The 57671-nt window shown below is 55.5% G+C and carries 46 protein-coding genes and 1 pseudogene (1 of these 47 running past the window's edge); 30 read left to right on the top strand and 17 right to left on the bottom strand.

Annotated features, from left to right (window positions below; translation table 11 throughout):
- Nucleotides 1-429: the beginning of an acrylyl-CoA reductase (NADPH) gene (gene acuI, locus ETG88_RS20730; RefSeq protein WP_129036306.1), read on the bottom strand. Its footprint begins 546 nt before the window's first position; the window shows 429 of its 975 coding nt (coding positions 1-429); its start codon is at nt 427-429; the stop codon falls past the left edge of the window.
- Nucleotides 430-623: 194 nt separating this feature from the next.
- Between acuI and csrD the strand changes: the two genes are divergently transcribed.
- From csrD to tldD, 8 genes are all read left to right on the top strand, one after another.
- Nucleotides 624-2564, top strand: coding sequence for an RNase E specificity factor CsrD (gene csrD, locus ETG88_RS20725; protein ID WP_102105519.1), 1941 nt, complete (start codon nt 624-626; stop codon nt 2562-2564).
- Nucleotides 2565-2847: 283 nt separating this feature from the next.
- Entirely contained in the window at nt 2848-3891 is a 1044-nt protein-coding gene (gene mreB / locus ETG88_RS20720) for a rod shape-determining protein MreB (protein WP_000913396.1), read from the top strand.
- A gap of 60 nt (nt 3892-3951) precedes the next feature.
- Nucleotides 3952-4968: a rod shape-determining protein MreC gene (mreC, locus tag ETG88_RS20715; protein WP_100778686.1), complete on the top strand. Its 1017-nt coding sequence runs from the start codon at nt 3952-3954 to the stop codon at nt 4966-4968.
- Nucleotides 4968-5456 carry a rod shape-determining protein MreD gene (mreD, locus tag ETG88_RS20710; protein ID WP_095283628.1) on the top strand — a complete coding sequence of 163 codons (489 nt, stop codon included), beginning with the start codon at nt 4968-4970 and terminating at the stop codon, nt 5454-5456. The genes mreC and mreD overlap by 1 nt, the downstream gene beginning before the upstream one ends.
- A 9-nt stretch (nt 5457-5465) precedes the next feature.
- The gene (locus tag ETG88_RS20705; protein WP_102105518.1) at nt 5466-6059 is read left to right on the top strand and encodes a Maf family protein; all 594 of its coding nucleotides are present in this window, start codon (nt 5466-5468) and stop codon (nt 6057-6059) included.
- The gene (gene rng, locus ETG88_RS20700) at nt 6049-7518 is read left to right on the top strand and encodes a ribonuclease G (protein WP_107702748.1); all 1470 of its coding nucleotides are present in this window, start codon (nt 6049-6051) and stop codon (nt 7516-7518) included. Before ETG88_RS20705 ends, rng begins: the two co-directional genes overlap by 11 nt.
- Nucleotides 7519-7561: 43 nt before the next feature.
- Nucleotides 7562-11359, top strand: coding sequence for an AsmA2 domain-containing protein YhdP (yhdP, locus tag ETG88_RS20695; RefSeq protein WP_129036305.1), 3798 nt, complete (start codon nt 7562-7564; stop codon nt 11357-11359).
- Between the two features lie 86 nt (nt 11360-11445).
- Complete coding sequence (gene tldD / locus ETG88_RS20690) at nt 11446-12891, top strand: metalloprotease TldD (RefSeq protein WP_100778690.1); 1446 nt, start codon at nt 11446-11448, stop codon at nt 12889-12891.
- Between the two features lie 61 nt (nt 12892-12952).
- Here tldD and ETG88_RS20685 read toward each other — a convergent pair whose 3' ends face one another.
- Together ETG88_RS20685 and aaeR are read right to left on the bottom strand one after the other, a co-directional pair.
- Nucleotides 12953-13567 carry a YagU family protein gene (locus tag ETG88_RS20685; RefSeq protein WP_102105516.1) on the bottom strand — a complete coding sequence of 205 codons (615 nt, stop codon included), beginning with the start codon at nt 13565-13567 and terminating at the stop codon, nt 12953-12955.
- A gap of 272 nt (nt 13568-13839) precedes the next feature.
- Nucleotides 13840-14766: an HTH-type transcriptional activator AaeR gene (aaeR, locus tag ETG88_RS20680; protein WP_095283622.1), complete on the bottom strand. Its 927-nt coding sequence runs from the start codon at nt 14764-14766 to the stop codon at nt 13840-13842.
- Nucleotides 14767-14946: 180 nt separating this feature from the next.
- Here aaeR and aaeX point away from each other — a divergent pair, with 180 nt between their 5' ends.
- The 5 genes from aaeX to ETG88_RS20655 all read left to right on the top strand — a co-directional run bounded on the left by aaeX (nt 14947) and on the right by ETG88_RS20655 (nt 19949).
- Nucleotides 14947-15150 carry a p-hydroxybenzoic acid efflux pump operon protein AaeX gene (gene aaeX, locus ETG88_RS20675; protein WP_102105515.1) on the top strand — a complete coding sequence of 68 codons (204 nt, stop codon included), beginning with the start codon at nt 14947-14949 and terminating at the stop codon, nt 15148-15150.
- Nucleotides 15151-15157: 7 nt separating this feature from the next.
- On the top strand, nt 15158-16090 hold the full coding sequence (gene aaeA, locus ETG88_RS20670; protein WP_102105514.1) for a p-hydroxybenzoic acid efflux pump subunit AaeA: 933 nt from the start codon (nt 15158-15160) through the stop codon (nt 16088-16090).
- A 5-nt stretch (nt 16091-16095) separates the two neighbouring features.
- The gene (gene aaeB / locus ETG88_RS20665) at nt 16096-18063 is read left to right on the top strand and encodes a p-hydroxybenzoic acid efflux pump subunit AaeB (RefSeq protein WP_100780806.1); all 1968 of its coding nucleotides are present in this window, start codon (nt 16096-16098) and stop codon (nt 18061-18063) included.
- A 110-nt stretch (nt 18064-18173) separates the two neighbouring features.
- Nucleotides 18174-19628, top strand: a complete 1455-nt coding sequence (locus ETG88_RS20660) for an NAD-dependent succinate-semialdehyde dehydrogenase (protein WP_129036304.1) — start codon at nt 18174-18176, stop codon at nt 19626-19628.
- A 48-nt stretch (nt 19629-19676) separates the two neighbouring features.
- Nucleotides 19677-19949, top strand: coding sequence for a barstar family protein (locus ETG88_RS20655; RefSeq protein ID WP_129036303.1), 273 nt, complete (start codon nt 19677-19679; stop codon nt 19947-19949).
- Nucleotides 19950-20016: 67 nt separating this feature from the next.
- Here the strand turns inward: ETG88_RS20655 and yhcN (ETG88_RS20650) are convergent, their stop codons facing one another.
- The 3 genes from yhcN (ETG88_RS20650) to argR all read right to left on the bottom strand — a co-directional run bounded on the left by yhcN (ETG88_RS20650) (nt 20017) and on the right by argR (nt 21502).
- Nucleotides 20017-20283 carry a peroxide/acid stress response protein YhcN gene (yhcN, locus tag ETG88_RS20650; protein ID WP_102105510.1) on the bottom strand — a complete coding sequence of 89 codons (267 nt, stop codon included), beginning with the start codon at nt 20281-20283 and terminating at the stop codon, nt 20017-20019.
- Between the two features lie 109 nt (nt 20284-20392).
- Nucleotides 20393-20656 carry a peroxide/acid stress response protein YhcN gene (gene yhcN, locus ETG88_RS20645; protein WP_047347671.1) on the bottom strand — a complete coding sequence of 88 codons (264 nt, stop codon included), beginning with the start codon at nt 20654-20656 and terminating at the stop codon, nt 20393-20395.
- A gap of 375 nt (nt 20657-21031) precedes the next feature.
- Nucleotides 21032-21502: a transcriptional regulator ArgR gene (gene argR / locus ETG88_RS20640; RefSeq protein WP_100778698.1), complete on the bottom strand. Its 471-nt coding sequence runs from the start codon at nt 21500-21502 to the stop codon at nt 21032-21034.
- Nucleotides 21503-21907: 405 nt separating this feature from the next.
- Here argR and mdh point away from each other — a divergent pair, with 405 nt between their 5' ends.
- Complete coding sequence (gene mdh / locus ETG88_RS20630) at nt 21908-22846, top strand: malate dehydrogenase (protein ID WP_100778699.1); 939 nt, start codon at nt 21908-21910, stop codon at nt 22844-22846.
- Nucleotides 22847-22900: 54 nt separating this feature from the next.
- On the opposite strand, the gene degS is transcribed toward mdh, so the two are convergent.
- The 3 genes from degS to zapG all read right to left on the bottom strand — a co-directional run bounded on the left by degS (nt 22901) and on the right by zapG (nt 25993).
- Nucleotides 22901-23968: an outer membrane-stress sensor serine endopeptidase DegS gene (degS, locus tag ETG88_RS20625; protein ID WP_100780807.1), complete on the bottom strand. Its 1068-nt coding sequence runs from the start codon at nt 23966-23968 to the stop codon at nt 22901-22903.
- An 88-nt stretch (nt 23969-24056) separates the two neighbouring features.
- Nucleotides 24057-25424 carry a serine endoprotease DegQ gene (degQ, locus tag ETG88_RS20620; RefSeq protein WP_107702752.1) on the bottom strand — a complete coding sequence of 456 codons (1368 nt, stop codon included), beginning with the start codon at nt 25422-25424 and terminating at the stop codon, nt 24057-24059.
- 170 nt (nt 25425-25594) lie between these two features.
- Nucleotides 25595-25993: a Z-ring associated protein ZapG gene (gene zapG, locus ETG88_RS20615; RefSeq protein WP_100778701.1), complete on the bottom strand. Its 399-nt coding sequence runs from the start codon at nt 25991-25993 to the stop codon at nt 25595-25597.
- A gap of 189 nt (nt 25994-26182) precedes the next feature.
- Between zapG and zapE the strand changes: the two genes are divergently transcribed.
- The 10 genes from zapE (at nt 26183) to nanQ (ending at nt 34710) form a co-directional block, all read left to right on the top strand.
- Nucleotides 26183-27307 (top strand): cell division protein ZapE, encoded by a 1125-nt coding sequence (gene zapE / locus ETG88_RS20610; protein WP_129036302.1) that lies wholly within the window; start codon nt 26183-26185, stop codon nt 27305-27307.
- Between the two features lie 280 nt (nt 27308-27587).
- Nucleotides 27588-28016, top strand: a complete 429-nt coding sequence (gene rplM, locus ETG88_RS20605) for a 50S ribosomal protein L13 (RefSeq protein WP_004868222.1) — start codon at nt 27588-27590, stop codon at nt 28014-28016.
- 15 nt (nt 28017-28031) lie between these two features.
- Nucleotides 28032-28424: a 30S ribosomal protein S9 gene (gene rpsI, locus ETG88_RS20600; RefSeq protein WP_064543072.1), complete on the top strand. Its 393-nt coding sequence runs from the start codon at nt 28032-28034 to the stop codon at nt 28422-28424.
- 308 nt (nt 28425-28732) lie between these two features.
- On the top strand, nt 28733-29371 hold the full coding sequence (gene sspA / locus ETG88_RS20595; protein ID WP_129036301.1) for a stringent starvation protein SspA: 639 nt from the start codon (nt 28733-28735) through the stop codon (nt 29369-29371).
- Nucleotides 29372-29376: 5 nt separating this feature from the next.
- Nucleotides 29377-29874, top strand: coding sequence for a ClpXP protease specificity-enhancing factor (sspB, locus tag ETG88_RS20590; RefSeq protein ID WP_100778704.1), 498 nt, complete (start codon nt 29377-29379; stop codon nt 29872-29874).
- 112 nt (nt 29875-29986) lie between these two features.
- Nucleotides 29987-30769 (top strand): transcriptional regulator NanR, encoded by a 783-nt coding sequence (gene nanR, locus ETG88_RS20585; RefSeq protein ID WP_102105534.1) that lies wholly within the window; start codon nt 29987-29989, stop codon nt 30767-30769.
- Nucleotides 30770-30889: 120 nt separating this feature from the next.
- Nucleotides 30890-31783, top strand: a complete 894-nt coding sequence (nanA, locus tag ETG88_RS20580; RefSeq protein ID WP_129036300.1) for an N-acetylneuraminate lyase — start codon at nt 30890-30892, stop codon at nt 31781-31783.
- A 109-nt stretch (nt 31784-31892) separates the two neighbouring features.
- Nucleotides 31893-33380: an MFS transporter gene (locus ETG88_RS20575; RefSeq protein WP_100778706.1), complete on the top strand. Its 1488-nt coding sequence runs from the start codon at nt 31893-31895 to the stop codon at nt 33378-33380.
- On the top strand, nt 33377-34252 hold the full coding sequence (gene nanK, locus ETG88_RS20570) for an N-acetylmannosamine kinase (RefSeq protein WP_129036299.1): 876 nt from the start codon (nt 33377-33379) through the stop codon (nt 34250-34252). Before ETG88_RS20575 ends, nanK begins: the two co-directional genes overlap by 4 nt.
- On the top strand, nt 34249-34710 hold the full coding sequence (gene nanQ / locus ETG88_RS20565) for an N-acetylneuraminate anomerase (protein WP_129036298.1): 462 nt from the start codon (nt 34249-34251) through the stop codon (nt 34708-34710). The genes nanK and nanQ overlap by 4 nt, the downstream gene beginning before the upstream one ends.
- A gap of 35 nt (nt 34711-34745) precedes the next feature.
- On the opposite strand, the gene ETG88_RS20560 is transcribed toward nanQ, so the two are convergent.
- The gene (locus ETG88_RS20560; protein ID WP_102105504.1) at nt 34746-36164 is read right to left on the bottom strand and encodes a glutamate synthase small subunit; all 1419 of its coding nucleotides are present in this window, start codon (nt 36162-36164) and stop codon (nt 34746-34748) included.
- Between the two features lie 9 nt (nt 36165-36173).
- Complete coding sequence (gene gltB / locus ETG88_RS20555; RefSeq protein WP_129036297.1) at nt 36174-40634, bottom strand: glutamate synthase large subunit; 4461 nt, start codon at nt 40632-40634, stop codon at nt 36174-36176.
- A gap of 684 nt (nt 40635-41318) precedes the next feature.
- Here gltB and mnmL point away from each other — a divergent pair.
- Nucleotides 41319-42263 carry a tRNA modification radical SAM protein MnmL/YtqA gene (mnmL, locus tag ETG88_RS20550; RefSeq protein WP_129036311.1) on the top strand — a complete coding sequence of 315 codons (945 nt, stop codon included), beginning with the start codon at nt 41319-41321 and terminating at the stop codon, nt 42261-42263.
- Here the strand turns inward: mnmL and ETG88_RS20545 are convergent.
- A complete protein-coding gene (locus tag ETG88_RS20545) occupies nt 42240-43742 on the bottom strand; it encodes a helicase HerA-like C-terminal domain-containing protein (RefSeq protein WP_129036296.1) in 1503 nt (500 codons plus the stop codon). The two genes, mnmL and ETG88_RS20545, sit on opposite strands and share 24 nt — an antisense overlap.
- A gap of 137 nt (nt 43743-43879) precedes the next feature.
- Here ETG88_RS20545 and ETG88_RS20540 point away from each other — a divergent pair, with 137 nt between their 5' ends.
- Nucleotides 43880-45517, top strand: coding sequence for a dihydroxyacetone kinase subunit DhaK (locus ETG88_RS20540; protein WP_129036295.1), 1638 nt, complete (start codon nt 43880-43882; stop codon nt 45515-45517).
- An 89-nt stretch (nt 45518-45606) separates the two neighbouring features.
- On the opposite strand, the gene ahr is transcribed toward ETG88_RS20540, so the two are convergent.
- The 5 genes from ahr to pepA all read right to left on the bottom strand — a co-directional run bounded on the left by ahr (nt 45607) and on the right by pepA (nt 52254).
- Nucleotides 45607-46626 carry an NADPH-dependent aldehyde reductase Ahr gene (gene ahr, locus ETG88_RS20535; RefSeq protein ID WP_102105500.1) on the bottom strand — a complete coding sequence of 340 codons (1020 nt, stop codon included), beginning with the start codon at nt 46624-46626 and terminating at the stop codon, nt 45607-45609.
- Between the two features lie 83 nt (nt 46627-46709).
- Nucleotides 46710-47213, bottom strand: coding sequence for a GNAT family N-acetyltransferase (locus tag ETG88_RS20530; RefSeq protein ID WP_100778714.1), 504 nt, complete (start codon nt 47211-47213; stop codon nt 46710-46712).
- 123 nt (nt 47214-47336) lie between these two features.
- The gene (locus ETG88_RS20525; RefSeq protein ID WP_129036294.1) at nt 47337-50192 is read right to left on the bottom strand and encodes a valine--tRNA ligase; all 2856 of its coding nucleotides are present in this window, start codon (nt 50190-50192) and stop codon (nt 47337-47339) included.
- Nucleotides 50192-50635 (bottom strand): DNA polymerase III subunit chi, encoded by a 444-nt coding sequence (gene holC, locus ETG88_RS20520; RefSeq protein ID WP_100778716.1) that lies wholly within the window; start codon nt 50633-50635, stop codon nt 50192-50194. The genes ETG88_RS20525 and holC overlap by 1 nt, the downstream gene beginning before the upstream one ends.
- Nucleotides 50636-50742: 107 nt before the next feature.
- Nucleotides 50743-52254, bottom strand: coding sequence for a leucyl aminopeptidase (pepA, locus tag ETG88_RS20515; RefSeq protein WP_100778717.1), 1512 nt, complete (start codon nt 52252-52254; stop codon nt 50743-50745).
- 266 nt (nt 52255-52520) lie between these two features.
- Here pepA and lptF point away from each other — a divergent pair, with 266 nt between their 5' ends.
- The 4 genes and pseudogenes from lptF to ETG88_RS20490 form a co-directional block, all read left to right on the top strand.
- The gene (gene lptF, locus ETG88_RS20505; protein WP_100778718.1) at nt 52521-53621 is read left to right on the top strand and encodes an LPS export ABC transporter permease LptF; all 1101 of its coding nucleotides are present in this window, start codon (nt 52521-52523) and stop codon (nt 53619-53621) included.
- Nucleotides 53621-54703 (top strand): LPS export ABC transporter permease LptG, encoded by a 1083-nt coding sequence (lptG, locus tag ETG88_RS20500; protein WP_129036293.1) that lies wholly within the window; start codon nt 53621-53623, stop codon nt 54701-54703. The genes lptF and lptG overlap by 1 nt, the downstream gene beginning before the upstream one ends.
- A gap of 137 nt (nt 54704-54840) precedes the next feature.
- Nucleotides 54841-57174, top strand: a complete 2334-nt coding sequence (gene arcB / locus ETG88_RS20495) for an aerobic respiration two-component sensor histidine kinase ArcB (protein WP_123428230.1) — start codon at nt 54841-54843, stop codon at nt 57172-57174.
- Between the two features lie 232 nt (nt 57175-57406).
- Nucleotides 57407-57671: pseudogene (locus tag ETG88_RS20490) on the top strand (type 1 glutamine amidotransferase family protein); the annotation flags it as partial.

The following is a 57671-nucleotide window of genomic DNA, read 5'->3' as shown; positions in this document are numbered from 1 at the left end:
AACGCCAGCCTCTTCCAGCGCCATTACGCATAGCATCGCAGTGAAACCGGCGGTGCCGATGATCATCGCTTTGCGGCCATCGAGACCTTTTGGCATCGGCACCAGCCAGTCACCGTTGACGCGCGCCTGCGTGGAGAGGCCGCCCCAGTGGTTTTCACCCACGCCCCAGCCGGTCAACAGCACCTGCTGCCCTGGGTGAAAGCGCGGATCTTCGCTGGAATGCACGTGACCTGCGAAATCAATTCCCGGAATCATCGGAAAATTGCGGATAATTTTCCCGGTGCCCGTGATGGCAAGAGCATCCTTATAGTTCAGGCTGGACCAGTCGATATCCACAGTCACGTTCCCCTCCGGGAGACGGTTTTCCTCAACGGATTGAACCGACGCCAGAGTTTTGCCGTCTTGCTGTTCTAAGATCAAAGCCTGCATACAGATGTCCTCACTAAGCATGATGATTGGAAAATAATTTCTGAAGACTATACTCGCTCATTGAAACGCTATGCCGATTTAACGCAATAAATTGCCAGATAGACCAGGTTTGGTAGTATGCCCCTGCTAAACGCAAGTTAGCACTTACTTGCACTTTAACTGCCTCCCCATCAACCAACGGAGTGATCTCAAGGATGCGATTAACGACGAAATTTTCAGCTTTTATTACGCTGCTGACGGGGCTGACTATCTTCGTCACCCTGATGGGGTGCTCGCTAAGCTTTTATAACGCCATTCAGGACAAACTGACCAACCGCGTGCAGTCCGTGGCTTCGGTCATTGATTCGCGACTGGTCACGTCAACGTTGCCCGCGCTGTCTCAGCAACTGGATGAGCTGATGGTGCCGGTGGATATTGTACACATCGACATTCTACAGGGTAGCAAAGTCCTCCTGAGCCATGCGCGTCAGAGCAGCTATCGCCCGGCCGGGACGCTGGCACAATACCGCGAGATGACGATTCACTCCCTGAAAAGCCCTGGGGTGACCATCAGGCTGGTCTATCAGGACCCGATGGCGAACTATTTCCGTTCACTGATGACCACTGCGCCGCTCACCGTTGCGGTGGGCTTTATTGTGGTGCTGATCTTTCTGGCGGTGCGCTGGCTTCGACGCCAGCTTTCCGGACAGGAACTCCTGGAATCGCGATCTGTACGTATTTTAAACGGTGAACGAGGTGCTAAGGTGCGCGGGTCTGTTTATGAATGGCCGTCGCGGACCAGCAGTGCGCTGGATGTGTTGCTTTCAGAAATCCAGTTCGCCAGCGATCAGCGCAGCCGTATGGATACGCTGATTCGGTCCTACGCCGCCCAGGACAATAAAACCGGACTGAATAACCGCCTTTTCTTTGATAATCAACTGGCCACGCTGCTGGAAGATACCGAAAAGGTGGGTACTCACGGGGTGGTGATGGTTATCCGGCTGCCCGATTTCGACCTGTTGCGCGATACCTGGGGCCGCTCGGTGGCGGAAGAGCATCTCTTTACGCTCATCAATTTGTTATCGACCTTTATTATGCGCTATCCCGGTGCGCTGCTGGCGCGCTACCACCGCAGTGATTTTGCTGTGTTGCTGCCGCACCGGACGCTGAAAGAATCGGAAAGCATCGCCAGTCAGTTGCTGAAAGCGGTCGATGCGCTGCCGCCAACCAAAATGCTCGACCGGGATGACATGGTACATATCGGCATTTGTGCCTGGCGCGGCGGCCAGCAAACTCAACAGGTGATGGAGCATGCCGAAGCGGCCACGCGTAACGCAGTGCTGCAGGGGGCAAATGGCTGGGCGGTTTACGATGATTCTCTGCCGGAAAAAGGGCGCGGCAACGTGCGCTGGCGAACGCTCATTGAACAGATGCTGAGCCGCGGCGGGCCACGAATTTATCAAAAACCGGCAGTGCTGCGTAACGGCCAGGTGCATCACCGCGAGTTACTTTGCCGTATCTTCGACGGCTCGGAAGAGGTTGTCTCCGCCGAATATTTGCCGATGGTGCTGCAGTTTGGTCTGTCGGAAGAGTACGACCGGCAGCAAATTACGCGCCTTATTCCATTTTTATCTTTCTGGCCGGAGGAAAATCTGGCATTACAGGTAACGGTAGAATCGCTGATTCGCCCGCGTTTTCAGCGCTGGCTGCGTGATGTGCTGATGCAATGTGAAAAATCGCAGCGGAAACGTATTATTTTTGAACTTGCAGAGGCAGATGTTTGTCAACATATCAGCCGTTTACAGCCGGTCGTCCGTTTGATGAATGCACTCGGTGCTCGCGTGGCAGTGACTCAGGCGGGTTTAACGCTGGTCAGTACCAGTTGGATCAAGGAGCTGGATGTGGAGCTGTTAAAGCTGCATCCGGGGCTGGTCAGGAATATTGAAAAGCGCACGGAAAACCAGCTGCTGGTTCAGAGTCTGGTGGAAGCGTGCAAGGGAACGCAAACGCAAGTCTTCGCCACTGGCATACGTTCACGCAGCGAATGGCAGATGTTGACGGAGCGCGGTGTCGCGGGTGGTCAGGGGGATTTTATTGCTACCTCTCAGCCGCTTGACAGCAATGTGAAAAAATATTTGCAAAGATACTCTGTTTGACCTGCCGTTTAATTTGTTTTCACGTAGAATATCGCGCCTGTAGCTTTGAGTATGACGAGCAAAACGCCAGTCGTTTACCTGGACGGGTTACAAATGAAAGCGAGTGACGCAGCTGTTAACTCAGCCCTGATGGAGTCAGGAAATAAATTTGTAACATAAGGAAACGTGCTGCACTAATTTTCACCGTAGCAGATGATTTTTGCGCCTTGTCGCTGCTACGTGTGGTTGGTAAAGTAAGCGGATTTTAATTTTTCCGCCCCAGCTTTCAGGATTATCCCTTAGTATGTTGAAAAAATTTCGTGGCATGTTTTCCAATGACCTGTCCATTGACCTGGGTACCGCGAATACCCTGATTTATGTAAAAGGACAAGGCATCGTATTGAATGAGCCTTCCGTTGTGGCCATTCGTCAGGATCGTGCCGGCTCCCCGAAAAGCGTGGCAGCCGTAGGACACGATGCGAAGCAGATGCTGGGTCGTACCCCAGGCAACATCGCCGCGATCCGCCCAATGAAAGACGGCGTTATCGCTGACTTCTTCGTGACTGAAAAAATGCTTCAGCACTTCATCAAGCAGGTTCACAGCAACAGCTTCATGCGCCCAAGTCCGCGCGTGCTGGTCTGTGTGCCAGTCGGTGCAACTCAGGTTGAACGCCGTGCGATCCGTGAATCCGCTCAGGGCGCAGGTGCGCGCGAAGTCTTCCTGATCGAAGAGCCGATGGCTGCTGCAATTGGTGCGGGTCTGCCGGTTTCTGAAGCAACAGGTTCCATGGTGGTGGATATCGGTGGTGGTACCACTGAAGTGGCCGTCATCTCTCTGAACGGTGTGGTTTACTCCTCTTCCGTGCGTATCGGCGGTGACCGTTTTGATGAAGCCATCATTAATTATGTGCGCCGTAACTACGGCTCTCTGATCGGTGAAGCCACCGCAGAGCGTATTAAGCACGAGATCGGTTCTGCTTACCCTGGCGACGAAGTCCGCGAAATCGAAGTTCGTGGCCGTAACCTGGCTGAAGGCGTTCCGCGTGGCTTTACCCTGAATTCCAACGAAATCCTCGAAGCGCTGCAAGAGCCGCTGACCGGTATCGTGAGCGCGGTGATGGTTGCGCTGGAACAGTGCCCACCAGAACTGGCTTCCGACATCTCAGAGCGCGGTATGGTTCTGACCGGTGGTGGCGCGCTGCTGCGTAACCTCGACCGCCTGTTAATGGAAGAGACAGGTATTCCTGTCGTAGTTGCAGAAGATCCACTGACTTGCGTAGCCCGTGGTGGCGGCAAGGCGCTGGAAATGATCGACATGCACGGCGGCGACTTGTTCAGCGAAGAGTAGTCGGTTTGAGAGGGTAGCGAAGGCTACCCTTTCTCTCTGACACGAGAATACGCATAGCCTATGAAGCCAATTTTTAGCCGTGGCCCGTCGCTGCAGTTTCGCCTGATCCTGGGGGTGCTGGTAGCGCTTGGAGTCATCATCGCCGATAGCCGCCTCGGTATGTTCAGCCAGATCCGAACATACATGGATACCGCCGTCAGTCCTTTCTACTTTGTATCAAATGGTCCCCGTGAATTACTCGACAGTGTTTCTCAAACCTTGTCATCACGCGACCAACTCGAGCTTGAAAACCGTGCATTGCGCCAGGAATTGCTGCTGAAAAACAGCGAGCTGCTGATGCTGGGCCAGTATCGCCAGGAAAACGCCCGTCTGCGTGAGCTGCTGGGATCGCCGCTGCGTCAGGACGAGCAGAAAATGGTGACTCAGGTGATCTCCACCGTTAACGATCCGTACAGCGATCAGGTGGTCATCGATAAAGGCAGCGTGAACGGTGTTTACGAAGGCCAGCCGGTCATCAGTGATAAAGGCGTTGTGGGCCAGGTGGTTGCTGTTGCTAAGCTGACCAGCCGCGTTTTATTGATCTGTGATGCCACCCATGCGCTGCCGATTCAGGTACTGCGTAATGATATCCGTATTATTGCGGCCGGTAACGGCTGTACGGACGATCTGCAGCTGGAGCATCTGCCAGCCAACACCGACATTCGTGTGGGGGATGTTCTGGTCACCTCCGGTCTCGGCGGGCGTTTCCCTGAAGGTTACCCGGTGGCGGTTGTCTCCTCGGTGAAACTGGATACGCAGCGTGCGTATACGGTGATTCAGGCTCGTCCAACTGCGGGCTTACAGCGTCTGCGCTATTTGCTGCTGCTGTGGGGCGCCGATCGTAACGGTATTAACCCGATGACGCCAGAAGAGGTGCATCGCGTGGCCAATGAACGCTTAATGCAGATGATGCCGCAGGTTCTGCCTGCGCCGGACTCCATGGGGCCGCCTGCGCCAGTGCCTGCACCTGCGACGGGATTAACGCAGCCTCCTCCGGATGCACCGCTGCCGCCACAAATCTCCTCGGGAGGGCAGTAGTGGCGAGCTATCGTAGCCAGGGACGCTGGGTAATCTGGCTCTCGTTCTTCATCGCGTTATTACTGCAAGTCATGCCCTGGCCGGACGACATTCTCGTTTTCCGGCCAAACTGGGTGCTGCTCATTTTACTCTACTGGACCCTCGCCCTGCCGCACCGCGTAAATGTGGGCACGGGTTTTGTGATGGGTGCCATACTGGATCTCATCAGTGGCTCAACGCTCGGCGTGCGCGCCCTGTCGATGAGTATTATTGCGTACCTCGTCGCACTGAAATTCCAGCTTTTCCGTAACCTCGCGCTCTGGCAACAGGCGTTGGTGGTGATGTTGTTGTCCCTCGCCGCGGATATCATTGTTTTCTGGGCTGAGTTTTTAGTGATCAACGTCTCTTTCCGACCGGAAGTGTTCTGGAGTAGTGTAGTAAACGGTGTGCTCTGGCCGTGGCTGTTCCTGCTGATGCGTAAAGTTCGCCAGCAGTTTGCCGTGCAATAAAAGGTTTCTATGACGTCTTTATTTCTTGCCTCTGGTTCCCCGCGTCGTCAGGAGTTACTCACTCAACTGGGTGTCTCTTTTGAACGTATCGTCACCGGTATTGAAGAAAAACGGGGCGATGGCGAAAGCGCGCAGCAGTATGTGTCTCGTCTGGCCCGGGAAAAAGCCCTGGCTGGCGTGGCGCAAACCCCGCGTGATTTGCCGGTGCTGGGGGCAGATACCATCGTGATTCTCAACGGTGAAGTGCTCGAGAAACCGCGTGACGGTGAACATGCGGCGCAAATGCTGCGCAAATTATCCGGACAAACGCATCAGGTGATGACGGCGGTTGCACTGGCAGACAGCCAGCAGGTGCTGGATTGTCTGGTGGTCACGGATGTCACGTTCAGAGTGCTTACCGATGAGGAGATCGCCGGTTATATCGCCAGCGGTGAACCTATGGATAAAGCAGGTGCATACGGTATTCAGGGGCTGGGTGGCTGTTTCGTCAGGAAGATTAATGGCAGCTATCACGCCGTAGTCGGCTTACCGCTGGTGGAAACGTATGAGTTGCTGAGCAATTTTAACTCACTGCGTGAGGGAAGGGATAATTATGACGGCTGAATTGTTGGTAAACGTAACGCCATCGGAAACCCGAGTGGCCTATATTGATGGCGGCATTCTTCAGGAAATTCATATTGAGCGCGAAGCGCGACGCGGAATAGTAGGCAATATCTACAAAGGTCGTGTCAGTCGTGTACTACCGGGTATGCAGGCGGCATTTGTAGATATTGGCCTTGATAAAGCAGCGTTCTTGCACGCCTCGGATATCATGCCGCACACCGAATGTGTCGCGGGTGAAGAGCAAAAGCAGTTTACCGTTCGCGACATCTCCGAGCTGGTTCGCCAAGGGCAGGATTTGATGGTCCAGGTGGTGAAAGATCCCCTCGGTACCAAAGGCGCCCGTCTGACGACCGACATCACTTTACCTTCTCGCTACCTGGTCTTTATGCCGGGCGCTTCACACGTCGGCGTTTCTCAGCGTATCGAAAGTGAAAGCGAGCGCGAACGCCTGAAAAAGGTGGTCGGCGCTTACTGCGACGAGCAGGGCGGTTTTATTATCCGTACCGCGGCAGAAGGGATCAGCGAAGAAGACCTGGCCTCCGATGCGGCGTACCTGAAACGCGTCTGGACCAAAGTCATGGAGCGTAAAAAACGCAACCAGACCCGCTATCAACTGTACGGCGAGCTGGCGCTGGCCCAGCGCGTGTTGCGCGATTTCGCTGATGCGCAGCTCGATCGAATCCGCGTGGATTCGCGTCTGACCTACGACGCGCTGCTGGAATTCACCGCCGAATACATCCCAGAGATGCCTGGCCTGCTGGAGCATTACACCGGCCGCCAGCCGATCTTTGATCTCTTTGACGTCGAGAACGAAATCCAGCGCGCGCTGGAGCGCAAAGTGGAATTGAAATCCGGCGGCTATCTGATCATCGATCAGACCGAAGCGATGACCACCGTGGATATCAATACGGGGGCATTTGTCGGCCACCGCAATCTCGACGACACCATCTTCAACACCAACATCGAAGCGACGCAGGCCATCGCGCGTCAGCTGCGTCTGCGCAATCTTGGCGGCATTATCATCATCGACTTTATCGATATGAATAATGAAGATCACCGCCGCCGCGTGCTGCACTCTCTGGAGCAGGCGCTGAGCAAAGATCGGGTGAAAACCAGTATCAACGGTTTCTCTCAGCTCGGCCTGGTGGAGATGACCCGCAAGCGCACGCGCGAAAGCGTTGAACATGTGCTGTGCAACGAATGCCCAACCTGCCACGGACGCGGCACGGTAAAGTCCGTGGAGACGGTGTGCTACGAAATCATGCGTGAAATTGTCCGCGTCCATCACGCCTACGACTCCGACCGTTTTCTGGTCTATGCTTCCCCTGCGGTGGCAGAAGCACTGAAAGGCGAAGAGTCGCACGCGCTGGCGGAAGTGGAAATCTTTGTCGGCAAACAGGTAAAAGTACAAATCGAACCACTCTATAACCAGCAGCAGTTTGACGTGGTGATGATGTAAGAGGCAGCAATGCTGCAAGAGAACGGCTGACAAGGAGAGATGCGTGAGGCGATTGCCAGGAATTTTACTGCTTACAGGGGCAACGCTTGTCGTCATTGTCGCGTTGCTCGTGAGCGGGCTGCGCCTCGTGTTACCGCATCTCGACAGCTGGCGCCCGCAGGTGCTGGCAAAGATCGAAAGCGCCACCGGCATTCCCGTTGACGTCAGCCAGCTGAGTGCCAGCTGGCAAAATTTCGGCCCAACGCTGGATGTGCGCGATATCAACGCGAGCCTGAAAGACGGCGGTCATCTCAAAATCAAACGCGTGACGCTGGCGCTGGATGTCTGGCAAAGTTTGCTGCACATGCGCTGGCAGTTTCGCGATCTCACCTTCTGGCAGCTTCAGTTTCTGACCAACACGCCTCTAAACCAGGGCGATAACAGCAAAGGCATCGAGACCAACCGCTTCAGCGATCTTTTCCTGCGCCAGTTCGATCATTTCGATCTGCGCGACAGCGAAATCAGTTTTATTACCCTCTCCGGGCAACGGGCCGAACTGGCGATCCCGCAGCTCACCTGGCTTAACGGCAAAGATCGCCATCGCGCCGAAGGGCAGGTGAATCTCTCCAGCCTGAACGGGCAGCACGGCATCATGCAGGTGCGCATGGATCTGCGCGACGACAACGGCCTGCTGAATAAAGGCAAAGTCTGGCTGCAGGCCGACGATGTGGATGTCAAACCCTGGCTGGGCAAATGGATGCAGGATAACGTGGCGCTGCAAAGGGCGCGCTTCAGTCTTGAAGGCTGGCTGACGCTGGCCGACGGTGATATCTCCGCCGGGGATGTGTGGCTGAAGCAGGGCGGCGCGGCGTGGAAAGGGGATACGCAATCCCATGATATGTCAGTCGATAACCTGACGGCACACGTCACCCGTCAGGGCGACAGCTGGCAATTCTCCATTCCCGATACCCGCATCACTATGGACGGCAAAGCCTGGCCGCGCGGCGCATTAACGATGGCGTGGGTGCCTGAGCAGGAAGTGGGCGGCGTGAACAACAAGCGCAGCGATGAGCTGCGTATCCGCGCCAGCAACCTCGATCTGGCAAGTCTCGACGGTTTACGGCCTATCGCGAACCGCATATCAACTGCGCTCGGCGAAGTCTGGGAAGCCACACAACCGAGCGGCCAGATCGACACCCTGGCGCTGGATATCCCTCTGCAGGCCACAGAAAAAACCCGCTTCCAGGCCTCGTGGAAAGCGCTCTCCTGGAAGCAGTGGAAGCTGCTGCCCGGTGCCGAACACTTTGGCGGAAAGCTTGAGGGCAGCGTCGAAAACGGCAGACTGACGGCGGAAATGAATGACGCCAAAATGCCGTACGAAACGGTTTTCCGTGCGCCGCTAGAGATTGAAAAAGGCACTGCCATTCTTAACTGGCTGAATAACGAGAAAGGTTTTCAGCTGGATGGCCGTGATATCGACGTAAAAGCCACCGGCGTTCACGCGCGCGGTAATTTCCGCTATCTGCAGCCGGAAGGCGATGAGCCATGGCTGGGGATTCTGGCCGGTATCAGCACTGACGATGGCGGCCAGGCATGGCGCTATTTCCCGGAAAACCTGATGGGCAAAGCGCTGGTGGACTACCTGAGCGGCGCGATTCAGGGCGGTCAGGCCGATAATGCCACGCTGGTTTATGGCGGCAATCCGCACCTGTTCCCGTACAAACACAACGAAGGCCAGTTCCAGGTTCTGGTGCCGCTGCGCAATGCGACTTTCGCCTTCCAGCCCGACTGGCCAGCGCTGAAAAACCTGAATATCGAACTGAATTTCCTGAACGACGGGCTGTGGATGAAATCCGACAGCGTTGCGCTGGGCGGCGTAACCGCCAGTAATTTGAGAGCGGTGATTCCGGATTACTCGAAAGAGAAGCTGCTGATCGACGCGGACATTAACGGGCCGGGCAAAGCCGTCGGGCCTTATTTTGACGAGACACCGCTGGATGATTCGCTGGGCGCTGCGCTGCAAGAGCTGCAAATCGATGGCGATGTGAATGCCCGTTTGCATCTCGACATCCCGCTGGATGGCGAGATGACCACCGCCGAAGGCGATGTGGTGCTGAACAACAACAGCCTGTTCATCAAGCCGCTAGATAGTACGCTCAAGAACCTGAGCGGCAAATTCAGCTTTGTGAATGGCAATCTGAAAAGCGGGCCGCTGAAAGCCAACTGGTTTAATCAACCGATTAACGTGGATTTCAGCACCACCGAAGGTGAAAAAGCCTATCAGGTCGCCGTCAATATGGATGCTAACTGGCAGCCCGCGCGGATGGACGTGCTGCCAAAACCGGTGGCCGAATCTATCGACGGAACGGTTGCCTGGAACGGTAAAGTGGCCATCGACCTGCCTTATCGTGGAAGTGCGCACTATAAAGTCGACGTGACCGGCGATCTGAAGAATGTAAGCAGTCACTTACCTGCACCGCTGGATAAGAAAGCCGGGCAGCCACTGCCGATGAACATCAACGTGCAGGGCGATCTGAACAGCTTCGCTCTCACTGGTAATGCGAATGGTACAAATCACTTTAACAGCCGCTGGTTGCTCAGTCGCAAACTGACTCTCGACCGGGCCATCTGGACCACAGACAGCCGTACCATTCCGCCACTCCCAGAGCAGCCAGGCGTTGAGCTGAACCTGCCCGCGATGGACGGCGCCGAGTGGCTGGCGATGTTTAACAAGGGTGTTGGGCAAAATGTGGATGAAGCTGCCCAGTTCCCGCAGCGCGTGACCGTCCGTACGCCGTCGCTGACCTTGGGCGGACAGCAGTGGAATAACCTCAGCATTGTCTCTGAGCCAACCCTCAACGGGTCGACGGTGGAAGCGCAGGGCCGCGAGATTAACGCCACGCTCACAATGCGTGACAATGCGCCATGGCAGGCGGCGATTCGTTATCTTTACTACAACCCGACGACGGCCACGAAAGGGCAAACGGGAGCGGTTTCGCCGTTAGCCGAGGTTTCAAAAGTGGATTTCAGCGGCTGGCCGGATTTACAACTGCGCTGCGCGGAGTGCTGGCTGTGGGGTCAGAAATATGGCCGCATCGACGGTGATTTTGCCGTGAAGGGCAACACCCTGAGCCTCGCAGGCGGCCTGATTGATACCGGCTTTGGGCGTCTGACGGCGGACGGAGAGTGGGTGAATGGCGCGGGCGAACAGCGCACCTCCCTGAAAGGTAGAATCAAGGGCAACAAGCTGGATGCGGCGGCGAATTTCTTTGGCGTCAGCACACCGCTGCGCGGCTCTTCCTTCGATGTCAATTACGATCTGCACTGGCGCGCCGAGCCGTGGAAACCGGACGAAGCTACGCTGAACGGCATCCTCAAAACTAATCTGGGCAAAGGCGAAATCGCCGACGTCAGCACTGGTCACGCCGGGCAGCTTTTACGTTTACTGAGCTTTGACGCGCTGCTGCGCAAACTGCGTTTTGACTTCAGCGATACCTTCAGCGAAGGGTTCTATTACGACTCTATTCGCAGTACGGCGTGGATCAAAGACGGCGTTCTGCATACGGATGACACGCTGGTGGATGGCCTGGAGGCCGATATCGCCATGAAAGGCTCGGTGAATCTGGTGCGTCGCGAACTGGATATGGAAGCGGTCGTTGCGCCGGAGATCTCGGCGACCGTCGGTGTCGCTGCGGCATTCGTGGTCAATCCGATTGTGGGCGCAGCGGTGTTTGCCGCCAGTAAGGTGCTTGGGCCGCTGTGGAGTAAGGTCTCAATCCTGCGCTATCGCATTACCGGCCCGGTCGATAAGCCGCAGATTAATGAGGTGCTCCGTCAGGCGCGCAAAGATGCACAGCAATGATTTGACGCGGGCGAGTAATTGCCCCACTCTCATAAATAATGAATTTTTTTACCGCCCTTGGGCGGCAACGAACGAGTAGCAAAACGATGAGTCTGAACCTGGTAAGTGAACATTTGCTCGCAGCGAACGGCCTGAGTCATCAGGACCTGTTTTCCATTCTTGCCCAACTAACCGAGCGTCGCCTCGATTACGGCGATCTCTATTTCCAGTCGAGCTACCACGAATCCTGGGTTTTAGAAGACAGCATCATTAAAGATGGCTCTTATAACATCGACCAGGGCGTCGGTGTTCGCGCCGTAAGCGGTGAGAAAACCGGCTTTGCCTATGCCGATCAGATTAGCCTGACTGCGCTTGAGCAGAGTGCCCAGGCAGCGCGGACTATCGTGCGTGAAGCGGGCGATGGTCGTGTGAAAACCCTCGGCGAAGTGCAGCATTCTGCGCTCTATACCAGCATCGATCCGCTGCAAAGCATGACCCGCGAGGAGAAGCTGGATATTCTGCGCCGCGTGGACAAAGTGGCTCGCGCGACGGATAAACGCGTTCAAGAAGTGTCAGCCAGCCTGAGCGGTGTGTATGAACTCATTCTGGTGGCTGCTACCGACGGTACGCTGGCCGCTGATGTGCGCCCGCTGGTACGTCTGTCTGTCAGCGTGCAGGTGGAAGATGACGGTAAACGCGAACGCGGCTCCAGCGGTGGCGGCGGTCGTTTTGGTTATGATTGGTTCCTGGCCGATGAAGACGGTGATGTTCGCGCAGATGCGTGGGCGAAAGAAGCCGTGCGCATGGCGCTGGTGAATCTCAATGCGGTAGCGGCCCCAGCCGGTACGCTGCCGGTGGTACTGGGCGCAGGCTGGCCTGGCGTGCTGCTGCACGAAGCGGTCGGTCACGGTCTGGAAGGCGATTTCAACCGTCGCGGTACCTCCGTATTCAGCGGTCAGATGGGCGAGCTGGTGGCCTCGGAACTGTGTACCGTTGTGGATGATGGCACCATGACCGATCGTCGCGGTTCTATCTCTATCGATGATGAAGGGACGCCGGGGCAGTACAACGTGCTGATCGAAAACGGCATTCTGAAAGGTTATATGCAGGACAAACTCAACGCGCGTCTGATGGGCGTTGCGCCAACCGGGAACGGTCGTCGCGAATCCTACGCACATCTGCCGATGCCGCGTATGACCAACACCTATATGCTCGCAGGCAAATCGACGCCGCAGGAGATCATCGAATCCGTTGATTACGGGATCTTCGCGCCAAACTTCGGCGGTGGCCAGGTGGATATCACCTCCGGCAAGTTTGTCTTCTCGACGTCCGAAGCCTACCTGATTGAAAAAGGCAAAGTCACCAAAGCGGTGAAAGGTGCTACGCTGATTGGCTCCGGTATCGAGGCGATGCAGCAGATTTCGATGGTGGGTAACGATCTGAAGCTTGATAAAGGCGTGGGCGTCTGCGGTAAAGAAGGCCAGAGCCTGCCGGTGGGCGTCGGTCAGCCGACGCTGAAAGTGGATAATCTAACCGTCGGCGGTACCGCCTGACCTGAAGTCTTATTGAAAAAATGGCGCGTCTGAAAAGGCGCGCCATTTTTTTTTGCGACGCTTATCGCGCGCTGTTTAGCGGCACCTCAGGATCGGGCTCGCGAGTGATGCGGTTACGTAAATCGCGACGGATAATTTCAATCGACCAGAACCAGATCAGGTGACCCACTATCTCGGAAACGTGCTCGTACCACGGAAGATCAAACAGTGGCGGTGTCAGCCCCATCAGCGGGAACGAAATCATATGAACAAATAGCTGCGCTAATGCCCCGGCGAATAAACCCTGCCAGAGCTTTATTTTCGGAAAGACTTCCGCAACAACGCAATAGCCTACGGCGAACACGATTGAGAAAATAATATGTGTCACGCCAACCCAGTTGAATATATGTCCGGCAAATGTATAAACCGCAGCGTTAGGGTCGACGACGCCCAGCCAGTCGCGGAGAAATACATAGGGTGGATTCAGGAAATTACGTGAGCAATCAATTTGGCTGGCGGCTCTGATTAATTGCTCTGGCCCGCATGCGGCGCTGAATAGATCGGTTGGACTGCGTGGAGGAAGAGGAACTTCGGCGCCCCATTTGACAAAGGCGGAGACAATCCCGGCGATCAGCCCAATGAACGCGGCGAGTCCGTAGCGCCTGCGTGAAGGCGGTGTTTGTTCGAATAGATTCATATTTATTCCTTGTTTAAACAAAATCCTGAGAAACGTTATTTTTATGAAGTATTTATTTAACAACTCTATAACCGTCTGATATTTGCGTAGAACAGGTTTCAGACAATGAGTACGATAAAGGTCACAAGGCAAATATGTCAATTCGCCATTATTAATAGAACTCAGTGAAATATCTTAATTGCGCCGGAAGGGACTGGGGGTATTTATCTCTGACTGGAGGGCAGGGGCCAAATTCCAATAATCATTTGACCTCTCTGCATTTACGGGGTGGCTTACTCTTTTCTTCTGCCCCGCATTCCCTGATAAAGCTCCGCCACTTCCACAAAATAGTCCGTCAGGTAGTTAATACAGACCTGGACCTTAAGCGGCAGTTTGTCCTTTTCCGTATAGAGGGCATACACCGGACGGGGATCGGACTGGTAGCGCGGGAAGAGGATCTCCAGCTCACCGCTGTTGATCTCATTGATCACCCACATCAACGGCACGTAGGCGATGCCTGCTCCGGCGACCAGCCAGCGGGAAATGGTCATAGGATCGTTCGTCACGAACCGCCCCTGCGGCAGCAGTTTTGTCGACAGTCCTTCCGGGGCAATCAGCTCAAACTCGTTGTCCGGACGCACGCTGTACTCCAGCCAGGAGTGATTGCTCAGATCGGCTGGTTTTTCCGGCACACCAAACTGCGCCAGATAGTTTTTAGAGGCGCAGACGACCATCGGCATACTGCCCAGGCGACGGGAGAACAGGCTGGAATCCTGCAGCGCACCGACGCGGATCACGACGTCCAGACCGTCGGCGATCAGGTCTGGCGCAGGGATGCCGGTGACCAAATTTACCGCCAGACCTGGATACTCTTTGAGCATTTCCGCCGTCATACTGGCGAGGACATTTTGTGCCATAGTTGAAGAACACCCGATCCGCAGCGTGCCGATGGGGGTGTTATTGAAGGCATAGAGTTGCTCGTGAACGTCCTGGACTTCGTGCAACATCCGACGACAGCCCTGGTAATAGATTTTACCTGCCTCCGTCAGCCCAATGCTGCGGGTGCTGCGGTTGAGCAGCTTGACCTGAAGCTCATCTTCCAGTTTTGACACCGTCTGGCTGATGGATGAAACACTCATCTGAAGCTGTCGGGCCGCGGCGGTAAAGGAGCCAAATTCTACGACTTTGGCAAACACAGACATGCGCTTTAAACGTTCCATTGTTCACTCTGGCTTAAAAGTGATTTAGATCACATATTATAGATAACAGCATAACAGTTACGTTAATATATTATTACTGACATAACAGCTTCACCATTCCCGCCCGGCTTTTCTTGCCCTTCTGCGATGGTGTGAGCTAAACAAAAACTGTCGCCTGCACGCGTTCAAATCAAGGTCAACATGAGTCTGTTTCCCGTTATCGTGGTGTTCGGTTTATCGTTCCCACCGATTTTCTTCGAACTAATTTTATCACTGGCGATTTTCTGGCTGGTGCGCAAGGTGCTGGTTCCAACCGGCATCTACGATTTTGTCTGGCACCCTGCACTGTTTAATACCGCGCTGTATTGCTGCCTGTTCTGGCTTGTATCGCGCATGTTTGTCTGAGGTAGATGTGAAAACACTAACAAGAAATATCTCCCGTACCGCCATCACCGTGGCGCTGGTGGTCCTGGCGTTCATCGCAATTTTCCGCGCCTGGGTGTTTTACACCGAGTCACCCTGGACGCGCGACGCGCGTTTCAGCGCGGATGTGGTGGCCATTGCCCCTGACGTCGCCGGGCTTATCACCGCGGTTAACGTGCGTGATAACGAACTGGTGAAAAAAGATCAGGTGCTTTTCACCATCGATCAGCCTCGCTACCAGAAAGCCCTCGAAGAGGCTGAAGCAGACGTCGCCTACTATCGGGCGCTGGCCACGGAAAAACGCCGTGAAGCCGGACGACGTAACCAGCTGGGCGTACAGGCCATGTCTCGTGAAGAGATTGACCAGTCTAACAACGTATTGCAAACCGTTCTGCATCAGCAGGCAAAAGCCGAGGCGACGCGCGACCTGGCGAAGCTGGATCTGGAACGTACGGTGATCCGTGCGCCGTCTGACGGCTGGGTGACCAACCTCAACGTCTATACCGGTGAATTTATCACTCGCGGTTCTACCGCCGTGGCGCTGGTGAAACAGCACTCTTTCTATATTCTCGCCTACATGGAAGAGACCAAACTGGAAGGGGTACGTCCAGGCTATCGCGCCGAAATCACGCCGTTGGGCAGCAACCGCGTGCTTAAAGGCACGGTGGACAGCGTAGCCGCAGGCGTCACCAACTCCAGCGCCACTCGCGATACCAAAGGGATGGCAACGGTTGATTCTAACCTTGAGTGGGTTCGTCTGGCGCAGCGTGTGCCGGTGCGTATTCGTCTCGATGACGAGCAGGGCAACCTGTGGCCGGCCGGCACCACGGCGACGGTGGTGATCACCGGTGAGAAAGATCGTAACGGCAACAACGACTCCCTGTTCCGTAAAATCGCGCATCGTCTGCGTGAGATTGGTTAATTGTGATGGGCATTTTCACCATCGCCACCCAGCACGTTCGCTTCGCCATTAAGCTGGCGTGCGCCATCGTGCTGGCGCTGTTTGTCGGTTTTCACTTCCAGCTGGAAACCCCGCGTTGGGCGGTGCTGACGGCGGCGATTGTTGCTGCGGGCCCGGCCTTCGCGGCGGGCGGCGAACCCTACTCTGGTGCCATCCGTTATCGCGGGATGCTGCGTATCGCCGGGACATTTATCGGCTGTATCGCAGCGCTGACGATCATTATCACCATGATTCGCTCCCCGCTAATGATGCTGATGGTGTGCTGTATCTGGGCGGGCTTTTGTACCTGGGTTTCCTCGCTGGTGAAGGTGGAGAACTCCTACGCTTGGGGCTTATCCGGATATACCGCGTTGATCATTGTGATCACCATTCAGAGTGAACCCCTGCTTGCGCCGCAGTTTGCTCTTGAGCGTTGCAGTGAGATTGTCATCGGGATTGTCTGTGCGATCGTTGCCGATCTGCTTTTCTCGCCACGCTCCATCAAACAGGAAGTCGATCGCGAACTGGATGCGCTGATTGTTGCTCAATATCAACTGATGCAGCTGTGTATTAAACACGGCGACAGTGAAGAGGTGGACAACGCCTGGAGCGCCCTGGTGCGCCGCAGCACGGCGCTGGAAGGAATGCGCAGCAATCTGAATATGGAATCCTCCCGCTGGGCGCGCGCTAACCGACGCCTTAAAGCGCTCAATACCGTCTCCCTGACGCTGATCACCCAGGCCTGCGAAACCTACCTGATTCAAAATACCCGTCCCGAGGCGGTCACGGATACCTTCCGTGAGCTGTTCGCAGAACCCGTCGAGACGGTGCAGGATGTGCGTAAACAGCTGAAGAGAATGCGACGGGTCATTGTTTGGACCGGTGAGCGCGACACGCCTGTCACCATTTACAGTTGGGTAGGTGCGGCGACGCGCTATCTGCTCCTCAAACGCGGCGTGATCAGTAATACCAAAATCAGCGCTATTGAAGAGGAGATTCTACGCAGCGAAGTGGTCATCAAAGCCGAGTCGGCAGAGCGCCACCATGCGATGGTGAACTTCTGGCGTACGACTATCGCGTGTGTGCTCGGCACGCTCTTCTGGCTGTGGACGGGCTGGACGTCAGGTGCGAGCGCGATGGTGATGATTGCGGTAGTAACTTCGCTGGCGATGCGTTTGCCAAATCCACGCATGGTGGCGGTCGATTTTCTGTATGGCGCGCTCGCGGCGCTCCCCATCGGGGCGTTCTATTTCCTCGTGGTGCTGCCCTCCACCCAGCAAAGTATGCTGCTGCTGTGTATCAGTCTTGCGGTGCTGGCGTTCTTTATCGGGATTGAAGTGCAGAAGCGTCGTCTCGGATCTTTGGGCGCACTCGCCAGTACGATCAACATTCTGGTGCTGGATAACCCGATGACCTTCCACTTCAGCCAGTTCCTCGATAGCGCGTTAGGCCAGCTGGTGGGCTGTTTCCTGGCGATGATGGTCATCCTGCTGGTGCGTGATAACTCCCATGCGCGTACCGGACGTGTGCTGCTGAACCAGTTTGTCTCGGCGGCGGTATCTGCGATGACCACCAACACTGCGCGTCGCAAAGAGAACCATCTGCCGGCCCTGTATCAGCAGCTGTTTTTACTGCTGACGAAGTTCCCTGGCGATATTGCTAAGTTCCGCCTGGCACTGACGATGATCATCGCGCACCAGCGTCTGCGCAATGCGCCGATTCCGATCAACGACGATCTGTCGGCATTTCACCGCCAGCTGCGTCGCACGGCGGATCATGTGATTTCGGCCTCGTCGGACGATAAGCGCCGCCGCTACTTTGGCCAGTTACTGGAAGAGTTAAACATCTACCAGGAGAAACTGCGGGTCTGGGAAGCGCCGCGGCAAGTGACGGAACCGGTACAGCGGCTGACGGATGTGCTGCATCGGTATCAGAATACGCTTACCGACAGCTAGTTGGCTCTGCACAGGCGACAAACACACCGTAAAAACCGACGCCAAAAGCGTCGGTTTTTTTGTGGCTATACTTATTCTGGCAGGCTCTTAAACCCAGATCAGGAGGACACATGACCACCCAGGCACTCCAGGACAATGCGCTTTTTCAAACCGGATATCTGGTAGACGGCATATGGAAAACGCTGGATACCACTTTTGATGTGCTCAACCCGGCCACGGGCGATGTCGTCGCGAAAGTCGCAAAAGCAGGTAAAAAAGAGACCGAAGAGGCTATCGCGGCAGCCAGTCGCGCCTTCCCGGCGTGGCGAGCGAAAACGGCGAAAGAGCGTTCGGCGATCCTGTACCGCTGGTACGAACTAATTATTGAGAACAAAAGCTGGCTCGGACGGCTGATGACCACCGAACAAGGTAAACCGCTAAAAGAGGCGGAAGGTGAAGTCGAGTACGCCGCCAGCTTTATCCAGTGGTTTGCCGAGCAGGCGAAACGCGCTAACGGCGAAATCATCCCCCCCATCAAACCCGGCTCACGCATTCTGGCCACCCGCGAACCCATCGGCGTGGTGGCGGCGATCACGCCGTGGAATTTCCCGATGGCGATGCTGACCCGCAAACTCGGCCCGGCGTTGGCCGCAGGCTGCACCGGCGTCATTAAACCCGCTAACAACACACCGCTCAGCGCTTTTGCGCTGCTGACGCTGGCGAAAAAAGCCGGTGTCCCTGATGGCGTGCTCAACGCCGTCGCCGGGAACACCCACGAGATCAGCGATGCCATCATGGCCAGCCACGAGGTGCGGAAAATCTCGTTTACCGGTTCGACTGCCGTGGGCAAAACGCTGGTGCGTAATGCCGCAGAAACCATGAAAAAAGTCTCCATGGAGCTGGGCGGCAATGCGCCGTATATCGTCTTTGACGATGCTGATATTGATGCTGCCGTGAAAGGGGCGATTGCCAATAAATTCCGTAACGCCGGGCAGGTGTGTGTCAGCGTGAACCGGTTCTATATTCAGGAATCCGTCTACGACGCCTTTGTGACCAAACTCGCTGATGCGGTAAACGCCCTGAAAGTGGGGAACGGCATGGAAGAGGGCGTGGTGGTGGGGCCGCTGATTGAACCTGCTGCGGTGAATAAAGTGCGCGAACATGTTGAGGATGCGGTCGCAAAAGGTGCAACGGTGCTGGCAGGCGGTAAAGTGCATTCGCTCGGCGGTAACTTCTGGCAGCCAACCGTTTTGGGCGAGTGTCACGAAGGGATGAAACTGGCTGAGGAAGAGACCTTTGGCCCGGTTGCCGCCTGTTTCCGCTTTACTTCAGAAGAAGAGGTGATCCAGCGCGCGAACAATACGCCGTTTGGCCTGGCGGCTTACTTCTATACGCAAAATCTTTCGCGCGTTTTCCGCGTGTCGCAGGCGATTGAGAGCGGCATGATCGGCATTAACGAATGTGCGGTCTCGACCGAGCTCGGCCCATTCGGCGGTGTGAAAGAGTCGGGACTGGGTCGGGAAGGATCGGTTCTTGGGCTGGAAGAGTTTCTGGAAGTTAAAACCCTGCATATCGGGGGATTATAATTATCGTCAGGGCGGCGCAGGCCGCCTTTCTGGACGGGGTGGCGGGCAATGAATATCTATACGTTTGATTTTGATGAAATCGACAGTCATGAAGACTTTTACCGCGAATTTTGTCGCACATTTGGGTTAGAACAGGCAAAGGTAACGGATCTGGATTCGCTGTGGGACGTGGTGATTGGCGATGTCTTACCCATGCCGCTGGAACTGGAGTTTATCCACCTGCCGGATAAGCTACGCCGACGCTTTGGCGCACTGGTTCTGCTGTTTGATGAGGCGGAAGAGGAGCTGGAAGGGCAACTACGCTTTAACGTTCGTCACTGATTTCAGACATAAAAAAGCCCCTGACAAAGCGTCAGGGGCAAGTCGTATGATGAGATACGACGAGGGTTTATTTGTACAGCTCAGCCGTCGCATGCCAGTGGTCACCCTGATTTAGCTCGGTGACACGATAGCTGCTTGCGCCTGCTTTTTCAGCTTTAGCCGCCAGTTCCTGGCGGATATCCATCGGAGAACCCGCGACGGAAGATACGGATACACTACCCATTGATTGCAGGTTTTGCGCTTGCTCAGAATTCACCTGATGCACAGCTGCGCTGGCACCGAAAGAGAGAACGGAAGCTAAGCCTAGGGTTGCGATGATTAATTTGGTGTTCATAGTCGTACTCCTGAATGTGTTTCCTCGACGGCGAGAAGGGTTATACCGCTATTTTTATGCCTGGTGCCGTTGAGTTGATAATGTCGTTACTACTTACTATTGATAAAACTTATTTGTACAGCTCAGCCGTTGCGTGCCAGTGGTCACCAGAACGCGCTTCGATGATGCGATAAGAAGACGCACCCTGCTCTTCGGCTTTTTTATTCAGCATTTCGTGCATGTCCATCGGAGACGTACCGATTGCACCTACGGAAACGGTGCCGATGGCCTGGCGAGATTGTGCCTGATCAGCGTTGATAGAGTCGGCAGCAAATGCACCGAATGACAGGACAGACAGGACGCTCAGAGCCGCTACAGTTGTTTTGATTTTCATGATTGTTTACCTCGTCGAATTTATTGGGGTCTTTCGTTTCGTGACCCTCATCACAAAATCAAGTATACACTAATCACGCTAAATATTAATACCACGCTAATTGTTTCATGGGTAATTACGTGTTAACTGGTCACGTTTTTATAACTAAAATGCATAGAATTGACCGTTTTTTGGTCACAATGGTTGTCGATATATAAGTAAATCATAGACATAACGAACTTTGATTTTTTGTGCGATCTGTTGATAGATCATTCGCTGGATGAATGAAAAGAGGCAGGTAAAAGCACTATTTGCAAAAGTAAGCACAACAGAATGGGGACGTAAACAAGGCGGTGGGCAGAACATTCCCCGCTGCCTGAGCAGCAGGGAAGGGGATTACAGCTCCTGTTCGAACAGCATCAGGATAGCTTCGTAGAGATCTTTTACGGAAAAACCGTTCGCTGGCGTAGTAAAGATGGTGTCATCCCCCGCGATGGTGCCGAGGATCCCTTCCGCTTTACCCAGTGAATCGAGCAGGCGGGCGATTAACTGCGCCGCACCTGGGCTTGTGTGGATCACGACCACCGCGTCGTTGTAATCAATATCCAGCACCAGGTTTTTCAGCGGGCTGGAGGTGGTCGGGACGCCCAGTTCGGCGGGCAGGCAGTAAACCATTTCCATTTTGGCGTTGCGAGTACGCACCGCGCCAAACTTGGTGAGCATACGGGAGACTTTCGACTGATTAATGTTCTCGAAACCTTGTTCCTGTAAAGCCAGAACAATCTCTCCCTGAGAACTGAATTTCTCTTCTTTGAGCAGCGCTTTAAACGCCTTCACTAATTCTTCTTGTTTTGACGAGCTTCGCATAAGTCACCCGGAATATGACGATAGAAACAACATTATTATGCATGTGGATGAATTTTTATGCAAATATTCTGCCTTGAACCAGGCTGAAATAATGTTATGAAAGGGAGTGATTTTATCAAATTTCGTTATCAGAAAACATGCCTACATCACGGCGCGTAAATAACCTTAAAAGTAAACTAAATGTTATCAAAATGATGTTGTTTTGCTGGCGAGTGAGGGTGTATTGTAACCACCGTCTTGATTGGCTACTTCGTTGCCGCAGTTTGCTGGAAGTATTCTGGCAAAGGTGAAAGACGCGTGACCTCAAATTCTTTAGCTACGAAAATTGTAATTATTTACCTGCTGAATTAATGTCGCCGCAACGGAGTAACAGATATTAAAGTTAACCATAATAAGGAGTTTAGGATGAAAGTTGCAGTCCTCGGCGCTGCTGGTGGTATCGGCCAGGCGCTTGCCCTACTACTGAAAACCCAACTGCCTTCAGGCTCAGAACTCTCTCTGTATGATATTGCTCCGGTAACCCCAGGTGTGGCGGTTGACCTGAGCCACATCCCAACAGCTGTGAAAATCAAAGGCTTCTCCGGTGAAAACGCACGCCCGGCGCTCGAAGGCGCAGACGTCGTGCTGATCTCCGCGGGTGTTGCACGTAAGCCTGGTATGGACCGTTCCGATCTGTTCAACGTCAACGCCGGTATCGTGAAGAACCTGGTCCAGCAGATCGCAGAAACCTGCCCGAAAGCCTGTATCGGTATCATCACTAACCCGGTCAACACCACGGTTGCTATCGCAGCAGAAGTGCTGAAAAAAGCCGGTGTTTACGATAAGAACAAACTGTTTGGCGTGACTACGCTGGACATCATCCGTTCCAACACCTTCGTGGCTGAACTGAAAGGCAAACAGCCTTCAGACATCGAAGTGCCGGTTATCGGTGGTCACTCTGGCGTGACAATTCTGCCACTGCTGTCCCAGATCCCAGGCGTGAGCTTCTCCGAGCAGGAAGTGGCTGATCTGACCAAACGCATCCAGAACGCGGGCACCGAAGTGGTGGAAGCGAAGGCGGGTGGCGGTTCTGCAACCCTGTCTATGGGCCAGGCGGCTGCACGTTTTGGTCTGTCTCTGGTTCGTGCGCTGCAAGGCGAGAAAGGCGTGGTGGAATGTGCGTATGTGGAAGGTGACGGCGAGCACGCCCGCTTCTTCTCACAGCCGCTGCTGCTGGGTAAAAACGGCGTTGAAGAACGTCAGTCAATCGGCAAGCTGAGCGCGTTTGAACAACAAGCGATGGAAGGCATGCTCGATACGCTGAAGAAAGATATCACCCTGGGCGAAGAGTTCGTTAACAAGTAAGCGAATGCCAGGCGATAAAAAACCGGAGCCATGGCTCCGGTTTTTTTATGCCGCTTAGTTGGTGGACGGGTATTCCTGAATAGTGACCTGAATGGTCAGCTTCTTATCATTACGCATGACTTCCACCGGAATGATAGAACCCGGGCGAATCTCTGCCACCTGGTCCATTGTCTCCAGCGCGGATACTGCCGGGATACCGTTCACCGACACAATCACGTCATTAACCTGCAGTCCTGCCGCCGCAGCCGGGCCACCTGGGGTGACTTCGTTTACGACGATGCCCTGAATCTGATCGATACCGCCGCCCTGGGTATGCAGCGGCGCGATTTCACGCCCACCAATTCCAATGTAGCCACGGATCACGCGACCGTCGCGGATCAGCTTGTCCATGATTTTGGTCGCCAGCTGGAACGGGATCGCAAAACCGATGCCTTCCGGCGTTTCGCCGTCGTTGCTCTTATCAAAGGAGAGGGTGTTGATGCCCATCAGCTCGCCGAGGGAGTTCACCAGCGCGCCGCCGGAGTTCCCGTGGTTGATGGAGGCATCCGTTTGCAGGAAGTTCTGCCGTCCTGACGGGTTCAGGCCAATACGACCGGTGGCGCTGATAATCCCCTGGGTAATGGTCTGGCCCAGGTTATAGGGGTTTCCGATTGCCATCACCACGTCGCCGATATGCGGCGTGCGCTTACGGTTAATCGGAATCACCGGTAAGCCACCGCTGGCGGTAATTTTCAGTACCGCCAGATCCGTCAGGCTATCCGAACCGACCAGCAGGGCTTCGAAAACGCGGCCATCCTGTAGCGCCACAATAATCTGATCGGCGTCGTTGATAACGTGCTTATTGGTAATGATGTAGCCGCGCTCGTCCATAATTACGCCGGATCCGAGGGTGCGGATCTCGAGCTGATTATTGGCGGAACTGTTGAGGCCGCGGTTATAGACGTTTACCACGGCGGGTGCCGCCCGGCGAACGGCCTGGTTGTAACTCACTGGCGTCTCATCCGTACTGTCGAACTGAGGCGCCGCCAGCTTATTGAACTGACGTAATGAGGGCATTGCAGCCAGTAATAAACCGCCAACGACCAATCCGATGGCGACGGAGCGAAATAGCTTAAGAACCATGATGCGGGCGTCGTTAATTGAGAAACGGTTGCAGCATAACATGACTTATCCGGACATCACACGCAGCGGTGATGTCCGGGGTCAGTGCTTAGCGTAATAAGATGTAAAGCGTGTCGTTGCCGCGAACAATTTGCAGCGCAATCACCGTCGGTTTGCTCTCCAGCACTTTGCGCATTTCTGCAATCGACTGCACGCGGTTGCGGTTCACGCCGATGATCACGTCATCCTGATGCAAGCCAGCCTGTGCGGCCGGGCTGCTCTTCTCGACGCTTTCAATGGTGATGCCTTTGGTGCCGTCTTTGAGCTGCCCGTCACTCAGCGCCGCGCCTTGCAGTGCAGGGGCGATAAGCTCGGCGCTGGCCGATGCAGAGGTGCTCTTATCCAGCGTCACTTCCACGTCGAGCGGTTTACCGTCGCGCAGCAAGCCGAGTTTCACTTTGGTGCCTGGCTCTGTGGTGGCGATTCGCGAGCGCAGTTCCGCAAAGCTGTTCAGCGGCTTACCGTTCAGGCTTACAATCACATCGCCCGATTTCACGCCCGCCTTCGCTGAGCCGGAATTGGCCAGCACTTCGCTAACGAACGCCCCACGCTGGACGTTAAGATTGAACGCTTTCGCAATATCAGCGCTCATCTCCATGCCTTTGATACCCAACAGCCCGCGTTTGATCTCGCCGGACTCAATCAGCTGTTGCGCTAGGGTTTTCGCCATATTGCTGGGGATAGCGAAACCGATGCCGATGCTGCCGCCGCCCGGTGCGAGGATCGCGGTGTTGATCCCGATCAGCTCGCCGTTCAGGTTCAGCAGGGCACCGCCGGAGTTGCCGCGGTTAATGGAGGCGTCGGTCTGGATAAAGTTCTCCAGCCCTTCAAGGTTTAGCCCGCTGCGGCCAAGCGCCGAGACAATCCCGGAGGTCGCGGTCTGGCCTAAGCCAAACGGGTTACCGACGGCCACGGCAAAATCGCCGACGCGCAGTTTATCGGAGTCAGCGATCACAATTTGCGTCAGATTGCTGGGGTTTTGTATTTGCAGCAACGCGATGTCGCTCTGGTCATCGCCGCCAATCAGTTTGGCGTCAAACTCACGACCATCGTTCATCTGCACGCTGATTTTGTCGGCCTGGCTGATGACGTGGTTGTTGGTCAACACGTAGCCTTTCGCCGCGTCGATCACCACGCCGGAGCCAAGCCCTTCAAAAGGTTGCGCTGGCTGGTCCGGGCCTTCTTCGCCAAAGTATTTTTTTAGCTCTTCCGGCACGCGCTGGCTTTGCGCGGCGGTGCCTTCCACCTTCACGCTCACCACCGCAGGCAGCACTTTTTCAAGCATCGGCGCCAGGCTTGGAATGGCAGCCGCACCAGGCACTTGCGAAGGAAGCGCCGCGGCCGCAGGCCAGGACGCCGTCAAAGATAACCCGACACTTAACGCTATCGCGCTTAACAGCTGGTTTTTTTTCTTCATTGATGCTGGCTCTCGTTGCCTGGAGTAAAGGAAAATCGGCCCAAAAACAGTCTGATGTTATTGAATTTCAAACCACTGAACAATGAGGTAATTGACTAAATAATAGCTGGGAAGGGAAAGAAAGGACGGGCGCGAGGTGTGCGCCCGTGAAATAAATCGTAGATGTGCGATTAATCGCGTTTTACGCCACCGCGCAGCAGGCCTGATGCACCATCAGAGTAATCACGCGGCATTTGAATCGGTGCCTGATCGTTACCGGCTTCAGACTCCGCCAGACGGTTGCGGAACGGGTTGGTGTCACCGCTCAGTTCCGGCAGCAGGCTGCTGGAGCTTTTTGCCATGTGCTGATAAAGCTGACGGTAATCGGTCGCCATATTGTCCAGCAGTTCGGCGCTACGGGCAAAGTGGCTGACCAGCTCTTCACGATACTCTTCCAGCTCAGCTTTGTTCTTTTCCAGTTCATACTGCAGCGACTGTTGCTGACGCAATTTGCGATTACCAAAACGCATGGCCACGGCACCGATGGCGATACCGACGACTAAACCAATTAGCGCATATTCCCAGGTCATGAACTTCTCCCGTTGTCTTGTTGTTCCGTAGGGTAGTGGCTCGGCTCCTGCCTGTGCCTGATTATGCCACTATAACCGCTATTTCTTCAGAAGTGGAATCCTGACGCATCATCGCGTACTGTAGAACGGCCTTTTTTTCGCCAGTCGCGCCCACTGGTGAGGTCTAATTGAAGGAATAACAACAAGATTATGCAAAATCTGTCCCCCACATCGCGTTACAAACAGGCCCTTGATGAGGGCACTCATCAGCCCGACGACGTTCAGCGTGAAGCCATTAATCGCCTGAATGTGATCTATCAGGAATTGACTCAGCAGATGCCCGCCCCCGCACAGAGTGGCGGACTGAAAGCGGCATTTGGCCGATTGTTGGGAAAAAAAGAGCCACAGACCGTAGCACCCATTCGCGGCTTATATATGTGGGGCGGCGTGGGCCGGGGGAAAACCTGGCTGATGGACATGTTTTATCAGAGCCTGCCAGGCACGCGTAAACAGCGTCTGCACTTCCACCGCTTTATGCTGCGCGTCCACGAAGAGCTTAACGCGCTGCAAGGTCATACCGATCCGCTGGATATCATCGCCGAGCGTTTTAAAGCCGAAACCGACGTTTTGTGTTTCGATGAGTTTTTCGTCTCGGATATCACCGACGCCATGCTATTGGGCGGCCTTATGAAAGCGCTGTTTGCGCGGGGCATTACGCTGGTGGCGACGTCTAACATTCCACCGGACGATCTCTATCGCAACGGTTTGCAGCGCGCGCGTTTCCTGCCGGCCATCGAGGCAATCAAAGAACACTGCGACATTATGAATGTCGATGCGGGCGTAGATTATCGTCTGCGCACGCTGACCCAGGCGCATCTGTGGCTCTCACCCTTAGATGAAGAGACGCGCAGCCAGATGGACAAACTCTGGCTGGCTCTGGCGGGCGCCAGGCGCGATACAGCCCCAGAGCTGGAAATTAATCATCGTCCTCTGCCAACCCTGGGGGTCGAAAACCAGACGCTGGCGGTTTCGTTTGCCACGCTGTGCGTCGATGCCCGCAGCCAGCACGACTACATCGCGCTCTCGCGTCTGTTTCATACGGTAATGCTGTTTGATGTGCCGGTGATGACGCCGCTGATGGAGAGTGAAGCCCGCCGCTTTATCGCACTGGTAGATGAGTTTTACGAACGTCATGTGAAGCTGGTGGTGAGCGCCGCCGTGCCGCTCTATGAGATCTACCAGGGCGAGCGGCTGAAGTTTGAGTTCCAGCGTTGTTTGTCGCGTTTGCAGGAAATGCAGAGCGAAGAGTATTTGAAACGCGCGCACATGCCGTAAATGCCGCACCGTGCCGCAGGCCGGGGAAGGCGTAGTCGCCACCCGGCAATTCCCCAGCGAAAACCTTGCGACTAATCACATTTAAGGGTCGATCTTTGACCTCGACTTCTCTATAATCTTGCGACCCCACGTTACGAGAAGGTTTTTTTCCCAAAACTTTCTATGTGCTGGCACAGGCTATTCGAAGGGGTAGGTTTGCCGGACTTTGTCGTGTGAGCCTCAACTGACTAAACGTTTGGGTGTTCACCAACGTGTAACTTATTATTTGGGTAAGCTTTTAATGAAAACTTTTACAGCTAAACCAGAAACCGTAAAACGCGACTGGTATGTTGTTGACGCGACCGGTAAAACTCTGGGTCGTCTTGCTTCCGAACTGGCTCGTCGCCTGCGCGGTAAGCACAAAGCGGAATATACTCCGCACGTTGATACTGGTGATTACATCATCGTTCTGAACGCAGAAAAAGTTGCTGTAACCGGCAACAAGCGCGAAGACAAAATGTATTACCACCACACCGGCCACATCGGTGGTATCAAAGAAGCGACCTTTGAAGAGATGATTGCCCGCCGTCCTGAGCGTGTGATTGAAATCGCGGTTAAAGGCATGCTGCCAAAAGGCCCGCTGGGTCGTGCTATGTACCGTAAACTGAAAGTTTACGCAGGCAACGAGCACAACCACGCGGCACAGCAACCGCAAGTTCTTGACATCTAATCGGGATTATAGGCAATGGCTGAAAATCAATACTACGGCACTGGTCGCCGCAAAAGCTCCGCCGCTCGCGTGTTCATCAAACCGGGCAGTGGTAAAATCGTAATCAACCAACGTTCTCTGGAACAGTACTTCGGTCGTGAAACTGCCCGCATGGTAGTTCGTCAGCCGCTGGAACTGGTTGATATGGTTGAGAAATTCGATCTGTACATCACCGTTAAAGGTGGTGGTACTTCTGGTCAGGCTGGTGCGATCCGTCACGGTATCACCCGCGCTCTGATGGAGTACGACGAGTCCCTGCGTGGCGAACTGCGTAAAGCTGGCTTCGTTACTCGTGATGCTCGTGAAGTTGAACGTAAGAAAGTCGGCCTGCGTAAAGCACGTCGTCGTCCTCAGTTCTCCAAACGTTAATCTATTTTCTGCTTCGGCAGAAAGATTGGCGAAAAACCCGCTTCGGCGGGTTTTTTTATGGATAATCCGACGGTTATCCACAGTATTTATTTGATTATCAGCTCTTTTTCAGCATTTCCAGAATCCCCTCACCACAAACCCTGCAAAATCTGGTAAACTATCATCCAATTTTCTGCCCAAATGTCAGTGAATACACCACTTTTGTTCGATTTTTGAGCGATTGAGTTTGTTCCTGGGATGGGTAACAAATCATCTGGCTGGCCCACGGGCCGGTAGCAGTAATATTCTGAATATACCTGGAGGTTTTCATGGCTGTCGCTGCCAACAAACGTTCGGTAATGACGCTGTTTTCTGGTCCTACTGACATTTATAGCCATCAGGTTCGTATCGTGCTGGCCGAGAAAGGTGTCAGTTTTGAGATCGAGCATGTGGAAAAGGATAACCCACCTCAGGATCTGATCGATCTCAACCCGAACCAGAGCGTACCAACGCTGGTGGATCGCGAGCTCACCCTGTGGGAATCCCGCATCATTATGGAATATCTGGATGAGCGATTCCCTCATCCGCCGCTGATGCCGGTTTATCCGGTTGCGCGTGGTGAAAGCCGCCTGTACATGCAGCGTATCGAGAAAGACTGGTACATCCTGATGAACGTCATTGTGAACGGTTCATCCTCAGAAGCAGACGCTGCCCGTAAGCAACTGCGTGAAGAACTGCTGGCCATTGCGCCGGTATTCGGTCAAAAGCCGTTCTTCCTGAGCGACGAGTTCAGTCTGGTAGATTGCTACCTGGCTCCGCTGCTGTGGCGTCTGCAGGCTCTGGGCGTAGAGTTCAGCGGTCCTGGCGCGAAAGAGCTGAAAGGCTACATGACTCGCGTATTTGAGCGCGACTCTTTCCTTGCTTCTCTGACAGAACCGGAACGCGAAATGCGTCTTGGTCGAGGTTAACGATTGTGGAAATGTCACAGCTATCTCCACGCCGTCCGTATCTGCTGCGTGCCTTCTATGAATGGCTGCTGGACAACCAGCTTACGCCGCACCTGGTAGTGGATGTGACGTTGCCGGGCGTGAGCGTTCCGATGGAATACGCGCGTGATGGTCAGATCGTTTTGAACATCGCGCCACGCGCGGTGGGTAATCTTGAGCTGGCAAACGACGAAGTGCGCTTCAACGCGCGTTTCGGCGGCGTACCGCGTCAGGTCTCTGTTCCGCTCGCTGCCGTGCTGGCAGTCTATGCGCGTGAAAACGGTGCAGGTACGATGTTTGAGCCGGAAGCGGCGTATGACGAAGATGTCGCCAGCCTCAACGATGAAGACGGTTCTACCGCCAGCGAAAGCGAAACGGTGATGTCCATTATCGACGGCGACAAGCCCGATCACGACAATGACAACGACCCTGATGACGATCCGCCGCCGCGCGGTGGCCGTCCAGCGTTACGCGTTGTGAAATAATTGAACAGGCCCGATGGGCCTGTTTTGCTATTCAGGGCTTTTCGCCCAGCCAAAAATCCTGTGTTATGATGAGTCGTTGTCACTGATTGTCACTCTTCTGACCCGAGTCTTTATGAAACCATTTGATCTTCAGGCGGAAAATTCAACCGAAACCCTTGGTCGCAGTTTGCGTCGTCGCCCGCTGGCGCGTAAAAAACTTTCCGATATGGTGGAAGAAGAGCTGGAGCAGATGATCCGTCGTCAGGAGTTTGCCCAGGGCGAACAACTCCCTTCCGAGCGTGAGCTGATGGAGTTCTTCAACGTGGGCCGCCCATCGGTACGTGAAGCGCTGGCCGCCCTGAAGCGAAAAGGCCTGGTGCAAATCAACAACGGCGAACGCGCCCGCGTCTCGATGCCTTCGGCCGATACCATCATTAGTGAACTCTCCGGCATGGCGAAAGATTTCCTCACCCAGCCGGGCGGCATTACCCACTTTGAACAGCTGCGTCTGTTTTTCGAATCCAGCCTGGTGCGTTACGCGGCAGAATACGCCACGGACGAACAGGTTGAGCGCCTGTCGAAAGCGCTGGAAATTAACAGCCAGTCCCTCAGCGATAACGCGCTTTTCATCCGCTCGGATGTCGATTTCCACCGTGTGCTGGCGGAGATCCCCGGCAACCCAATCTTTATGGCGATCCACGTCGCACTGCTCGACTGGCTGATAGCCGCTCGTCCGAAAGTATCCGACGCTGAGCTGTACCAGCACAACGATGTCAGCTATCAGCAGCATATTGCTATTGTTGATGCCATCCGCCGCCGCGATCCTGATGAAGCCGATCGGGCGCTGCAAACCCATCTCAACAGCGTTTCCGCAACCTGGCACGCCTTCGGCCAGGGATCCAAAAAGAAAAAATAACGATCCTTTAGTGAAGCAGATCGCAATATAAGCGTTCTGTATGGGGTGCTGCTTATTTGATCTGGTATAACAGGTATAAAGGTATATCAAAAAGCAGATCAATAACCACTTGAGGTATCTATGGCAAAGCAATTACGTGGCGTGATGGCCGCACTCCTGACTCCGTTTAATTCACAGCAGGCGCTGGATAAAGAAAGTCTGCGCCGCCTGGTGCAGTTCAACATTCAACAGGGAATCGACGGTCTGTATGTCGGCGGCTCAACGGGCGAAGCCTTCGTACAAAGCCTCGCCGAGCGCGAGCAGGTGCTGGAGATCGTGGCGGAAGAGGCGAAGGGCAAAGTGACGCTGATCGCCCATGTCGGCTGCGTCAGCACCGCAGAAAGCCAGCAGCTCGCGGCGGCGGCAAGCCGGATCGGCTTCGACGCTGTGTCGGCGGTCACACCCTTCTACTATCCCTTCAGCTTCGAAGAACATTGTGACCACTACCGTGCAATCATTGATTCATCGGATGGTTTGCCGATGGTGGTGTACAACATCCCGGCGCTGAGCGGCGTGAAGTTATCCCTCGATCAAATCAATACGCTGGTGACGCTGCCGGGTGTAGGTGCCCTGAAACAGACCTCGGGCGATCTCTTCCAGATGGAGCAGATCCGCCGGGCGCATCCGGATCTGGTGCTTTATAACGGCTACGACGAGATCTTCGCCTTCGGTTTACTGGCAGGCGCGGACGGCGGGATCGGCAGCACTTACAACATCATGGGCGCGCGCTATCAGGCGATCGCCAAAGCGATCCGCGAAGGGGACAACGCAACCGCGCAGCATCTGCAAAGCGAGTGCAACAAGGTTATCGATCTGCTGATTAAAGTCGGCGTGTTCCGTGGCCTGAAAACCGTCCTGCACTACATGGACGTGGTCTCCATTCCGCTATGCCGTAAGCCTTTTGCTCCGGTGGCAGAGCAGTATCTGCCGGAGCTGAAAGCCCTCGCAGAACAGCTGCTGGCTGAGAAACGCTAATGCATTGCCGGATAAGCGAAGCGCATCCGGCAAAGACAAAACACGATATGTAAGCCGGATGGTGAACCCGCCATCCGGCAATACGACAAAAAATCGTCGGGAGAGTGTTATGAGTATTTCTACCCAAAGCATCCCGTGGTACCGCCATCTGACCCGCCCACAGTGGCGCGCATTCTCCGCCGCCTGGCTGGGGTATTTGCTTGATGGCTTTGATTTTGTATTGATGGCGTTGGTATTAACAGAAGTCAAAAGTGAATTTGGTTTAACGACGGTCGAAGCAGCCAGCCTGATTTCGGCCGCCTTTATCTCGCGCTGGTTTGGCGGCTTGCTGCTGGGCGCGATGGGCGATCGCTACGGTCGCAAACTGGCCATGATCACCAGTATCGTCCTCTTCTCCTGCGGCACGCTGGCGTGCGGATTTGCGCCAGGCTACGTCACCATGTTTATTGCCCGTATGGTGATCGGCATGGGTATGGCGGGCGAATACGGCTCCAGCGCAACCTATGTGATTGAAAGCTGGCCGAAACATCTGCGTAATAAAGCCAGCGGCTTTTTAATCTCCGGTTTTTCTGTCGGTGCCGTGGTTGCGGCGCAGGTTTACAGCGTGGTTGTTCCCGCGTGGGGCTGGCGAGCGCTGTTCCTTATCGGTATTTTGCCAATCATTTTTGCCCTGTGGCTGCGTAAAAATATCCCGGAAGCGGAAGACTGGAAAGCGAAGCACGAAGGCAAAGCGCCGGTGCGCACGATGGTCGACATTCTCTATCGCGGCAAGCACCGCCTGATCAATATCGTCATGACACTATTTGCTGGCATCGCGCTGTGGTTCTGCTTTGCCGGTGAGCTAAACAACGCCGGGCTGGTGGTGATTCTGGGGCTGTTGTGCGCCTGCGTCTTTATCAGTTTTATGGTGCAAAGCAGCGGTAAGCGCTGGCCGACGGGTGTCACCCTGATGGTCGTGGTGCTCTTCGCATTCCTCTACTCGTGGCCTATTCAGGCGCTGCTGCCCACTTATCTGAAAACGGATCTGGCATACGATCCGATGACGGTGGCCCATGTGCTGTTCTTTAGCGGCTTTGGTGCGGCGGTGGGCTGCTGCGTCGGCGGCTTCCTCGGCGACTGGCTGGGCACCCGCAGAGCGTACGTTTGCAGCCTGCTGGCATCGCAGCTGCTGATTATTCCGGTGTTCGCCATCGGCGGGTCAAATATTTGGGTGCTGGGCCTGCTGCTCTTCTTCCAGCAGATGCTGGGGCAGGGGATTTCCGGGATTTTACCGAAGCTGATTGGTGGCTATTTCGATACGGATCAGCGTGCCGCCGGGCTGGGCTTTACCTACAACGTCGGCGCCCTGGGCGGCGCGATTGCCCCGATTATCGGCGCTCTGCTGGCACAGCGACTTGAGCTGGGTACTGCGCTGGGAACCCTGTCATTCGGCCTGACGTTTGTGGTGATCCTGTTGATTGGTCTTGATATGCCATCCCGCGTACAGCGTTGGATCCGTCCGGAAGCCCTGCGTACTCACGATGCTATCGACGGTAAACCTTTCAGCGGCGCCGTTCCATTTGGCAGTATTAAAAACGAGCGTGAGGCGGTGAAATGACGACACTGGCGATCGATATTGGCGGCACCAAACTGGCCGCTGCGCTGATCGACGATGACTTACAGATCCGCGAGCGGCGCGAACAGCCGACACCTGCCAGCAAAACGCCGGACGCCCTGCGCGCAGCGTTAAAATCGCTGGTGGAACCGGTAATGTCAGCGGCGCAGCGGGTGGCAATCGCCTCGACGGGGATTATCCGAGAAGGCACATTGCTGTCGATTAATCCCCACAATCTTGGCGGCCTGCTGCATTTCCCGCTGGTACAGACGCTGGAGTCGATAACCGGACTTCCCGCAATGGCGGTGAATGATGCGCAAGCTGCGGCGTGGGCGGAGTACCATGCGCCTGGCATCAATGCGCCGGATATGGTTTTCATCACCGTCTCTACGGGGGTCGGCGGGGGCGTGGTGCTCAATGGCGAGTTGCAGACGGGGGCCGGCGGGCTTGCCGGGCATCTGGGGCATACGCTGGCCGATCCGCAAGGGCCAATATGCGGCTGCGGTCGTAGAGGGTGTGTGGAAGCGATTGCCTCCGGACGGGCGATTGCTGCCCGGGCGCAAGGCGAGCTGGCGGGTCTCGATGCGAAAGCGATCTTCGACCATGCGCAGCGCGGTCATCAGCCCGCCCGCGCGCTGGTCGCTCATTCGGCCCAAACGCTGGCGCGACTCATCGCCGATGTCAAAGCAGTAACGGATTGTCAGACCGTTGTCGTTGGTGGCAGCGTCGGGCTGGCTGAGGGATATTTATCGCAGGTCGCTGAGTTTCTTGCGCAGGAGCCCGCGGTCTATCACGTCGAACTTCGCCCGGCGTATTACCGCCACGATGCCGGTTTACTGGGCGCGGCAAGACTGGCTACAGGAGCAACATCATGATGATGGGCAAAGCGAGCGCGCTGTCGGGATTACATCCCGTGCTGGCGGAGGCGCTGACACAGGCCATCGCGGCCTGGCCGCAGGACAAAGCGCCGGGGCGTTATGAACTGCAGGGCGACGATATCTTTATGAACGTGATGACGTTCGCCACGCAGGAACCAGAGCAGAAAAAAGCGGAGCTGCACGAGCAGTACATCGATATCCAGCTGTTGCTGGCGGGCGACGAACGCATCCTGTACGGCGTAGCTGGCTCTGCGCGACAGTGCGAGGAAAGGCATATTGAGGAGGATTATCAGCTGTGTAGCGCCATTGAAGGCGTGCAGCAGCTTGATCTGAAACCCGGCATGTACGCCATCTTTATGCCCGGCGAACCGCATAAACCAGGATGTAGAGTGAAGGAAATTGAAGAGATTAAGAAAGTGGTGGTGAAAGTGCGCGCCAGTTTGGTCGGCGCATAAAAAAAAACCGGATGGCATCGCCATCCGGTTCGCTTTTACACTTCCAGGTAGTTCATGATCCCATCCGCCGCTTTACGGCCTTCGGCAATTGCTGTAACCACCAGATCGGAACCGCGAACGATATCGCCGCCGGCGAAGATTTTCGGGTTGCTGGTCTGGAAGGCGTTTTCGCTACCTTCTGGCGCAATCACGCGGCCCTGGGAATCCAGCTCAACGCTGTGTTTCGCCAGCCACTCCATGCTGTGAGGGCGGAAACCAAATGCCATCACGACCGCATCTGCCGGAACCACATGCTCGGAGCCTGCCACGATTTCTGCGCGACGACGGCCTTTGGCATCCGGTGCACCCATTTCGGTACGCGCCATCTTCACGCCGCTGACTTTGCCGTTTGCATTCACTTCGATGCCTAATGGCTGAACGTTGAACTGGAACTCAACGCCCTCTTCACGCGCGTTTTTCACTTCGCGTTTCGAGCCAGGCATGTTCTCTTCGTCACGACGGTAGGCACAGATAACGTGCGTCGCGTTCTGACGGATCGAGGTACGCACGCAGTCCATCGCCGTATCACCGCCGCCCAGCACCACCACGCGTTTGCCTTCCATCGTGACGTACGGCTCAGCGGGGGTTTCACCGAAGCCCATCATCTGCTTGGTGTTGGCAATCAGGAACGGCAGAGCGTCAAACACGCCCGGAGCGTCTTCATTTTCCAACCCACCGCGCATCGACTGATAGGTGCCGACGCCGAGGAACACCGCATCGTAATCTTTCAGCAGATCGTCGATCTGGATATCACGGCCGACTTCGATGTTCAGTTTGAACTCAATACCCATGTCGGTGAAGATTTCGCGACGGCGGGTCATGACCTCTTTTTCCAGCTTAAAGGCCGGAATACCGAAGGTCAGCAGGCCGCCGATCTCCGGATGACGATCGAACACCACGGCTTTGACGCCGTTGCGGGTCAGCACGTCGGCACACGCCAGACCTGCCGGACCTGCGCCGATGATCGCCACGCGTTTGTCCGTTTGACGCACGCCGGTCATGTCCGGACGCCAGCCCATCTCAAACGCTTTATCGTTGATATAGCGCTCGATGTTACCGATGGTCACCGCGCCAAACTCGTCGTTCAGCGTACAGGAACCTTCGCAAAGACGGTCCTGCGGACACACGCGGCCACACACCTCTGGCAGGGTGTTGGTCTGGTGCGACAGCTCGGCGGCTTCGAAAATACGCCCTTCGTTGGCCAGCTTCAGCCAGTTCGGGATGTAGTTGTGGACCGGGCATTTCCATTCGCAGTACGGGTTGCCGCAGGACAGGCAGCGATCTGCCTGCGCCTTGGCCTGGCCTTCTGAAAACGGCTCGTAAATTTCAACAAATTCAATTTTACGGATCTTCAGCGGTTTCTTTGGCGGATCAACGCGCTGCAGGTCGATAAACTGGTATACGTTCTGGCTCATTGCTACCCCTTACTGCGCCTGCACACGCAGCTCTGCTGCGCTACGACTACGGTGACCCAACAGTGCTTTAACATCGCTGGACTTCGGTTTAACCAACGCGAATTTCGCCGAGAATGCTGGCCAGTTCGCCAGGATCTCTTCGCCGCGCGAAGAACCGGTATGCTGCACATGCTCGGTAATCAGACCGCGCAGATGTTCCTCGTGGATCGCCAGTGTTTCAACGTCCAGCACTTCTACCAGTTCCGGGTTAACGCGTTTACGGAACTCACCGTCTTCGTCCAGGACATAGGCGAAACCGCCCGTCATGCCTGCGCCGAAGTTCACGCCGGTTTTGCCCATTACGCAGACAATCCCGCCGGTCATGTATTCACAGCCGTTATCGCCGATACCTTCAACCACCGTGATGGCACCGGAGTTACGTACCGCAAAACGCTCGCCCGCACGGCCTGCGGCAAACAGACGTCCGCCCGTCGCGCCGTACAGACAGGTGTTACCGATGATGCTCGCTTCGTGGCTGCGGAACGCAGACCCAACCGGAGGACGCACCGCCAGCAGACCGCCCGCCATGCCTTTGCCGACGTAGTCATTGGCATCGCCAGTCAGGTACAGCTCAACGCCGCCGGCGTTCCAGACGCCGAAGCTCTGACCCGCCGTACCGCTGAAGTGCGCGGTAATAGGATCGGCTGCCAGCCCCTGATCGCCATGGGTTTGCGCGATATAGCCAGAGAGCGTAGCGCCTACGGAGCGGTCGGTGTTGCGGATATCCAACCAGAACGTTTTGCTCTGTTTGTCATCAACATACGATTTCGCCTGCTGCAGCAGCTGCGCGTTCAGCACGCCATTGTCGAACGGCGGGTTGTTCTCGGTGCAGTAAACGGCTTTGCCTGCGTGCGGCTCGGCGGTTTCCAGCAGACGGGACAGCTCCAGTTTCTGCTGCTTGGCGGTAAACCCTTCCAGCTCTTTCAGCAGGTCGGTACGGCCAATCAGATCGACCAGACGCTTCACACCCAGCTGTGCCATCAGCTCGCGAGTTTCGCGGGCGATAAATTCAAAGTAGTTAGTCACTTTGAACGGCAGGCCGTGGTAGTGGTTCTTACGCAGTTTTTCGTCCTGAGTTGCCACACCCGTTGCGCAGTTGTTCAGGTGACAAATACGCAGGTATTTACAGCCCAGCGCCACCATTGGCCCGGTGCCAAAGCCGAAGCTTTCTGCGCCGAGAATCGCGGCTTTGATGATATCGAGACCGGTTTTCAGGCCGCCATCCACCTGCAGACGGATCTTGTGACGCAGGCCGTTAGCCACCAGCGCCTGTTGTGTTTCCACAAGGCCCAGCTCCCACGGACAGCCCGCGTATTTCACGGAGGAGAGTGGGCTTGCGCCTGTCCCGCCGTCATAACCTGCGATGGTGATCAGGTCCGCGTAGGCTTTTGCCACACCGGTGGCGATCGTGCCCACGCCCGGTTCGGAAACCAGCTTCACGGAGATCATCGCTTTCGGGTTGACCTGTTTCAGGTCGAAAATCAGCTGCGCCAAATCCTCGATAGAGTAAATATCGTGGTGCGGCGGAGGAGAGATCAGTGTTACGCCCGGCACGGAGTAGCGCAGTTTGGCGATGTACGGCGTGACTTTATCACCCGGTAACTGACCGCCTTCGCCCGGCTTCGCACCTTGCGCAACTTTAATCTGAATCACGTCGGCGTTGACCAGGTACGCAGGCGTCACGCCAAAGCGACCAGAAGCCACCTGCTTAATGCGCGACACTTTGTTGGTGCCGTAACGCGCAGGATCTTCGCCGCCTTCGCCGGAGTTCGAGTTACCGCCGATGCTGTTCATCGCTTCGGCCAGCGCTTCGTGGGCTTCCGGGCTGAGTGCGCCGATGGACATCGCCGCAGTATCAAAGCGTTTATACAGTTCGCTGGCCGGTTCAACGTCATCAATGCTGACGGTTTCGCCGTTCGGATTCACCGCCAGCAGATCGCGCAGCGTAGCCGCCGGGCGCTCATTTACCAGTCTGGAATACTGCTGATAATCGCTGTATTCGCCGCTCTGAACCGCCTGTTGCAGGGTGCGCACCACGTCCGGATTGTAGGCGTGGTATTCGCCGCCGTGGACGTATTTCAGCAGACCGCCTTGATCCAGCGGTTTGCGCGCCAGCCATGCGCGTTTGGACAGGTTCAGCAGGTCCTGCTGGAAGTCAGAGAACCCGGCACCGCCGATACGGCTGATCACGCCCTGGAAGCAGAGATCTGCGACATCATCGTGCAGACCGACCGCTTCGAACAGTTTCGAGCAGCGGTAAGAGGCGATGGTCGAGATGCCCATTTTGGACATGATCTTGTACAGACCTTTGTTGATGCCGTTACGGTAGTTCAGCATCACGGTACGGTAATCTTTCTCGATAGCATGGCCGTCGACCAGCTTCGCCAGCGTTTCGTAAGCCAGGTACGGATAGATGGCCGTCGCACCGAAGCCTAGCAGCACGGCGAAGTGGTGCGGGTCGCGGGCGCTTGCCGTTTCAACAATGATGTTGGCGTCACAGCGCAGGCTCTTATCCACCAGGCGGGTCTGAATGGCACCCACCGCCATCGGAGCCGGAACCGGCAGGCGGTTTTTAGCGATGTTGCGGTCAGACAGCACCAGCAGAACGGTGCCGTTACGGACCATCTGCTCGGCCTTATCACACAGGGCTTTCACCGTCTCTTCGAGGCTCGCTTCGGTCACGTCAAAGGTAATATCGAGCGTGTCGGCGCGGTAGTGCTCCTCAGTCATGGTGGTGAGCTGTTTGAAATCGGAGTACAGCAGAATCGGCGACTTAAAGCTCAGGCGGTGCGCCTGGCCTTCGGCTTCGCAGAAGACGTTCATCTCGCGACCGATACTGGTGGCCAACGACATCACGTGCGCTTCGCGCAGCGGATCGATTGGCGGGTTGGTCACCTGCGCAAACTGCTGGCGGAAATAATCGTAAATGATGCGTGGCTGGCTGGAGAGCACGGCAAACGGGGTATCATCACCCATTGAGCCGACCGCTTCCTGGCCATTTTCGCCGAGGACGCGGATAACAGAATCCAGCTCTTCGGCGCTGTAGTTAAACTGTTTCTGGTAGCTGGCGAGGGTATCGTCGTCCAGCTCGCGGCTGCCGACTTCTTCGTTCGACAGATCTTCGAACGGCACCAGACGGCGGACGTTTGTCTCCATCCACTCTTTGTACGGATGGCGGCTTTTCAGATCGTCATCGGTTTCCGTCGAGTGCAGAATGCGCCCGCTGCGGGTGTCGATAACCATCAGTTCGCCAGGGCCGACGCGGCCTTTTTCGACCACTTCGTCAGGCTGGTAATCCCAGATCCCCACTTCGGACGCGCAGGTGATCAGCTTGTCTTTGGTGATGACGTAGCGCGCCGGGCGCAGACCGTTACGGTCGAGGTTACAGGCGGCGTAGCGACCATCGGACATAACGATGCCTGCCGGGCCGTCCCACGGCTCCATGTGCATGGAGTTAAAGTCGAAGAACGCGCGCAGGTCCGGGTCCATATCCGGGTTGTTCTGCCAGGCTGGCGGAACAAGCAGACGCATTGCACGTACGATATCCATCCCGCCTGCCAGCAGCAGTTCGAGCATGTTATCCATCGAGCTGGAGTCAGAGCCGGTTTCGTTGACGAACGGGGCGGCGTCATGCAGATCCGGGATCAGCGGAGTCTGGAATTTATAGGTACGCGCGCGCGCCCACTGGCGGTTACCGGTGATGGTGTTGATCTCACCGTTGTGCGCCAGGTAGCGGAAAGGCTGAGCCAGCGGCCAGCGTGGAACGGTGTTGGTGGAGAAGCGCTGGTGGAAGAGGCAAATGGCCGACTCCAGACGCAGGTCCGCGAGGTCCAGGTAGAAGCGCGGCAGGTCAGCCGGCATACACAGACCTTTATAGATGTTCACCAGGTTCGAGAGGCTACAGACGTAGAACTCTTTATCGTCCTGCAAACGTTTTTCGATGCGGCGACGGGCAATAAACAGGCGGCGTTCCATATCGCGCGGACGCCAGCCCGCAGGCGCATTCACAAAAATCTGTTCGATACGTGGCAGCGAGGAGAGGGCAATTTCACCGAGCACCCCTTCGTTGGTTGGCACATTGCGCCAGCCGACAATCGACAGGGTTTCGCGTTGAAGTTCTTCTTCGACGATGCGGCGTGAGGCGGCAGCTTTTTCAGGATCCTGATTCAGGAACAGCATGCCGACAGCGTAGTTTTTGGCTAAACGCCAGCCGCGCTCTTGCGCAACGATGCGGAAGAAACGATCCGGTTTTTGTAGCAGCAAGCCACAACCATCGCCGGTTTTACCATCAGCGAGGATTGCACCACGGTGCTGCATACGGGCCAGTGCGTGTATAGCGGTACGCACTACCTTGTGGCTAGGTTCGCCTTCTATGTGGGCGATCAGGCCGAAACCACAGTTATCCTTCTCAAGGGATTTATCGTACAACATATCAGTGAACCTCCCCAGGCTCTTCGGGACTCCCCACTGAACCGTGGCGCACAGGCACAGAAAGAGCGCGGCGACGGGGTTTGCGTTTCATACGCGCACCTCGCATTCGCCCTCTTCATTTCCTTTTCGCACAGGTCAAACAAGTTTGAGGACTTGCTTCAGAGGGAATCTCAATTACTGCATAAATATGATAAGCAGGCTGCTTATCCAGAAAGCTTCCAGCGGATTTCCAACTTATCGGGAATTGATACACAGGTCAAATGGCAATCTTATTTATACAAAAATGTGCTAAAGGTGAGTTATTGCTTTGAATATAAACGAGATTTAATCAGTTTTGCAGCCGCAAAAGAGAGGGGGAAGGCGCGAGGGAGTGTGATCTGACTCACTATCTGAAAGCGGTATTATCCCTTTGCCGTGCTGAATGGCGGGTTTTTTGCAGGATAATAATCTGGTACGGGCGATCAAGTTGCATAATCGCACTGTTTTACTGCCAGAGGGCGATAAGTGAAAAAATCCCCGCGAACATAAGGAAAAGTAATTGCCAGGGTGATGAATGAAATTGCAGTAATAGTGAGTTTTTATTCAAAGGAATAATAGCCGTCCAGGGCGATTGATCCAGGTCATCGCCAACAGAGGCTAAAAATGGCAGGCTTGTCCCCTTTCTACGGGACGGTCTATCAGATTATGCAGTTACAGAAATTAGTCAACATGTTTGGTGGGGATCTTTCACGCCGCTACGGGCAAAAGGTTCATAAGCTCACGCTGCACGGCGGTTTTAGCTGCCCCAATCGCGATGGCACCATCGGGCGTGGCGGCTGCACTTTCTGTAATGTGGCCTCTTTTGCCGATGAGGCGCAGCAGCATAACTCTATCGCCGAGCAGCTTTCCCATCAGGCGAGTCTCGTTAACCGCGCAAAACAGTATCTGGCCTATTTCCAGGCCTACACCAGCACCTATGCAGAAGTGCAGGTGCTGCGCTCCATGTATCAGCAGGCCGTAAGCCAGGCGAATATCGTCGGGCTTTGTGTCGGTACGCGCCCGGACTGCGTACCTGAAGCTGTACTGGATTTACTGAGCGAATATAAAGATCTGGGCTACGAAATCTGGCTGGAGCTGGGATTGCAGACCGCGCATGACAAAACACTGCATCGGATCAATCGTGGTCATGATTTTGCCTGTTACCAGAAAACAACCCGACTGGCGCGGGAGCGCGGTTTAAAGGTCTGTTCGCATCTGATTGTCGGCCTGCCGGGAGAAGGGCAGCAGCACGGTCTGGAAACCCTGGAAAGAGTTGTAGAGACAGGCGTGGATGGCATTAAGCTCCACCCTCTGCATATTGTAACCGGAAGCACCATGGCGAAAGCCTGGGAAGCCGGGCGGTTAAATGGCATTGCGCTGGACGAGTACACCGTGACGGCAGGGGAGATGATCCGCCACACGCCGCCGGAGGTGATTTACCACCGCATCTCTGCCAGCGCACGCCGCCCAACGCTTCTCGCGCCGCTGTGGTGCGAGAACCGCTGGACGGGGATGGTCGAACTGGATCGTTATCTGAACCAGCACGGTGTGCAAGGCTCGGCGTTAGGTACGCCGTGGATCTCCCCGCTACCGACGTCGTCCACCCAGTAAGCTCCCCAGCATGCCGCGCACAATCTGATTCGTCACCTGCCGCGCGGCGCTTTTAGCCATCGTCTGCACCACGCCATCGCGTTTGCCGCCGCGTGGGCCGGTGCTGCCAAAGAGAATATCTTTCAGCCCGCCGAGAATGCCGTCGTCAACGGCAACGTCACTCCCTTTAGCCGCTGGAGCTTGCTGCTTCTCGGTACTCGTCTGGACCCCTTTTTGCAGCATCTCAAACGCGGACTCACGATCCACTTCATCCTCGTATTTGCCGTAAACCGGCGAGTGGTTGATCAGCGCGTTACGCTCGTCGTCCGTCACCGGCCCCATGCGAGAGAACGGCGCGATAACCATTGCGCGTTCGACAACGGACGGGCTGCCTTTGGCATCAAGGAATGAGATGAGCGCTTCCCCGGTGCCGAGCGCCTGAATCGCCTCTTCCGTATCAAACGCAGGGTTCGCGCGCATGGTTTGCGCCGCCGCTTTAACCGCTTTTTGATCTTTCGGAGTAAAAGCACGCAGCGCGTGCTGCACGCGATTCCCGAGCTGGCCCAGCACGTTATCGGGAATGTCGGATGGGTTCTGCGAGACAAAATAGACGCCCACACCTTTGGAACGGATCAGACGAATCACCTGTTCGATTTTATCCAGCAGAACCTGTGGGGCGTCGCTGAACAGCAGATGCGCTTCGTCAAAGAAGAACACAATCTTGGGTTTCTCCAGATCGCCCGCTTCCGGTAGCTGTTCATAGAGTTCTGAAAGCATCCACAGCAGGCTGGCGGCGTAGAGTTTCGGCATCTGATAGAGCTTTTCGGCGCTCAGGATGTTGATGATCCCTATGCCGTTACTGTCGGTACGCATCCAGTCTTTGATATCCAGCATGGGTTCGCCGAAGAAATGCTCTGCGCCCTGCTGCTCAAGGGTGAGTAATCCGCGCTGAATAGCGCCCACTGATGCGGGGCTGATATTTCCGTACTGGTTCTGGAAGGATTTGGCGTTATCGCCAATGTACTGGGTAATCGCGCGCAGATCTTTAAAATCAAGTAGCAGCAAGCCCTGATCGTCGGCAATGCGGAAAATGATATTCAACACGCCGGACTGGACGTCGTTAAGATTAAGAAGCCGTGCCAGCAGCAGCGGGCCGAGATCCGAGACGGTCGCGCGCACGGGATGGCCTTTCTCACCGAAAATATCCCACACCACCACAGGATTCGCCTGCGGCTGCCAGTCGGTCACGCCGATGTTTTTCAGCCGCTCAAGCAGTTTTTCTGACGCTGTCCCCTCCTGGGCGATGCCGGTTAAATCGCCTTTCACGTCAGCCATAAAGACCGGCACGCCAATACTGGAAAAAGACTCCGCCAGTTTTTGCAGAGTCACGGTTTTCCCCGTCCCGGTGGCGCCGGTAATCAGCCCGTGGCGGTTCGCCATTCCGGGCAACAGGAACAACTCTTTATCCAGCGTCCGGGCAATCAGCAGTGGTGTACTCATGGTGCGCTTCCTCTCTTTGTCCTGCGTCGAGTATAGGCAACCTGACGGCAATTTGACTCAGTAAATTCCTGACTTTGCGGCGCATTACCCAGCGCGGACTATGCTTTTGCATACGATTCACAAAAAGTTGGAAAGCTATGTCCAGATTCTTTTTTAATGACCGCAAACAGCTGGTCAATGACGCCATTGAAGGCATACTGATCTCCGCGCCACACGGCAATTTGGTCAAACTCGATATCGATCCGGCCATCCGCGTGGTCGCGCGCAGTGACTGGGATAAGAGCCGAGTGGCGGTGATTTCCGGTGGGGGTTCCGGCCACGAACCGGCGCACGCCGGATTTGTCGGCAAAGGGATGTTAACCGCTGCAGTGTGCGGGGATCTGTTTGCGTCCCCGAGCGTCGACGCGGTGCTGAATGCCATCGTGGCGGTGACGGGCGATCGTGGTTGCCTGCTGATCGTTAAAAATTACACCGGCGATCGCCTGAATTTCGGCCTCGCAGCGGAAAAGGCCAAACGCTACGGACTGAAAGTCGAGATGGTGATTGTGGCTGATGACATCGCGCTTCCGGACAACAAACAGCCGCGCGGCATTGCGGGTACCGCGCTGGTCCACAAAATTGCAGGTTTTGCGGCCGAAAAAGGGAAATCGCTGAGTGAGGTCCGGGATATTGCGCAACAGGCCTGCGAAAACCTGTGGAGCCTGGGTGTGGCGATGCAGACCTGCAATCTGCCGGGAAGCGATGACGAAGAGGGGCGTATTAAGCAAGGGCATGTCGAGCTGGGTCTGGGCATTCACGGCGAGCCGGGGGCGTCGGTGCTGGATACGCAAAACAGCAAAACCATTATCGACAAGCTGATCGCGCCGCTCAAAGAGAAGGCGGGTGACGGACGTTTTGCGGTGCTGATTAACAATCTCGGCGGCGTGTCTGCGCTGGAAATGGCGCTGCTGACGAAAGAGCTGGCGCATTCGGCGCTACAGGATCAGATCGCGTATCTCATCGGCCCCGCACCGCTGGTGAGCTCGCTGGACATGAAGGGCTTTTCTCTGTCGCTGCTCAGGCTAAACGAGACCTTTGAACGGGCGATTAATGAGCCTGTCGAGACCATCGGCTGGCAAAAACCAGTGGCGTTTGCGCCGCTGCGCACGTTGCCGCATACGGCTATACAGGATCGCGTGGACTATGCGCCTTCTGACAACGCGCAGGTGGCGGCTTTGGTTGCGGCGGCGACGCAAACGCTGGTCGATCTGGAGAATCGCTTGAATGCGCTGGATGCAAAAGTGGGTGACGGCGATACGGGTTCGACCTTTGCGCAAGGCGCGCGGGACATTGCGCAGTTATTGCAAGAGAAGCAGCTACCGCTGAACGACGTCCCGAAACTGCTGCTGTTGACGGGCGAGCGACTGGCAACGGTGATGGGCGGATCGAGCGGGGTGTTGATGTCGATCTTCTTTACTGCTGCCGGGCAAGTGCTTCACGACGGCAAACCGCTGGCGGATGCTCTCCTCAGTGGGCTTGCGCAAATGAAGCAGTACGGCGGAGCGGATCTCGGCGATCGCACGTTGATCGATGCGCTGCAACCGGCGCTGGAAGCGTTGCTGAAGAGCGACCTCCAGGCTGCTGCACAGGCGGCGAAGAAAGGGGCCGACGCGACGGCCAGTATGCAAAAAGCTGGCGCGGGGCGTTCGTCGTATGTGAATAAAGAGAATCTGGACGGGGTGACGGATCCAGGGGCGGTGGCTGTTGCGGAAGTTTTTGCGGCGCTCGCGCGATAGTGTGAAATGTGCCGGGTGGCGGTTGCCTTACCCGGCCAACGATTGAGTGTTATCGGCCCGGTAAGCAAAACGCTACCGGGCGATTAATGTCAGAAGTCCGCTTTCAACACCACACGATAACGGGCTTTACCGTCACGCACATGCTGGATGGCTTCGTTGATTTTCGACATCGGGTAGAGTTCGGTAGTTGGCGCTACTTTGGTGCGTCCCGCGAACTTCATCAGTTTGCGCAATTCAAACGGGGTACCGGTCGCAGATCCGGAAATGCTGCGGTCGCCGCCAATCAGGGTGAATGCCGGAACCGGAAGCGGCTTCAGCACCGCACCGACGGTGTGGAAATTCCCGCCGTATGCCAGTGCTTCAAAGTACGGCTGCCAGTCGAGATCGACATTGACGGTGTTGATGATCAGATCGAACTGACCGGCCAGCGCTTTCAGCAGTTCCGGATCGCGGCTGTTGACCACTTTATCAGCCCCCATCGCCAGCACTTCTTTCTCTTTCGCCGGATTGGAGCTAAAGGCAGTCACTTCGCAGCCCATCGCGTGCAGTAATTTGATGGCGATATGGCCTAAACCGCCGATCCCAATCACGCCGACGCGGCTGGTGGCAGTGACGTGATGCATCAGAAGTGGTTTGAAAACGGTGATACCGCCGCACAGTAGCGGGCCGGCGGATTCGATATCAATGCTGTCGGGCAACGGGATAACCCACTGCCAGTCGGCGCGAAGTTTGTCGGCGAAACCGCCTTTATTGAGGATGGTAGGAACTGCGCCTTCCAGACAGTTGATCTGGTTGCCGCTAATACAGGCATCGCAATGGCCGCAGCTACGAGCGGTCCAGCCAATGCCGACGCGCTGGCCGACTTTTAGCCCTTTGTCCTGCGCTGCTGTACCCAGTGCCACCACGCGGCCAATCACTTCGTGACCGGCAACCAGCGGATAGCTTGAGATGCCCCATTCGTTGTCGATCATAGACAGGTCTGAGTGGCAGATCCCGCAATAATCGACCTGGACTTCGACGTCTTCTGCTTTCAGCTCGCCCGCATCGTATTCGTACAGTTCAAGGTCTGCACCTGCCTGCGGCGCGGCATAGCTTTTTATCTTCGACATCGTCTTTCCCCCGTTTTGGTGTGAACTGAGAGTGTAGAGCATTCAGTTTACAGCTGCTTAACAGAAGAGGGCGGGAAGGAGATTTACAGAGTTTTCAGCATCCTGACTTCGCAATCGACATGCCCGGTACAGCCCAGCGGCGCATCGATATGTTCAAAACCCAGGTGTTCATATAAGCCGATGGCTTCTTTGAGGAAGGCGGTCGTTTCGAGGTAACAGCGTTTAAAACCTTGCGCGCGCGCGTGATCGAGAGCAAGGAGCGCCAGCTTTTTCGCCAGGCCTTGTCCGCGCACGTTCGACAGGAAATACATCTTTTGCAGCTCGCAGATATCTGGCTCGCTGCAGCTCAGTGGCGCAACACCGCCTCCACCGACGACTTTGCCGTTCTGTTCAATCACCCAGTAGGCATGGCCCGGCTGGCTGTAAAGCTGAAACAGTTCGTCCAGGTTGGGGTCGGCGACGGTATAGCCTTTATCGGCCGTCAGGCCGTACTCCGCCGACACTTCACGGATAACCGCAGCGATCCCGGCATTGTCTTGCTCAGTGATCCGGCGCATAGCCGCTGCGACGGGGGTAATCACGCTCATAGCATTACTCATGACAAAAATTGACACACAGTTGCAGTTAATAGCACCACAGAAAGGGGAGTGCAAGCGAGGATAATTCAGGGAGGATACCCCTTGCCTGCGATCAGGCAAGGGGTAGAGGTATTACAGCGCGGCGATAACTGCCTGCTGCTCGATCAGTTTCGCTTTTGCATCGGCGAAGGCGACCAGACGTTCACGCTCTTTCGCGATAACCGCTTCAGGGGCGCGTGCGACAAAGCCTTCGTTAGCCAGCTTGCTCTCGATTTTTCCGATTTCCAGTTCGACTTTGGCCACTTCTTTTGCCAGACGAGCCAGTTCGGTCTCTTTATCGATCAGACCCGCCATTGGGATCAGCAGTTCGGCGCCTTCGATGATTTTAGTCACGGAGACCGGACCTTTGTCATCGGCTGGCAGCACGGTGATGCTTTCCAGACGCGCCATGTTTTGCAGGAAGCTACTGTTCTCGGTCACACGACGAATCGCCGTCTCGCTGCAACCGCGCAGCAGCAGTTCCAGTGGTTTGCCTGGAGATATATTCATCTCTGCGCGAATGTTACGGATTGCCACAATCGCCAGTTTCAGCCATTCGGTATCGGAAGCGGCTGCTTCATCCACCTGCGCGGCGTCGAACTCCGGGAACGGCTGCAGCATGATGGTGTCGGCAGTGATGCCTTTGATGACTTTCACACGCTGCCAGATGGTCTCGGTGATGAACGGGATGATTGGGTGCGCGAGGCGCAGCAAACCTTCCAGAACGGTAATCAGCGAATTACGCGTGCCGCGCAGCTCCGCTTCATTGCCACCATTCATTACTGGCTTGGTTAGCTCCAGATACCAGTCGCAGAACTGATTCCAGGTGAACTCATACAGAATGCCTGCTGCGATATCAAAGCGATAGGTATCCAGCGCTTCACGGTACGCTTTGATGGTCTGGTTGAATTCCGCCAGAATCCAACGATCCGCCAGAGACAGGGTCATTTCGCCGCCGTTAAAGCCGCAATCCTGATCTTCGGTGTTCATCAGCACGAAGCGGCTGGCGTTCCACAGCTTGTTACAGAAGTTGCGGTAACCTTCCAGACGTTTCATGTCCCAGTTGATATCGCGACCGGTAGAGGCCAGCGCTGCCAGAGTGAAACGCAGGGCGTCGGTGCCGTGCGGCTCGATGCCGTCCGGGAATTGCTTCTCGGTGCGCTTGCGAATTTTCTCTGCCAGCTGCGGCTGCATCATGTTGCCGGTACGTTTCTCCAGCAGATCTGCCAGCGAAATCCCGTCAACCATATCCAGTGGGTCAATAACGTTACCCTTGGATTTGGACATCTTCTGGCCTTCGTCGTCACGAATCAGACCGGTCATGTAGACGGTATGGAACGGAACCTGCGGCTTGCCGTTTTCATCTTTGATGAAGTGCATGGTCATCATGATCATGCGGGCAATCCAGAAGAAGATGATGTCGAAGCCGGAGACCATCACGCTGGTCGGATGGAACTGACGCAGGGCGTCGGTGTTTTCCGGCCAGCCGAGAGTGGAGAAGGTCCACAGGGCGGAGGAGAACCACGTGTCCAGAACGTCTTCGTCCTGGCGCAGGGCCACGTCAGCGCCCAGATTGTTTTCCTGACGCACTTCTTCTTCGGTGCGGCCAACAAACACATTGCCGTCGTTATCATACCAGGCCGGGATACGGTGACCCCACCACAGTTGACGAGAGATACACCAGTCCTGAATATCGCGCATCCAGGAGAAGTACATGTTTTCATACTGTTTTGGTACAAACTGGATATCACCGTTCTCAACCGCTTCGACAGCCGGTTTCGCCAGGATATCGGCACGCACGTACCACTGGTCGGTCAGCATCGGCTCGATGACCACGCCACCGCGGTCGCCGTAAGGAACGGTCAGATCGTGAGGTTTGATCTCTTCCAGCAGGCCGAGCGCGTCAATGGCCGCAACCACCGCTTTACGCGCAGCAAAACGTTCCAGTTTCTGGAATTCAGCCGGGATTTCAGAGGAGTAAACGTCAGACTCTTCGCCTTTGGTGTCATACACTTCCGCGCTTTCACGGATATCGCCGTCAAAGGTCAGAATGTTAATCATCGGCAGGGCGTGACGACGGCCAACTTCATAGTCATTGAAATCGTGTGCCGGGGTGATTTTCACACAGCCGGTGCCTTTTTCCATATCGGCGTGCTCGTCGCCAAGAATTGGAATACGGCGGTTCACCAGCGGCAGAACCACAAATTTACCGATCAGATCTTTGTAGCGCGGATCTTCCGGGTTAACGGCCACGCCAGTATCGCCCAGCAGGGTTTCTGGACGCGTCGTCGCAACCACCAGGTAATCTTTACCGTCTGCGGTTTTTGCGCCATCGGCCAGCGGATAGCGGATGTGCCACATGGAGCCTTTAGACTCGCGGTTTTCCACTTCCAGATCGGAGATCGCAGTGCGCAGTTTCGGGTCCCAGTTCACCAGGCGTTTGCCACGGTAAATCAGGTCCTCTTTGTACAGACGGACGAAAACTTCTTTCACGGCGTTGGAAAGGCCTTCATCCATGGTGAAGCGCTCGCGCTCCCAGTCCACGGAGTTGCCGAGACGACGCATCTGACGGGTAATGGTGCCGCCAGATTCGGCTTTCCACTGCCAGATTTTGTCGATGAACGCGTCGCGACCGTAGTCATGGCGGGTTTTACCTTCTTCAGCGGCAATCTTACGCTCAACCACCATTTGGGTCGCAATGCCCGCGTGGTCAGTCCCGGCCTGCCACAGGGTGTTTTTGCCCTGCATGCGCTGGTAACGGATCATGGTATCCATGATGGTTTGCTGGAAGGCATGACCCATATGCAAACTGCCGGTGACGTTCGGCGGCGGGATCATGATGCAGAAGGACTCTTTGCTTTCATCGCCGTTAGGCTTGAAATAGCCCTGCTCTTCCCAGTGCTCGTAAAGCGGCTGTTCGATATCTCGTGGGTTGTATGTCTTTTCCATTATTTCCAGGTTGCCGTATTCAGGTTAAAACCGGCCAGGCGGTACGCTTTGTAGCGTTCGCGCGCCAGTTGTTTCAGAGAATCTTCGTGAGGGACAAAGTCTACCACTTCTGTGAAAGCGGTGGCAAAATCTGCAAAGCCGATACGCAGGCTGATCAGAATATCGCGCGCGCTGCTGTTACGCTTTTGTGGCCAGGCAATCTCCACCGGTGCGCCACCGCGCGGCCCTTCTCCCGACAAATTATGCGGAACAAAACCTTCGGGTGGCCTTGCCCACAACGCTTCGTCAAGACGAATCGCCTGCGCTTCATCTTCACAGGCAATCAGGACGCGTTTACCGCTGCGCCAACGTTCTGCGGCAATTTCACACACCAGCTGCTCAACGGCGCTTAAGCCATCGACGGTGTTATCGTTGTCCAGAAGGTAGAACGTCGCATTCTTCATAATATGGGGCTTCTTTGGGTGGATTTAAACGCAAAGCCGGGGGTTACCCGGCCAGCGTACACCTTGTAGGTCCGGCAAGCCTGACGCCGCCGGACAACTGCGTGCAACTACTCTTCGCCGTTAAAACCGGCGCGGTTGAGCAGGAACTGCGACAGCAGGGCAACTGGACGACCGGTAGCGCCTTTGGCTTTACCGGAGCGCCATGCGGTACCCGCGATATCCAGGTGAGCCCAGTTGTACTTGCGGGTAAAGCGTGCCAGGAAGCAACCTGCGGTAATCGCTCCGCCAGGACGGCCGCCAATGTTGGCCATATCTGCGAAGTTAGACTCTAACTGCTCCTGATACTCATCACCCAACGGCAGACGCCATGCGCGGTCGCCCGCTTGCTCGGACGCGCCGATCAGCTCGTGGGCCAGCGGATTGTGGTTCGACATCAGGCCGGTGATGTGATGGCCGAGGGCAATCACACAGGCGCCGGTCAGCGTCGCCACGTCGATGACCGCTTCAGGCTCAAAGCGCTCCACGTAGGTCAGCACGTCGCACAGCACCAGACGGCCTTCGGCGTCGGTGTTCAGCACTTCAACGGTCTGGCCGGACATGGTGGTCAGAACATCGCCTGGACGATACGCGCGACCACCAGGCATGTTTTCACAGCCCGCCAGTACGCCGATGACGTTAATCGGCAACTGCAGTTCGGCAACCATACGCATCACGCCGTAAACCGCCGCTGCACCGCACATATCGTACTTCATCTCATCCATGCCTTCGGCAGGCTTGATGGAGATACCGCCGGAGTCAAAGGTGAGGCCTTTACCAACCAGCACGATAGGGCGCGCGTCTTCGGACGGATTGCCTTTGTACTCGATGACCGACATCAGCGATTCGTTTTGCGAACCGTTTCCGACCGCAAGGTACGAATGCATTCCCAGCTCTTTCATCTGCTGTTCGCCGATGACGCGGGTGACGACATTTTTGCTATAGGAATCAGCCAACTGACGCGCCTGCGAGGCCAGGTAACCGGCGTTGCAGATGTTTGGCGGCATGTTGCCGAGATCTTTTGCCGCTTTGATACCGGCGGCAATCGCCAGACCGTGCTGAATGGCGCGCTCGCCGCTGGTCAGCTCGCGACGGGTTGGGACGTTAAAGACCATTTTACGCAGCGGACGACGCGGTTCGCTTTTGTTGGTCTTCAACTGATCAAAACTGTAGAGGCTTTCTTTCGCGGTCTCAACGGCCTGACGCACTTTCCAGTAGGTGTTGCGACCTTTCACGTGCAGTTCGGTCAGGAAGCAGACGGCTTCCATTGAGCCGGTATCATTCAGGGTATTGATAGTTTTCTGAATGACCTGCTTGTACTGGCGTTCATCAAGCTCGCGCTCTTTACCGCAACCAATCAGCAGAATGCGCTCGGACAGCACGTTGGGAACATGGTGCAGTAACAGCGTCTGCCCAGGTTTGCCTTCGAGTTCGCCACGGCGCAGCAGGGCGCTGATATAGCCGTCACTGATTTTATCGAGTTGTTCGGCGATCGGGGAGAGTCGGCGTGGTTCAAAGACGCCCACAACGATGCAGGCACTCCGCTGTTTCTCCGGGCTACCGCTTTTTACACTGAACTCCATGCACTACGCTCCTGAATCTTAAAGACAACGACGGCTGCTACGGATAGAATTGAAACCTTTCGTAACTCATGTCCGCTGTTGTGGTGACTTCGTGTTAATCTTACGTTACTACGGTTTCGACACGTCAAAAAATATCCTGAAGCGCGACACCGCCGGGTTTTTTAATCTTAGCGATGTTTTCGACGACTCAAGAGAATAAATGACGTTTAAGCCATGAAACAAGCAATTTTCCAGCAAAGAGACGGGTTTTTACGGGCGTATTTAAAGTGATAATCATAAGATATCTGGTGCGGGAGACGCTCAAAAGCCAGCTGGCGATCCTTTTCATCTTACTTCTGATCTTTTTCTGTCAGAAGTTAGTCAGGATCCTCGGCGCGGCGGTAGACGGCGAAATCCCAACAAATCTGGTGCTTTCTCTGCTCGGATTAGGCGTGCCCGAAATGGCGCAGCTTATTCTGCCGCTAAGCCTTTTCCTCGGCCTGCTCATGACGCTGGGAAAACTCTATACCGAAAGTGAAATCACCGTCATGCACGCCTGCGGCCTAAGCAAAGCCGTACTGGTGAAAGCCGCGATGGTGCTGGCACTGTTCACTGGTATCGTGGCGGCGGTAAACGTGATGTGGGCCGGCCCCTGGTCTTCCCGACATCAGGATGAAGTGCTGGCCGAAGCCAAAGCCAACCCTGGCATGGCGGCGCTCGCGCAGGGCCAGTTCCAGCAGGCCACAGACGGCAGCTCCGTCCTCTTTATTGAAAGCGTTGACGGCAGTCGATTCAACGACGTGTTCCTCGCCCAAATCCGTACCAAAGGTAACGCCCGCCCTTCCGTGGTGGTCGCGGATTCCGGTCAGCTCTCGCAGCGTAAAGACGGCTCTCAGGTGGTGACGCTGAACAAAGGCACCCGCTTTGAAGGCACCGCGCTGCTGCGCGACTTCCGTATTACCGATTTCCAGAACTATCAGGCGATTGTCGGCCATCAGAACGTGGCGCTCGATCCAACGGATACCGAGCAGATGGACATGCGTACCCTGATAAACACCGATACCAATCGCGCGAGAGCGGAACTGCACTGGCGTCTGACGCTGGTATTCACCGTGTTTATGATGGCGTTGATGGTTGTGCCGCTGAGCGTGGTTAACCCGCGTCAGGGCCGTGTGCTCTCGATGCTGCCAGCGATGCTGCTGTATCTGGTGTTCTTCCTGCTGCAAACGTCTATTAAGTCGAATGGCGGCAAGGGCAAGATCGACCCGATGATCTGGATGTGGGTGGTCAATGGCCTGTACCTGCTGCTGGCAGTGGTATTAAACCTGTGGGATAGCGTGCCGATGCGCCGCATACGTGCCCGCTTTGTACGTAAAGGAGCGGTGTGATGCAGGCTTTCCGCGTTCTTGACCGCTATATCGGTAAAACCATTTTCACCACCATCATGATGACGTTGTTCATGCTGGTGTCGCTCTCAGGCATCATCAAGTTTGTCGACCAGCTGAAAAAAGCCGGGCAGGGGAGTTACGACGCACTGGGCGCCGGGATGTATACCATTCTCAGCGTGCCAAAAGATGTGCAAATCTTCTTCCCGATGGCCGCGCTGTTAGGCGCGTTGCTGGGGCTGGGGATGCTGGCCCAGCGCAGTGAGCTGGTGGTGATGCAGGCTTCGGGCTTCACCCGTATGCAGGTGGCGCTGTCGGTAATGAAAACCGCTATTCCACTGGTCCTGCTGACGATGGCGATCGGTGAATGGGTCGCTCCTCAGGGCGAGCAGATGGCGCGTAACTATCGTGCGCAGGCCATGTACGGCGGCTCTTTGCTCTCAACTCAACAAGGCCTGTGGGCGAAAGACGGTAACAACTTCGTCTATATCGAACGCGTAAAGGGTGATGATGAGCTGGGCGGTGTGAGTATTTACGCCTTCAACGATCATCGCCGTTTACAGTCCGTGCGTTACGCAACCACGGCGAAATTCGATCCGGCGCAGAAGCTCTGGCGCCTGTCGCAGGTGGATGAATCGAACCTGCAAGATCCGAAACAAATCACCGGTGCTCAGACCGTTTCGGGCACCTGGAAGACCAACCTGACGCCTGACAAACTGGGCGTGGTGGCGCTGGACCCAGATGCGCTCTCTATCAGCGGCCTGCACAATTATGTGAAGTACCTGAAGTCGAGCGGCCAGGATGCCGGGCGTTATCAGCTCAACATGTGGAGCAAAATCTTCCAGCCGATGTCCGTGGCGGTAATGATGCTGATGGCGCTGTCGTTCATCTTCGGGCCGCTGCGTAGCGTGCCGATGGGCGTGCGTGTGGTCACCGGTATCAGCTTTGGCTTTGTTTTCTACGTGCTGGACCAGATCTTTGGCCCGCTGACGCTGGTCTACGGTATTCCACCGCTGATCGGTGCGCTGCTGCCGAGCGCGTCGTTCTTCCTGATCAGCCTCTGGCTGCTTCTCAGACGCTCCTAATCGCACCTCTTCCTCACTCCCTAATCGCCGGGAGTGAGGCTAATCTCCTGATTCACGCCGCACTTTTTCACACAACCTTCAACGCCTTGCCCGGAATTTGAGTATTATTGAGCGATGAAGTCGTGAAGGGATCCCCTATGAAGCAAATTCGTATGCTTGCGCAGTACTACGTCGACCTGATGATGAAGCTCGGCCTGGTGCGTTTCTCATTGCTGTTGGCCCTGGCGCTGGTGGTGCTGGCGATTGTCGTGCAGATGGCGGTAACCATGGTGCTGCACGGCCAGGTCGAAAGTATCGACGTTATCCGCTCGATCTTCTTCGGCCTGCTGATCACTCCGTGGGCGGTCTATTTTCTCTCGGTGGTGGTGGAACAGCTGGAAGAGTCGCGCCAGCGGCTCTCCCGTCTGGTGCAGAAACTGGAGGAGATGCGCGAGCGTGACCTCAAGCTTAACGTCCAGCTGAAAGACAACATTGCGCAGCTGAATCAGGAGATTTCGGATCGTGAGAAAGCGGAAGCCGAGCGTCAGGCGACCCTTGAGCAGCTGAAGGTTGAGATGAAAGAGCGTGAAGTCACGCAGATTCAGCTGGAGCAGCAATCCTCCTTCCTGCGCTCGTTCCTCGACGCTTCACCGGATCTGGTCTTCTACCGCAACGAAGATAAAGAGTTCTCCGGCTGTAACCGGGCGATGGAGCTGCTGACGGGAAAAAGTGAGAAACAGCTGATTCACCTTAAACCGCAGGATGTCTACTCGGAAGAGGCGGCGGCCAAGGTTATCGAAACCGACGAGAAGGTGTTCCGCCATAATGTCTCTCTCACCTACGAACAGTGGCTGGATTATCCCGACGGGCGCAAAGCCTGCTTTGAAATCCGCAAAGTCCCTTATTACGACCGCGTGGGCAAACGCCACGGCCTGATGGGCTTTGGCCGCGATATTACCGAGCGTAAGCGTTATCAGGACGCGCTGGAGCGTGCCAGCCGCGACAAGACCACCTTCATCTCGACCATCAGCCACGAGCTGCGTACGCCGCTGAACGGCATCGTGGGGCTTAGCCGTATTCTGCTGGACACGGAACTGACCGGCGAACAGGAAAAATACCTCAAAACTATCCACGTTTCCGCCGTGACCCTCGGTAATATCTTCAACGATATTATTGATATGGATAAGATGGAACGCCGAAAAGTCCAGCTGGATAATCAGCCTGTCGACTTCACCGGATTCCTGGCGGATCTGGAGAATCTCTCCGGTCTGCAGGCGCAGCAGAAAGGGCTGCGCTTTGTGCTGGAGCCTTCGCTGCCGCTGCCGCATAAAGTGGTGACGGACGGTACGCGTCTGCGCCAGATCTTGTGGAACCTCATCAGCAACGCCGTCAAGTTCACCCAGAAAGGGGAAGTGGTGGTGCGTATTCGCTTCGATGCAGGCGATATGCTGCACTTCGAAGTGGAGGACTCCGGCATCGGCATTCCGCAGGAAGAGCAGGACAAAATCTTCGCCATGTATTATCAGGTGAAAGACAGCCACGGCGGGAAACCGGCAACGGGCACCGGGATTGGCCTGGCCGTTTCGCGCCGTCTGGCGAAGAGCATGGGCGGAGATATTACCGTCTCCAGCCAGCAGGGGAAAGGCTCTGTCTTTACACTGACGGTACATGCGCCTGCGGTTGCAGAAGAGGTGGAAGATACCTTCGAGAACGATGAACTGCCGCTGCCAGCCCTTCATGTTCTGCTGGTGGAAGATATTGAGCTGAACGTGATTGTTGCCCGTTCTGTGCTCGAAAAACTGGGTAACAGCGTCGATGTGGCGATGACCGGGACTGCCGCGCTGGAGATGTTTACACCGGGTGAGTATGACCTCGTGCTGCTGGATATTCAGCTCCCGGATATGACCGGGCTGGACATCTCCCGCGAGCTGACGCGTCGTTATACACGCGATGAATTACCGCCGCTGGTGGCCCTGACCGCTAACGTTCTGAAGGACAAAAAAGAGTACCTCGATGCCGGTATGGACGATGTGCTCAGCAAACCGCTGGCGGTGCCAGCCCTGACCGCTATGATCAAAAAATTCTGGGATACCTGTGATGAAGAGGAGAGCACGATGACGCCTGTAGAGAGCGAAAAAGCACAATCACTTCTGGATATCGCCATGCTGGAGCAGTACATCGATCTGGTCGGGCCGAAACTGATCACCGATGGGGTGGCAGTGTTCGAGAAAATGATGCCGGGCTATTTAAGCGTGCTGGAGTCCAATCTGACGGCGCGCGACCAGAAAGGTATCGTCGAAGAGGGGCACAAAATTAAAGGCGCTGCCGGATCGGTCGGGTTACGCCATTTGCAGCAGTTGGGTCAGCAGATCCAGTCTCCGGATTTACCGGCGTGGTGGGATAACGTGGGTGAATGGGTTGAGGAGATGAAACAAGAGTGGCAGAACGATGTGGATGTGTTGAAAGCGTGGGTGGAAAATACCAAAAAATGACCCCGGCTAAACCGGGGTGCGCGAATACTGCGCCAACACCAGGGAAATCTTGGCAGCGCCTGTTTTTTTAGTATTGTGACTGCATGGACGCTGCCCGAAAATTTAGGCCGCACGCAGTTAAGATAGCAAATCTTAAATGATTTGTTACAGGAATCAGTGAAATGTGTGAAGCATAGCGTTTTAATCAGAATTTTTAATGTGCTTCAGATAGTTGGAGAGAAGGGACGGCGAAATGAAAAAGGTAGGTGTTGTACTGAGCGGCTGCGGCGTTTACGACGGCGCAGAGATTCACGAGTCAGTTCTGACGCTGCTCGCACTGGCGAAACAGGGTGCAGAAGCGATCTGTTTTGCGCCAGATAAAAGCCAGACGGATGTTATCAATCATTTATCTGGTGAATTAATGCCGGAAACCCGCAATGTGCTGATTGAAGCGGCGTCGCATTGCCCGTGGCAATATCCAGCCGCTGGCACAGGCCAATGCCGAGGAGCTGGATGCC

The organism is Lelliottia nimipressuralis (assembly GCF_004115925.1).
GTDB classification, from domain to species: domain Bacteria; phylum Pseudomonadota; class Gammaproteobacteria; order Enterobacterales; family Enterobacteriaceae; genus Enterobacter; species Enterobacter nimipressuralis.
The sequence above is the reverse complement of the archived record's forward strand: the minus strand, read 5'-3'. Positions and strand labels throughout refer to the sequence as shown.

Coding starts and splice junctions, on each gene's coding strand:
- csrD (WP_102105519.1), top strand. CDS start 624: ATGCGATTAACGACGAAATTTTCAGCTTTTATTACGCTGCTGACGGGG.
- mreB (WP_000913396.1), top strand. CDS start 2,848: ATGTTGAAAAAATTTCGTGGCATGTTTTCCAATGACCTGTCCATTGAC.
- mreC (WP_100778686.1), top strand. CDS start 3,952: ATGAAGCCAATTTTTAGCCGTGGCCCGTCGCTGCAGTTTCGCCTGATC.
- ETG88_RS20705 (WP_102105518.1), top strand. CDS start 5,466: ATGACGTCTTTATTTCTTGCCTCTGGTTCCCCGCGTCGTCAGGAGTTA.
- rng (WP_107702748.1), top strand. CDS start 6,049: ATGACGGCTGAATTGTTGGTAAACGTAACGCCATCGGAAACCCGAGTG.
- tldD (WP_100778690.1), top strand. CDS start 11,446: ATGAGTCTGAACCTGGTAAGTGAACATTTGCTCGCAGCGAACGGCCTG.
- ETG88_RS20685 (WP_102105516.1), bottom strand. CDS start 13,567: ATGAATCTATTCGAACAAACACCGCCTTCACGCAGGCGCTACGGACTC.
- aaeR (WP_095283622.1), bottom strand. CDS start 14,766: ATGGAACGTTTAAAGCGCATGTCTGTGTTTGCCAAAGTCGTAGAATTT.
- aaeX (WP_102105515.1), top strand. CDS start 14,947: ATGAGTCTGTTTCCCGTTATCGTGGTGTTCGGTTTATCGTTCCCACCG.
- aaeB (WP_100780806.1), top strand. CDS start 16,096: ATGGGCATTTTCACCATCGCCACCCAGCACGTTCGCTTCGCCATTAAG.
- ETG88_RS20660 (WP_129036304.1), top strand. CDS start 18,174: ATGACCACCCAGGCACTCCAGGACAATGCGCTTTTTCAAACCGGATAT.
- ETG88_RS20655 (WP_129036303.1), top strand. CDS start 19,677: ATGAATATCTATACGTTTGATTTTGATGAAATCGACAGTCATGAAGAC.
- yhcN (WP_102105510.1), bottom strand. CDS start 20,283: ATGAACACCAAATTAATCATCGCAACCCTAGGCTTAGCTTCCGTTCTC.
- yhcN (WP_047347671.1), bottom strand. CDS start 20,656: ATGAAAATCAAAACAACTGTAGCGGCTCTGAGCGTCCTGTCTGTCCTG.
- argR (WP_100778698.1), bottom strand. CDS start 21,502: ATGCGAAGCTCGTCAAAACAAGAAGAATTAGTGAAGGCGTTTAAAGCG.
- mdh (WP_100778699.1), top strand. CDS start 21,908: ATGAAAGTTGCAGTCCTCGGCGCTGCTGGTGGTATCGGCCAGGCGCTT.
- degS (WP_100780807.1), bottom strand. CDS start 23,968: ATGGTTCTTAAGCTATTTCGCTCCGTCGCCATCGGATTGGTCGTTGGC.
- degQ (WP_107702752.1), bottom strand. CDS start 25,424: ATGAAGAAAAAAAACCAGCTGTTAAGCGCGATAGCGTTAAGTGTCGGG.
- zapG (WP_100778701.1), bottom strand. CDS start 25,993: ATGACCTGGGAATATGCGCTAATTGGTTTAGTCGTCGGTATCGCCATC.
- zapE (WP_129036302.1), top strand. CDS start 26,183: ATGCAAAATCTGTCCCCCACATCGCGTTACAAACAGGCCCTTGATGAG.
- rplM (WP_004868222.1), top strand. CDS start 27,588: ATGAAAACTTTTACAGCTAAACCAGAAACCGTAAAACGCGACTGGTAT.
- rpsI (WP_064543072.1), top strand. CDS start 28,032: ATGGCTGAAAATCAATACTACGGCACTGGTCGCCGCAAAAGCTCCGCC.
- sspA (WP_129036301.1), top strand. CDS start 28,733: ATGGCTGTCGCTGCCAACAAACGTTCGGTAATGACGCTGTTTTCTGGT.
- nanR (WP_102105534.1), top strand. CDS start 29,987: ATGAAACCATTTGATCTTCAGGCGGAAAATTCAACCGAAACCCTTGGT.
- nanA (WP_129036300.1), top strand. CDS start 30,890: ATGGCAAAGCAATTACGTGGCGTGATGGCCGCACTCCTGACTCCGTTT.
- ETG88_RS20575 (WP_100778706.1), top strand. CDS start 31,893: ATGAGTATTTCTACCCAAAGCATCCCGTGGTACCGCCATCTGACCCGC.
- nanK (WP_129036299.1), top strand. CDS start 33,377: ATGACGACACTGGCGATCGATATTGGCGGCACCAAACTGGCCGCTGCG.
- nanQ (WP_129036298.1), top strand. CDS start 34,249: ATGATGATGGGCAAAGCGAGCGCGCTGTCGGGATTACATCCCGTGCTG.
- ETG88_RS20560 (WP_102105504.1), bottom strand. CDS start 36,164: ATGAGCCAGAACGTATACCAGTTTATCGACCTGCAGCGCGTTGATCCG.
- gltB (WP_129036297.1), bottom strand. CDS start 40,634: ATGTTGTACGATAAATCCCTTGAGAAGGATAACTGTGGTTTCGGCCTG.
- mnmL (WP_129036311.1), top strand. CDS start 41,319: ATGCAGTTACAGAAATTAGTCAACATGTTTGGTGGGGATCTTTCACGC.
- ETG88_RS20545 (WP_129036296.1), bottom strand. CDS start 43,742: ATGAGTACACCACTGCTGATTGCCCGGACGCTGGATAAAGAGTTGTTC.
- ETG88_RS20540 (WP_129036295.1), top strand. CDS start 43,880: ATGTCCAGATTCTTTTTTAATGACCGCAAACAGCTGGTCAATGACGCC.
- ahr (WP_102105500.1), bottom strand. CDS start 46,626: ATGTCGAAGATAAAAAGCTATGCCGCGCCGCAGGCAGGTGCAGACCTT.
- ETG88_RS20530 (WP_100778714.1), bottom strand. CDS start 47,213: ATGAGCGTGATTACCCCCGTCGCAGCGGCTATGCGCCGGATCACTGAG.
- ETG88_RS20525 (WP_129036294.1), bottom strand. CDS start 50,192: ATGGAAAAGACATACAACCCACGAGATATCGAACAGCCGCTTTACGAG.
- holC (WP_100778716.1), bottom strand. CDS start 50,635: ATGAAGAATGCGACGTTCTACCTTCTGGACAACGATAACACCGTCGAT.
- pepA (WP_100778717.1), bottom strand. CDS start 52,254: ATGGAGTTCAGTGTAAAAAGCGGTAGCCCGGAGAAACAGCGGAGTGCC.
- lptG (WP_129036293.1), top strand. CDS start 53,621: ATGCAGGCTTTCCGCGTTCTTGACCGCTATATCGGTAAAACCATTTTC.
- arcB (WP_123428230.1), top strand. CDS start 54,841: ATGAAGCAAATTCGTATGCTTGCGCAGTACTACGTCGACCTGATGATG.